This is a genomic window from Vibrio thalassae, assembly GCF_900089835.1.
GTDB classification, from domain to species: Bacteria; Pseudomonadota; Gammaproteobacteria; order Enterobacterales; family Vibrionaceae; genus Vibrio; species Vibrio thalassae.
The window spans coordinates 1-49,442 of sequence record NZ_OANU01000015.1 but is presented as its reverse complement, the minus strand read 5'-3'; the positions used below and the strand labels follow the sequence as shown (position 1 = coordinate 49,442).

Genomic DNA, 49,442 nt, shown 5'->3' with positions numbered 1-49,442 from the left:
GGTAAGGTCGCTTATATCAAAGGTTACTACAAGGATTTTCAAGCAAATACCATTCGAACACGCCGGGTACTTTCCTACTTTTTTCTCGGTAAAGAGTTGATAGGAAGAGAAGCTTACTCATTTAGCGTGAAGGATCTGGCCTTAGCCGTAGGAGGCCTCAAAGCGATAAGTGCGGCAGAGTTCCGGTGAAAGATGTGGGGATCCCTCAGCGTTTAAGCAGAGCTTTGAAATGCTTGCAAAGTCGAACGTGCAAGTCAGAAATGTCCAAATGTGGGAGTCGGATGGAATCTTGCAAGACGATGGAACATTGCTATATCAGATCCCAATTCTGCCCCCAAAAACTAACGGCTAACATTGGAATGCAGTCAAGGGTAGGACTATGAGCGTAAAACAGAGCGTAAAACAAAGGGCAGAAACATGGTTGAAGCAATCACAGAAAGAGCAGAAACAAAAAGAGAGCGAGGCCACCAACATGGCGTTTCAGTGTTCTCAGATAAGAGTGCCAGCCAGCCCCAAAACCGCGCTATCCTTGACTGCAACAAAAATGCGTTGGCTCAAGCAGCTATAGACAGAGCTTCAAGCCATTTCGAAACGCAGTTAGTCAGTATCGAGGATTTCGACAAAAACCACTTGATTGAGTTAATAGAACTGGCAAGTGAGCTAGGCCATGACAATGCGGTTGATGCTCTCTTTGCTAACACTCTGCCATTGCAATCCTTTCTGACTTGTTTGCTAAAGAGCATCCAGTCGTCCGTTATGAAAGAGTTAGAGACAGCAACTGGCGAAATGAAAGAGTCGCTATTTAGCACACTCCATGACAACGGTTTTAACGTAGAGCGCACAGCGTTTGAGTCGATGGTTAAAGCTATGCAGAACGCCTGTTTGGGAGGGCTGAGTGTAGGAATACGCAATCATCATTGCTACGACTTTGATAATGCGGAGAAGATTTACCTTGAACTCACTACTGAGGTCACTGAACTGACAGTCATCAACTCGCTTAATGGTGAATTGGCAAAATCCCTACTTGGTGTCGTAATACGTAACAGTGACGATGCGCTGCTCAGAGCCAGTCCAGAGGCCATTATTGATGCTGTTTATGATTTTAATCATATTCAAGAATACGCTGGAACGATGTTAGATACGGGGACACCAGAAGATGTGTGGGACGAACTCGTTGAGAATGAATACCTTTCCGACTTTGGCTACTGTGAAGCGACAGATATGTCAGAAATCAAAGAAGACGTGATCGACCAAATCACTGTAATGCAGAGTCTATTGTGTTACGGCAAGAAAAAGAGTATTGACCATCCGTTAGTACAATGGCTACAAGAGCAGTTCACAAAATTGGATTGGCAAGCGATGGATATGGATTCTCACAGCTACCCAATGCATTTTTTGACGGACTCCGAGGAAGTCGCTTCACAGCTTAATCAACAATATCAAGAGATAGCGGAATATGCGGATAGTCGCATGATCTTGACTCCCGCGAAAGCGATAGAAACGTTGGTCACGATAGCTAAAAACCGACTCGCCATTCAAATGTATGAAGCGCTAACGTGGCTTGGTAGAGAAGATACACTTCGAGAGAGCTACGCAAGCACTCACGGCCTAAAGAAATCAAGTGTTGTTGTCTTGACTTGATTATTCAGAAATGACCATAGACTAGAGCTATCAATCGTTAAAGAGGCCATTATCCATGTTCAATTTTGAACCCGTAGAGAATGTTGCAAATAATATTACTTACAGAAAGGAAGCGTTTGTATTAGAGCACTTCGGCAAAGAGTCGTTTCTGACCGCTTATGATGTCAACGATGACAATACTATCGCTAACGCAAGAGTGATAAGTCGAGCTGAGTTTATTGAGTCTCTTTGCAGCAACAGTGTAAACGAAATTATCGATCCACGTATTCTTGTAAACAGCGCAATGCTCAAGGTATGGACGTACACACCAAGACCGAATCAGCCGTTATTTTTTAATTATGCAAAGCGAAAGTTCGCCAGTCCTATCAAGTGGTGTACGTTCGTTTTTAAGTATCAGAAAGGGTCGCTTTCAGTTGGGGTCATTCGCGCAGCCAAAACGCGCCCAACACTTGAAACAAAAGTCTATTATGCGCCCTTACCAAACATCTATTCGAGTGGCAACATTTGCCTTGGCTCATGTACGCTGCCGACCAACGGCTCCATCGATGAAATATCAGAGGCATACCTCAACTCGACAAAAACCCACTTTAATTACAAGAACCTTTTTCGAGATCCCACATTGGGCTGCTATTCCAATTACTACGCATGGCTTGAACGTAAAAGAACTGAACCTATAAAAGTCAGTGAACTCAGCGTCATGGGGACGCTTGGCACTTTCATCCAACGATAAGGATAAAACCATGTATAGAATCCCATTGGAGAAGTTGGGCAGAGAGTTAAAAGTTGCACTCGTAGGAGTTGGCGGTAGTGGCAGCGCAATGGCCCTAGAGCTTATGCAGTTAGATCGCACATTGAGAGCATTGGATAGCCAAACAGGGTTTGAAGTCCATGTGTATGACTCAGGTGTAGTGACGCAAGCCAATGTAGCGAGACAAGCGTTTTTTGACATTCAAATTGGGGTTAACAAGGCAGAAGCAATGGTTTGGCAAGCGAACAATCTTCACGGAAAAGAATGGGTAGCGCACCCCTACAACGCTTGTCTAAGTGAATTGCATGAACTGAAACCCGACATTATTATCACCGCGCTTGATAGACCATCGACTCGCTTTGAAATCAGCAAGATGAAGCCGAGCAAACATACCTTGTGGGCTGACATGGGGAATAACGCCACAGCCGGACAGGTGGTATTAGGCGAGCTTGGTAATGCGACTTATCTCCCCAACGTCTGTGCGCTTTACGACTACAGCCAACTGACCGATGACGATGCAGAGAAAAAGAGTTGCAGCGCCGAAGAAAGTATCAACCGTCAAGAACTTGGTACAAATCAATTTGCAGCAAGAATTTGCGCTCAAATACTGTGGCGGTTACTCCGTCATGGTGAAATCGAAGTACACGGTGCGTACTTCGATACAGAAACGTTGACTGTCGATCCAATTCGAGTCTGTGAAGAAACGTGGGCAATGTTTGGATACACGCCCTCGATCAATAACCCTCGCAAATCACTTACAGAACGTTGAGTTTAAATCGTCTAGGACACCTATAGTAATGGCCTATTTTAACAACCTCACTGAAAAAAAGCAGACAGAAATACTTACTCTGCTCAATTCGAAAATCCGTCAGGAATCGGAAACAATGTATCAGACGGCACTACCGAGAGCGAAAACCGATGATCAGGCGTGTGCTGGAAGATGGTATGAACTGCGAGAACAATGGCAAAATGGCGAAGTTAATAACCTCCATGTCTACGCTTGCTTGCAGATGGACTTTGTTCCTTAGCTCTCGTTCATATCACTGATAAAAATCTCATATATCATAATGTTAGTAGTGAAATCCACAGAGAAGTACACAGATTTTGTGGATACATATCCCACTGTGAGCATATTTATCATGAAAGCACCTCAAATGCCGATATAAGGACCGAACAAATTAGAAAAATTGCAATACACTAATGTCGGCATAGACAAAAAATATAGCCCACTTGCATTTGAAGAATCGAAGGTAAAGTAGGCTGTAAATAAAACAGAAGTAGGAAACTCAGAATGAAACGTATATGTATGTTGGCTATAGCATCACTTTCGTGTACAAATGCCCTCGCGGTCAAATATGGCAGTGAAGTAGCAGCGAGCGAGTACAAAGATTACATCGTTCGATTCGAACTAGAGAACCACTCGAAATCAATGGACTGCGGAGGATTGTTGATTGCGGGTGATTACATCGTGACTGCGGCACACTGTGTCGCGGATCTTGGCGCAGATGACAGCGGAAAGGTTACGATTGACTATTTCATCGACAATGGGGCGTCGAATAAAATTCGCGTCTATCAGAACGTTGAGACCTACAGTACAACCGGAACTGGTACGACTTATCAAGTCATACCGTTATTCGATACGGTAGCCAAGGAAAACATTGCAAAGGCGGCAGCGGATACGGAACTGGCTTACGTTAAGGCGCAATATCCTGCTGCGGATTGGTCACTCAACGATTTGCTTGTTGATCATGACTATTACGACTCTGTCTGGGCGAAAGATATAGCTCTGTTGAAATTGGCAACACCGCTTTCTCAAGTCAGTCATGCTACGTTAGAGCCAACGTTTAACCCAAGATCAAACACGTTTCCTATCACCAACGGACAAGACGTAACGTTCCGAGGTTGGGGAGTGGATGAAAATGGCACTCGACCGAGGGTAATGAACAAGACGACGGTCTCATTTGTTTTAGCTGATTATGACTATTTGCCGAATAATCCCAATGGTGACGGTGGTAAAGGCGCTTGCGCGAATGATGGCAACCAATGTGACTATATTATGCGCGACCGTCTAAACGGGTATGCTACAACCATTGGTAGCACGCCCTATACTGGCGATTCAGGCACTCCTCTTGTCATAGATGGTACGGATAACGTCGTGGCATTTGCCAAATCGACGAATGGCACAGTGAGTACACAATTCACCCACCTAGGCTTTTACTTCGACATTATACGAGAGGCCATCAACCAAGTGGCAGCACCAAAGAGTATCGAGATGGAAGTCGAAAGTGGCTACGCTGCAAGTGAAACCAAAACGTTCATGGTGCAAAACTTAACTGCATCGAGCGAAACGCTGTCGCCTTACGTGATAGACTCGACAGGTATGTTTGATATTTCGGGTTGTGCGGTGACGCTGCAATCGGGTGAAAGCTGCGAAGTCACTATGGTGCTGAATAAAGATAAGCAAGCAATCACGGAGAAAAAGAACGCAACCATCTATCTGGGCGACTCGCTAGATACGCAATTCCCAATCAGCTATACGATAGCCTCGAATAACATCGAAGTGCCTGAATCGGGTAACAAAGAAAGCGGTGGCTCTGAAAGCGGTGGTTCTTTCGGTCTGTTCTCATTATTTGCGTTGGTAGGGCTGACGCTAAGAATAAGAAAGCGAAAAACGTGATAACGACAAGATAATCAGCTTCTTGAAAGCGTCCTAGCTCTTGCTTGGGCGCTTTTTTCGTTTTGTGAACGGTCAGCAGAATCAATGCCACACCTCACTCTATCGTTGACAACACTGACAAAATTTTGACTTATTATTGACCAATTAATAATATACGCCAATATTTGTAGTGTAATTGTAAATGCGATGTCACGATAAAGTATATCGAGTGATTGGCAAGTAATGGCTTCTATCTATTTAAAACAAAAACTCATAGAGCATATCGAAGATCTTACGTTGAGTAATCAGCATATCTACGATTCATTAACAGCACTAAATCCAGTGTTTAAATCAATTCAATCGGTGCCACAGTTTGCGAGAGGAGAGGCATTGCCGAGCAGAATCTATCCTGAAAACATTGATATGACTTACCAAGAAGCTTTATCAATGTCTATTTTTCCGCAACCGGTCTATAGAGAAGTGTTAAATCTGCCGAAGCGCTACACAGGTTTGATACAATTTTTTGGGAATGAGAGCCAGTGTTACGATATTCATCAAGCAGTGCTGGAGAACAGCAAAAAACGTAAAACGCTGTTTAAGTTACTTAAGCAGGCTGCACCTGCGAGCCGTAAGCGTGCTGAATTGTCAAAATCATTGATGCCGGACATCTTAATTCAAACACTTCACCGTAAAATTCCTCTGGTCACACCAGAAACGTATCGAGTACGTAGCTCTTGGTGTGAATCTCAAAGCGGTTTAAAACGAATGAAGGAAGAGGAAGCTTTAGCGTTCGTACATCAATATGCGGCAAAAGGCTTAGATGACTGGCAGCTCCGTTCGCAAGAGTTAAAAATTAAAACGGCCACGAACATCTATAAGAAATCTACTATACGTTTACATCCGCAGTATGTCGTGGCGAGTATTGTAGATGGCAAATCGAAACATGCACCCAAGAAGGCACACTCTCCGTTGATACTAGTCAGTAATAATTCTAAGCCAATCGACTTCACTTCGTTGGAAATATACTCGAAGTCAGAAGAAGAAAAAAAAGAACACATTGTTCTGGAAGGTTACGAACCGTTAATAGAAGGGACGTGTTTAGTGCACCGCAAAATCAGATGAATCGTCTTTGTCGCGATGGATAAAGAAGTGTTGTAACGCTCTTCGAGCTACGCCAGCTCGCCTGAGAACGGGCGTGTTGGCCATGTCGAGACCGTCCCACATCGCCAATGCGTGCGCACCCAAGTCGAAATCGATATGCATAGCCAACGCTTTGATCTTAGCTAACTTTGCTTTAGGTAGCTTGGATAAGTCGAGGTTTGGGATCTTATTTTGCCGAACCACATTATAAAAATGATATTCAAGGTCGACAGCATCAAAGTCCCCATTTTGAAAAGCATCAATCCACGCGTGGTCGTGCAACTTTACAACCGCCTCGATCATAAGTGAGGTTGAAAGTTTCATTTTGGCAAGATCTACCGATAGCATCGATATCAACCATCCTTGTGTTAAGTCTACATAATTTTTAAACAATGAGTCTTTATACGGGATAAAAACAAATTCAAATATATCATTGAAAGTTTATAGAAAACTTCGACCATTGTCAGTCTCATGTTTGATAATTTTACAATTAGTTGACGCGTCGGGTGATGTGAGTAGCAAATGTCATCAGTCTGTAAGGCGATTCGGATACATAGCGCCAATCAATACCATTATCACAGTGGGTAGAAATGCGAGCAACTCGCCATTGAACTGGAGAGCTGGGACGTGCGTAAATGCGATGAAAGCGATCACAATGCTGCCGATAACTGGCAACCAAACGGCAACAGTGAGCACCATCATGAGCAATGCGAATAATACTCCCGTTAACGCCAGTTGGGATAAACCCCACTGCCAAAGAATAACAGTAAATGCGATTGCAAAAGCGTTGTGCACAACGAAGACAACAACTTTTGGTATGTTCCAGGTTCGCCTAGTATCCATTTTTAATTTCCTCTTCTTCAGCAAGATGTTATCAAGTGACTTGCCGATATTCTCTGCTCATCGGAGGCAAAGAGCACAATAGGTCTTCGCCATAGTTTTTGGTTTGTATGCGTTTATCCAAAATCGTACATTTGCCGCTATCGTTTTCACTTCTAATCAGTCGCCCCACGCTTTGTATGAGTGCAATGCTTGCCTTCGGTAACGTGACGGTATAGAACGCATTGTTTCCGAGATATTTTTCGTACTCCATGTGAGCGGCCGCAATAGGCGATTCCGGCATTTCGAAAGGCAACCGGACGATAATCAAGTTGGTGAGTAAATCGCCTCTTAGATCCAGCCCTTCGGCCATGGAGTTGACACCAAACAGAACCGACCGCAAGCCTTGTTCAATGGCCTTAGCGTGGTTTTCCAATATGGCCTGACGACTAGCATCACCTTGGCATTGCAGCAATATTTTGCTGGTGGTGCATGAATGCTCGACAGCGGTTCTTACCGCCTGCATTTGCGCATGGCTTGTAAAAATTACCAGTGAACTCGGCTCGCCTTTGATAAGATTAAACATAATGTGTTTTAACCATGTAACGTACTCAGCGTCATTGGGTTCAAACGGTAAATTAATAGGCATGATCAGCTTCGCTTGTGATTGATAGTCGAACGGTGACTCATACACTCTGCAAAAAACGGCAGCGTGGTTGGCAAGGTTAAGGCCGGTACTCGACAAATAGGTATCGAATACTGATAGAGATCTTAGCGTTGCAGAGGTCAGTATCACACCACTGTTTTTTTTCCAAAGCCATGAAAGAAGCGAGTTCCCAACGGATACCTCGCTGGCTGCTAAGTACAGTTTCCCATCGCGCCGCTCGAGCCACTTCGCAGGCTGTATACCGGCAGTATGGTGGGTCATCAGCAAATTGGTTGTTGTCCAAACCAAATCAATCCGGCCGATAAAGAAACTGAGGTCAGACAGTCCTTTTTCAGCAACCAGATTACTTCCCTCATCTATTATTTCAGCTTTCAGATGATTGCCAGTTTTGCCCAGTGTTCGTCTTACTGCTTTTGTCGAAGTTTGAACATCAAGCAAGAGGCTTTCAAATACGTTAGGGATAGTTCCCAATTCGAATCGATGAAACTGTGAACCATGGAAAAGCACCTCTTCATTCGTCGCAACGAAATCCTGCAAAGCCCTCAATGACTTTATCAAATCGTTGGCGTTCACTTTTATCTCATCGCTAATACGCTGTGAGAGACTTGGTGAGAGCGCAGCAGTAAGTTTTCTTTTATCTGCGAGTTTGTTCAGTGACTCCAGCACCGAGAGTGTGCTAGACAAAGACATTGTGGACGCAGTTGCATCACGAACAATATCAGGCATTCTATGTGCCTCGTCGAAAACATAGACAGCTTCATCAACACTGGGCAGTAAAACCCCGCCGCCCAACTGCAGATCCATTGCCACCAACGAGTGATTGGCTACGATGATATCGGCGCCACTTAGTTCAGAGCGAGCAATATGAAACGGACAAAATTTGTGAGCTGAAAAGCTTACCTTGCAGCCATTTGCGTCACTTGCGACTGCTGACCAAATAGGCTCTGGTAACAGTTCGCCGTTCCAAGAATCGATATCGCCGTTCCAATCGTTAGTCTCCAATTTGGAAGCCATTCGCCGCAAGGTAGCCATATCCTGTTCGGTTGGTGGCAAGTGAAAGAGCGCCTCTTCAAAATCAAGTTCAGGCTGTTGAGTGCCTAATGCTTTATTAAGCTTATCGGCACAGACGTAGCGCTGACGACCTTTTGCCAGCGCTACGCTCAACGGTTTATGGTATGCAGCTTGAAAAAGAGGCAAATCCTTGTTGATGATTTGCTCTTGCAGTGTCACTGTCGCAGTCGAGATGACCACTGATTTGTTATTCAGCTTTGCATGAGGTATGACGCCTAACAGGTAAGCCATAGTTTTGCCCACGCCCGTTCCTGCCTCACAAACAATCACATTGCTGGATTGATCTCGACAAAGAATATTGCGGATGTCATTGACCATTGTTAACTGAGAGGTACGCCTCGTGTAGTGGGGCACCAAGTGAGATAACTCGTCAATGGTTGATTTAATTTCTGCGACAACCGATTCTGCAATATTCATTTGAAGACCTCACCTATTAATTAAATCGTGTTTCACCAATTGAACGACAGTCGATTTCTTCCACAACCGTTTCATGATGACATTGTTCCCACCAGTTGATTTCATTGAGATGTGAACGTTTAGCATCGGTACCCAAACTGTTTCTCAACGTATAGCCCATGCGAGGGTTATCGAGTTTAGTGATCACCTGATAGCACTTTTTAGGCTCTAACGTGACGTTAATAGCTGAGGTCTGCTCTGAGCGAATGTCTCCGACAAGTCGTGACTTCGTTTGAGTACAAACCGCATGAACCAAGGTAGAGCCAGCGTCGACCAAGATTCGGTCTTGATTACCATACTTGCTAATTCGTTGATACTCAGGAATCCAGTCAGTCGCTGGAACACTGTACAAGCTGAAAGTGTTACCATAATCAGATGTCGTGTTAGTGATGACACCTTTCACAACATTCTTCGCATACGGTGCTTTAGATAAGTCGTATTGAAATTTTGCTTCTTGCTCAGGTGTTACGTACTTGAAAATCAGGTCACTCTCTCGAACAATAATGGCACCTGGAGTGGTTTTGTCCTTGCGCACATCCCAAGTCTCATAAGTTAGTTTACGCTGCTCCAGTTGTTCTAGCGATGTGGTCAAGCATCCAGTCAAAGTAAAAGCCGCGGCGATAACGACAGGTAAGTTTTTAAACATTAAGTAATTCCCTTTGTTTGTTGGTTTGTCTATACATTAACAAGGTTTTTCCTAATGCAACTCCGTTTTATCGAAAAAAATAGAGAAGATTGAGAACTGGAAATAAGACCGTAGATTTGGAGAGTTGAATTGCCATGTTCTGGGGTAATATTGCTCAATATACATTTACTCGATGCGCCACGAGTCTAGTGAGGGTGAGGCGCATCATTAAGCCAACTGAACTTAGAACCGAAATAACAATAAAAAAGGAAACGTCTAGTGGACCTGTTTTTCAATACTGCGTTTGACCTCTATCAGCTTATCACTCATAACTCGTTTGCTAGAGTAGTCTTTGCTTTGCTGACAGGCGCGATGATCGGAAGCTTCATTAACGTAGTGGTATACCGTTTGCCTCAAATGCTCAAGAACTACGCAGTCATCGACATGCACCTGATGCACCCAACGGAATTAACAGAGAGTCGAGCGAGAGCATTACTAGCCGATGTTGGATTAGGTGGGCGCTCTATCACGCCTTGCTGTGATAATAGAATTAAAGCCAGACACAACATACCTATTATTTCCTACCTTTTTTTGAGAGGCCGCTGCGCGTACTGTTCAACACTGATTTCTTCGCGTTATCTGATCAACGAACTCGTAATGGCGTTGTTGTGCGTTCTGTTAGTGATGCTAGGACTGAATAACTTAGCTCTATTTTTTATGACCAGCATCACCGCGTTACTCCTTATCGTGGCCAACATTGATATTCGATATCGTCTCTTGCCGCCACAACTGACAATGCCTATAGGTTTCACCGCTATTCTGATGGTGCACTACGATTTGGTGTTAATAACAATGTCACAGGGGATTATATCGGCCATTGCCTTATATATTTTCCTAACCGTTGCCAACGATTTTGTTGCCAAAACAAAAGGCCAGATATTGCTCGGTCAGGGAGATGTTGAACTCATTGTCGCCGTGACCATAGCGATTGGCGCTCAAATGTCCCTAACGGTACTAGCGTTAGCGACACTTTCAAGTTGGTTGGTTGCAAAAATACGTCGTGTTGAAGGGAAGAAAGAACGAGCGTTTGGCCAGTATATATCAGTGTTTACATTTGGAGCGTTGCTGATATTAGTACAAACTTAATAGTTCTAACTGATTAACTTGACATAATGCGCCTTTGAATAGCATACTAAATTTGTAGCAACACTCTCATCACGTAAGCGTTAGCCTTACACATTTACCGAATCTCATATTAAGTCGTCATAGATACAATCTATCTATGACGATTTTGTACGCTTGTACGAAATTCACTCACCCCTGCAATCGCAGAGTGACCTGCAATCGTGTAGGAATTGGGGATATTTACACACCTTGAAAAAGGAAATCTAGGAGACAACTATGACAGCACCTGATTTAACGGGAGAACTCTTTGACCAAATCGAGTCTTTACCAATAAATGGTGAAGAACAAGAGGTCGTGGAGCGATTCTACATTGAAGGAATAGCATTATTTTGTGACACCGAAAGGTAAAATTTAGGAGAAAAATGGTTATGAAAAAAACAGTATCAACACTAGTAGCGTTGGTAGCATTTGGCGCTACCGCTTCTGAGATCGCTGCATCAAGCTGTTCACAGGTTCATGTTAATTTGGTGGATTGCACTGCACAAACAAGTGCGCTCGATGCGTCAAAAGACTATCTAGCCGATTCAGTACAAAAACTGCCAACAAATGTTGTACTAGTGCTTAGAGATCATCATGAACTTCTCTTCTCTGACTACATGACTTGTATGGAGAGACGCCTTTTCAGTCTCAACCAGCAAATCATTACGCTGACACAGTGTGGAGGTAAAGATGTACGTTAAGACTTGTATGGCTTGCCAGAAAGTGTTTAACACTGAATGCGATGGCGAAGAGGAGCCCATTGGCCTTTGTGAAAAATGTGTTGGGTGGCAATCACGCCATTCACAAGACATAAACAATCACAGAGAAAAAATGGTTAAGGCGTTTTCACCAGCGGTGACAGCGGAGTTCAATAAAATGAGCCCTAACGAACAGGCGTTTGTAGTATTTCGTTCTATGGATCTACATGCTAAAGCCAGTTCATTAGCAAGGTAAGGAGTTAACATGCCTTGTCCAAATTGCCAGGATGGTATCTGCAGCAATAGATGCGTGCCACCCCAAAAACGTTAACTAGTAAGATAGACTCCAAAGGCATTTAGCCTTTGGAGTTCTATTTATTTTGCTTCTAAAGCAAAAATGTCACGGCCTTAAGTGACGCCGCATTTGGCGGTTTTGGCACGAACCAACATTTAGCTCGAAAGGGCATTATTGGAGAAAAAGATGAAATTGAACGTGAACACTATCGTGCGATTGCCTTTGCATGACAGCGGCTACACACATTGCATTGCTAGATTAAGCAATGCATATGTCGGCCGAAGCCCACAAAAGTATCGTCGACGTAAAGTTTTGTACATCAAAAATATTGAGAACGGTCGGTGGATATTGCGTTACGTAATGGGGGCTGGTGGTTTACCGGGTCTGACAAAAGACGCGGTAGCACTTGATTATGATGGTATCGAAGCTCTGGGCGCTAATAGAAAAGAATGTTCGCTTGAAATCAAGCCAGCAACTTTTTTCCAGCGACAGATCTGGCTGTGTAATCATCCTGATCTCGTAGTTAGTACCAGTTTCCGGCTTTGCTGGATTGGATTACTACTCACAGTGGAAGCGATCTTTGATAGAGTATTAGCACTCTTATGATCGCAATAAAAAACCTTGCTTGATTTTAGATCAAGTAAGGTTTTTTATATAGTTATTTCTACATAACATCTATGTACTCCTGCGCTAGCTAAGTCGTGTGAACTGGCGATGTGATATTGCGGTTCGCTAGTCTTCAACTTGCCACAGCTAGATCGGGTAAACGAATTTTTTCCCCTCATTCCATTAGCTCGACCATTGCTTGCGTAATGGTAATTTTGTGTTTCTTTGCATAGGCTTCGATTTCAGCCATTTTTGCACCATTCTTACGGTCTTGGTTTGCCGCCTTTGAGCTACCCCATCCACCTAAAGGTTTTGTTTTTTTGCGTGTCACGCCGCGTTTGGAATACTCGCTCCCTGAAATTAATGGTTTTGGCGTTGATTTGTTTTTTGCCATGAATTTCCCCTTGAGTTAGTAATTTGTCGCCAAATTATCAGGCGCGTTCACTTTCTAGGTGATTTGTTCCAGAAAAATTTAAGTGGTTGTAGACTACTTTTAGCTTTCGTTCATCAAAGCAATCTGTTGTTCGCTTGCCTAGTTCACGATACAAAAAACGAGATTGTTCACTTCGCTCTAATTCGCTGTAGTAAAACCCAAATACCTTAAATTTGTCGGATGTGTAGTCGAGTAATGCCTCAACTCTTTGCTGACCATCAATTAGGCAATCTGAGTATTCAGCCAAAGTGTTGTCATCCAGATCAAGATAACCATTCACGACAATCGAACCTATGTCATAGCCCAGATAACAAGACTCAATGAAAGACACTTTTTGTTTAAGCGTCCAAACTGAATCCCTTTGCCAAGTTGGAATAGGAAACTTACCAAGCATTTTACGCGCCCACGGGTAATCCTCTGCTGTATAGCCGTGGCGTTTGTCAACTAAGTCAGAGATCATGACTCCCGACTCACTAAATTTGATGATTGGTTGTGGTATGCGAGTGCTCATAAAGCTCTTTTCCCTTACTGCTTTAATTTTTGACTTTTTAGCCTAGCAACGATGCGCTTAGAGACGATGCGACCAATTAACACCACCGTTACGAGAGTCGCTACGCCTATGAGTACACCGTAGTTCTTAAATAGCACTGCTATTCCATACCACAGCAGCAGTAAAATTCCGATCAATGCAACCAATCTGATAATTGGCATAATTTCCCTCTACTATTGTGATGATTCAAACTTAGCCATTCCGATCCCTTTTTCCTAAATTTTCTCTACGTTATAGCCCATTACTTTTGCTTGAGTTTGAAGGTGTGCAATGTATCGATCCATATTGATTCCATCACCATATGTAGGCGCTTCACTACCAGCAAAGAAGCCGCAAGCGGCTTCATACACTAGCTCCCTAACTTCACTGTCACTACACCCTTTGTATACTGCCAACTTTATTCTTGCAGACGGAAATAAGTTTAGGATGCGGATTACCTGTTCAACACTCAGTACAACACCAGTCGTCTCTTTGATGTGACACGCTGCTTCTTGGTAGTTTTCGGTAGTAGGCTTTGCATCTTGGTTGTCTAGCTCAAACATTGCTGCATTTCGGTGTAATTGAAATGAGAAATCAACCTGATCGGTATCGACAATTCCTTTTTCTTTATTATTCAGAATATTATCTAAATTTTTTGCTTTGTTTATAAACATCAATTTCCCCTACAGTTTAATTTTTTTAACTTCTTTGATGAAAGAGAGGCATAACGGGCAAGTAATACCACCTCGTTTCACCGTTTTGTATTCCGCTTTAATCAGATTGGCAGAATCAATAGCATCACCACAAAGCGTTCTCTCTGTATCAATAGAGCCAGTAGCGCACCAGTGCAGAGATTCACTATCCCTCATTCCTTGAGAATGACTTTCAATGATCTTGATAAGGTGATTCGCCATATTTCCCCTCTGACTAGAAAAAGATACCTTCGCAGGGCTGCGCCCAACACGGTTGTTTATAATTGTCTGGACTCGCTTTCGCGCCACATCGAGTGCATGTAACCTGACTTTGACCATCAAGCATATGCTCCAAACCCGACTTCAAAATAAACTCTTCCTTGCTAACAGATTTACCTTTAATAAAGTAGAGAGAACTGTTTTCTTTAGAGTTCAGACTTAGAACACAGGTTTTATTCTCTTCCTTGGCTTCTTTGACAGCTTGCTTGAGTTTATCTGCATCACGCATTTCAAATAGATTCGCCATACTTTTCCCTACTTTTTGAAGTTTCCATTCTCACGTTGAGAAATGGTTGCCACAGTAACACCTTCGCTTTTTGCGGCTTCACGAAGTGTTAGACCTTTTGCAACTCTATCAGCTCTAAGCTGTTTACCGCGTTCTATATCATCAATGATTTCTTGAGACACGTATCCCGCACCCAAACAGCGGCCACACTTCTGTATTTCTGTGTAATGGCCTGAACTATCAAGACCTGTATTCACAAACACTACTGATTCTTTCTTACCACCACACGTAGGGCATTGATTCATATTCTTTACCTCTTTTGTTCGCTGTCTTTATTTGGTAAGCCATTCACAGCGTCTAAATCACGCTGTTCACCCGCCTTTGCTATACGTGATATCTGGCGTTCGGACTTACCCCAGCGTTTAGCTATATCTTCAAATTTCCAACCTTTTGCATTAGCAATGCGTTGAAACTCTGTAATAGTTTTACCTGTCATATATGTCTATTGTAACCTTTGAAATACACCTGTCAAATATGTCTAGTAGCATATTTAAATCACTTCTCGTCTGGATTTAATAGCGACTCAAAACGCTCAAGACTTTTAATATCGCATTCTTGTAAGAACCGCTCTTCAAACCCTAACACAGCAATCAGCTCTCGCTTTGATGTTGATAGTAAGCCAATAGCTTCCATGTGTTCGTTAAACATTTTAAGTAGGTATTGAACTGCATCAGATCTATTTTTAGTGTGTCGGCCTTTCCATGCAGGTTCATGGTGAAATAGTCTGTTTCTAAATTTGTTAAGAGAACCCATTCTCTGGAATAGGGTATTGAGTTTTACATTCTGCGCTTTTGCGTTAGGGAAGCACTTATCTAGTTGAGTCTGCCAAAGGTTATGTTCTTTATCGCGTGGATTGTTGTAGTCTCTATGAAGCATGTGCACCCAAAAACCGAAAGGTAGGCGAGAAACTAAGTCGTTGCTAGTGTATCGAGCACCAACATCATCCAAACATTGCTGCTCTGCAAAATCGACCTGTTTTTTTGACTCGTGGCTTATCGGGATACGCTTATACCATTCATCATCTTCAAAGCATTCTGTAGCTGATTTATGGATTGAATTTCTCAACGTCACTTCAAGTAGCTGAACCACTGAGAAAAACTGAGACATTATACTTTGCATTGCCATATAGACGGCGATTAACTCACTGTCAGATTTACAGTCGAGCACCTGACGATAGGTTTCTAGTTTTTCTGTAGAAAGTCCTTGCTTGATCTCTTCCAAATCCAAAACATTTGCCCTCAATGAAATTATTATGTATATTTACTGCAACTGAGGCATAGCCTTTTGTTGTGATAGCCCTGTCCTCTTCCGCTGGAAACAGTATTGACAACAGGTAGCGAGTTTAAGAGCCACCCTTTCGAGGGTGGCTCACTTGTTTGTAGCTCACAAAAATACCCTACACCCACCCGTCATATATGTCTATCATATTTTAAAATGCCATATCAGCAATTGCTAGCATACTCACAGTGTCCGTTTCGATTAGTCTTAAGGTTGTTTCAAGAGTTACCGAGCATCAAATGGATAGTAGGGACATCTACACCATGACGTTTAAGCCTTACAGCAAACGTTCGCCTACCGCTAAGAATACTAGGCTGCTCGATACCAGCATCAGCTAAAAGTCGTTTTATATGCTCATTTAGAGCGTTGCAGTGATAGGTTGTGTTGCCTTTTTCGGTAGTTCTACGCTTGATTTTAAAGTGCTCGCCATTGCTTCGTTTGAAGAACGGCTCATCTTCATCAAAACCGTTGTATAGGTCGGGATGATCACCATCTTTTTTACGCTTCTCGATATAGCTCTTGATTAGGTTTTGCAGCTTAATGTTGGACAGGTAAAAGTCTCGGCTCACTTCGCCTTTGACAGTAAAGCACTTTGCCAGTTGTCCGTTCTTCTTAACAATATCTCGAACCTGTACGCGACAAATTTCTAGCGTACTCATACCACTACCGAGAAAGAACCCCATTAAACAAGCGTTAAGCTCTGGCTCTGGTGTCTGTGTAATAACTTTAAAGATCCAAGTTTTGTCTTTGTCCTCGATGAGCGTTGGTAGTGCCATGTGTGTAGTTTCCTGTTTTACATGAAGAAACACAGACGCTAACAGTGGGTGGTATAGAAATCAGTGATCTAGGTACTGGTATTATTAGGTTTAGGGGAAACCGAGGTTTTAAACTTTGTTGTCACACTTTGTTGTTGGCTATGTAGATAGAACCTAAGTTACAAATTATTGTTACAATTAGCTTGTGGTCGCCACGACAAAAACTTGCTTCGGAAGTAGTTAAGTTTCAATCTTTGTCTTTCGCATATAAACAGTGTTGTAGTCCTCGTACACGCTTACCCTTTGTGCATCATCGTGTTGTAAAGAGCTCGGTTATCTACGCTCATAATGCTCCTGCAAAGACAGCTCTTGATTGGTTACGTTCGGATTATCTTTGTAGCTCAACTCTCGGATGTAATGCAGCACCATCTTCGGATCTTGCCAATCTCCAAGTCGCATCATTTCCGCAATTTCCATCTTCCTAACGTAAGCATCCTGTACCCCTCCGCAGCGACCACTATGCCCAGTCCAACGTCGAGGGTTAGGACTCATAAATTCGATACTGTGCTGACAGGCCACATCATAGAGTGCACCTAAACAACGGTCGACGGTCTCACCCGACATCGCTACCGTTGGCCGCAAAAACTTACCGCCACCACTCATTTCTGAAAAAATAAAATGCTCAGGTTTGAGCTGCTTCCTCGCATGATGCAGATACACTCGCATCACGCCAGCAAACAAGCCGATCATCATCTTCGCTTCAACACTGGAGCTGGTTTTGGATTGAGTACGATGAATAATCAGTGTGTTATCTTCCAATATTTCAATATCTTGCAAGCGGATCCGTCCTAGTTCACCTTCACGCAGCATGGTGGAGTAAGCGGTACAACCGAGAGCGAGATTTCGCAGATTCTTCAATGGCCTGACGTCAAGAACATCCACAATTGACAGCAGATCTGCGCTTCGCATACCAAACGCCTGAGCCTGTCGAAAAGCTTTCTGTGACACTTCAACTTGATCTTTAACCAAGCCCCGCATGAAACCAATCACGACCTGGGAGGCGAAAGGATTGTCAAGGTTGAGCCAATTCAGTAGGTAACTCAGTTGGGCTCGGTACTGCCGAATGGTCGGTACCGCTTTATTGCCGACATAGCGCTCATACTTGAGCCAGCCTAACGCAAATGTCTCGGAGATAGGGAAAGCATACGCTCCTTTATTTTCACAATACTGTTTCCAACGTCTGAGTACGGAAGCCAACATCGACAAACTGGTGTGCGCAAGACCGCCTCGGTCGAGATTGAAGGCCATCAACCCTTCAACGATGCGCCGAGCGAACGGGGAGGTCGGGTCAATATGTCGCGTTAAGTCGGGCAGAGTAATCGAGTGACGTTTGAGTGGCTGCTTGTGGCCAAGCATCGCGTCGTCATTCGCAATGTCATCCTGACTTTTGTAGATGGTAGGAAGTTGACGGTCGTTGTTGTTCTCCACGAAACTTCTCCATAATAAAAATGTTACCGTGTCACGTAATGTTGAATGCATAGATAATGTCAGGTGCGCGCTATAACTGAAATTATAGCGTGTTTCTGACATAAAAGTGTAAGTGGCGGTTTTATTGCTGTCCAGAACTATCTCGCCGTCGGTATTGACGAAAATAACACCACGAAGAGGCAGTGGCTTTACTGCGATCTGGTGGAGATGGGCTATCTCCAGATATGACTACTCCAATGAGGCGCTTTGCTCTGCTTCCTCTGTACTACATAAGATCTATTATTAAGAAATGCTGCTGTCGGTGGACAAAGATTGAAACTTTTAGATTAATGTTCGTTACTTGTGTGGAGCTGTTTAGGGGCAAAAAATAAGCTAGCCGATGTAACTAGCTCGTAGTTGGACATTTATTACTTAGAGCATTAACTTCAAAGTCAGACTGGTGCGGGAATAGATACAACCCTACTATGAATATTTATTCAAACAATGACAGCTTTCTCTTTGTTAAATCATTCAACAAAGAGAAAGGCGCTTGATTACTAGACAGGTTTTCTTAACAAGATTAAAGCTCTATTTTTATCTTTCTCTTTTGAGCAACATCAAGAGTTAATTGTCCATTGGTTTGAGGTGGTAACGAGTCCTTGCTCGCTATAATATCCATCTCAAATATACAGCTATCAAAACCTTGAGTTAGTTGAGCTTGAGTCTGACCAAATATTTCATTCAGGGTTTTATTATAAGAACCTGAATTAAGTAGATGCTCACCATTGTTAATATCTGGTGCGACGATTCTTACGTTGGTCTCTACACCATTTGAGCAACTTAGTTGTTCACCTGAGTATGAGTATGTGTAACCTGCCTCTGGCGAAAATGACACATCAACAACTTCATTTGTCAAACTCACGATAGGGTCAAAAGGGAGAGGAAGTTCATTGGCCGTTAACTGAGAAATTTCAACGCCACCCCGAACAAAGCTAACTTTATACTCAGTTGCTAAAGCGGAAGTCGTTGCAGCGTAATACTCACCGCCATAACTACCACTTCCCTCCACCACCTCATCTTTTGATAAGAGCAAAGGTTGAGGTACATTGTCGACCGTAACCACTAATTCATCGCCATCGGCTAAAGTCACATATAAATCATCGTTGCCAAGAACATACCCCGTGACCTCTGCCTCAGATGAACTCGTTGCTGATAAGTTGAAGAACGCTTGTAGATCAGAAACTGCGTAATCACTACTGTAACGAGTGACACTATCCTCTGAGTTTGCAGAAGAAGAGCTGCTACCGCTGCTTCCGCCACCGCAACCGACAAGTAACGTTAACATCAGTACACAGTATAATTCCTTAAAATGAACCATTTTTATTCTCCCTCAAGATAGGTCGCACTTTTCGTGTAGCAAACCAGTAAGCAAAGCAAGCTAAAGGGAAAGTAGCCAAGAAACGCCATAGATTATTTATATCAAATAACTGAAATGAATAAACAATCCCGAAAAGATAACCAAATGATACCGCAATATACGGTACCAATAATGGGTACTTTTCTCGAATTGGTTTTAGACCTGAAGCAAGTGTTATCAACGCTATATACACCCCACCAGATAGGGTCGCCAAGATATAATCTTCTTTTGCGATGAGAATTGCTACTCCACCCCAAAGTACGAAATATATCGCTGCGGTATCCCATTTTTCATTTTGTTCAGTCACACTTCACCACCGTATTACAACCTACAGACACTGCATCGTTCACCGTACCTACATTATCTACCGTCTGCTTAATAACAGGCGAGCCAAAGTATAAGGCATCGTCAATGATTCCTCCGACTTTACCCGCAGGTCCTATCATCACGCCAATGAAGTTACTCCAACTGGAGTCTAGGTACCACGCTCCAATACCCATAACCATTCCTGTGGCGGGATTTAAGGCACCGACACCAATAGCCATATTCGAAAGAACACCCGCACCGATTTGAGCGGTTTCTTCAGCTGTAGTTTCGAGATAATCAGACATTGGCTGTCCAGCTTCTTCCGCTAAATATGCATTTGCAGCATTTTTCTGAAATGTTTCTTTATCCACATACATACGCTGTCCTCGGTAATTTACCCAGCCCATTTCATTATAAAGATAAATAGTAATAACACTCACAGCAGAGCGCATCACCGCATCTCGGCTATTCGCTCCGCTTGCTGCGGCCGCAATGCCTGAAACTGCAACCATACCTGCCATCTTGCCTATTGAGTTGTCCATATTCTCATGAACCACTGAGCCTCCAAGCTTACCAATAACACCACTGATAAAGCCTTGCTTGAAGCTGCCACCTCGAAGCTCATGGAAGCCGCCTTGAGCCACACCATGAGCAAGAGGTAGCGCCCCTTTTAAACTTCCTGTATCGGCATTGAATACGCTCCCTTCACCATGGGCAATCCCATAGGTCACACCCGCAGATAGCCCTCCTAACACGCCAGCTTGCACCGCTTCACCAAAGTCACCTGTCATGATGTAACTTGTGGTAAATGAGGTACTCGCCCCTGAGGCCATCACTGCCCCTACCGTTTCGGTTCCAAAAATACCAGCCGCTCCAAATCCCATGAAAGCGGTACCCACAATAGCACCTATTTGCTGTATTGCCGGATCTGCAAACGTTTGTGAAGTGATCAGCATGGCTAGCCCGACGACAATCTGCCAAAAGTGGCCAGTCGGGTCGTTGTACTTCACTGGGTTATTCAATACATAAGAATAACGATTATAACTTTGACTTAAACTAGGGTCTGGGACAAATGTATCCGCACTCAAGAATCGACCAATGACTGGGTCGTAAAGTCGAGCGTTCATGTTGATGAGACCGCTGCTGTTACCGACGTTTTCATGCCCAGTGAAGCCGCGCATTTCTGCGTTGGTAAACATCGGTGTCGCTTGCAACTCAGCAGAGGCGAGTAGCTCACCAAATGGCGTATAACCACGCTCTATTTGCACCTTCCCATTCGGGTCGGTGATTAAATCTGCCGTCCCTAACGCATCTCGGTGGAAGTAAGCGGTTCGATCTATTTGCTTTTCACTGTCAATGAGCGTTTTCACATGCTCAGCGACGGCTTGATTGTCTGCCATAAATCGGTGGCGCATCGTTGTCACCGCCTTGCCATCCGCGTTAGTCGACACCTCAAGCTGGTACTCAGGGCTGATGTAGTAGGTAGTGACCCCATCAGACACCTGTTTCACACGCTCTCGCTCACTGCCATACGCATACTGAGTGATGACGCCATTGTCTTTAATACGCTTGGCTTTGTTAGACGAGTACCAATCGATGGTTCTTCCACGACCAGTAACCATATTGCCGTTAGCATCATACGTGTAATCGCCAACCAATTGCCCGTTACTCTTAACATTGAATTGGCCTTGTCCGGTTTTATACGTCAAGTTCCCATACACATCGTAACGGTAATCGCGCTTTACCTGAGCAACAGTGCGATTGTCGCTGTAGTACCATTGTGTTAAGCGGTCAAAATCATCGTACTGGTAATGCTCTTGTTGATTTCGAACGGCGCTGATTTTGCTTAGAACGTTACCACGCTCATCGTAAGTATAATGAATGTCTCGTAGGTAGTTGGCGCCCATTCCTGTCGTAATGCGTTGAACCGTTCCACGAGAGCGGTCAATATCACGCCTTGTCAGCAGCCCATTACCAAAGAGCTCACCACCAATTCGCCCAAAGTTATCACGGCTGGTCGCGACCCAGACAATTTCCGCGGTATCGTCGTTTAGACGCTGATCCAATATCTCTTGAAGCTCTGCCTCTGCAACCACCAAATCATCGAGTTCATCGGTTAAGTCAGACAGTAAGTCAGTTTCCTGCCTGGCTAACGCGGCATTGTGCTCTGCTTGAGCAATCAATTCCTTCGCGCGAAGCTCTGCATTATCAGAGGCAGCTTGATAGTGCTTAGCCTGACTCTGCTTTTGGTTTGCTTGAGCACGCTGATGATTCGCAATCGCTTGATAGTGGTTGGCCCATTGATTATACACTTGCGTTAAGTTGATACTGGCCTGTGCGCCATTATAACAGTATGAACCCCATTTCGATGCTGTACAACGACGCGTCTGAACCATCCACAGTGGTACTTTAGCCGTAAAATACTCTTTCCTTTTGCAGTTCCCTTTCCAATCTTTTTTAGTGCATTGGTCATATTTGTAATACGCGTAGCCATTTTGTGTCTTGTAGTTACTGAAAACTTGATTACCAAAAGCTCGCCAGTAATATTGTGCACTATTGCGATAACTCACGGCGCGGTTAGCGTTAATATTGGCACTTCGAAATATCGAGTTCGCGCTGGCACGGAGTTCGTCGGCGGTACGTTGGTAATCATCACTTTTAGCAAACAACTGCTCTGCCGCTTGACGTAAACGCTCAGACTCTTCGATATAAAATTGCGCACTTTTCTCCAGTTCATAAGCCTGCATCTCGAGTTCAACAATGCGCTCTGAGGTGGCTTTTAACGCTTCCTCAATTTGCATGTATTGGCTATCCCAAATATCAGAATAAGGAATACTCATTCGCTTAAGCAGGCCATTCACATCGTAATCTTTATCTAAGTTCATCCCCGACGGGAAAGTCACCCGACTGAGACGGCCTGCTTCATTGTACTCGTAGTAGGTCGTGTACTCTGAGCCATCAATGGATAAGGTCATCGATTGAGTGCGTCCCAATTCATCGTAGGTATAACGACGTTGGCTATGGTGACTGCTGGAGGCATCCAGAGCGCCTTTTAACGATTGGTCATACTGCCATTCATTGGGTTGATATCGTCCACGCGAGTGAGTATCTGAGAGATATTCTTTGATTTTACGACCGAGTGCATCATAACTGAAACTGGTGACCATCCCTCTCGCATCCTCTTGCCGAGCCAGCTCTCCCCACGCATTGTAGTAATACGTCCAAGTGCCCATTGCGGGGTCAATCATCTTGGTTTTATTACCGAACTGGTCATAACTCATTTCCGTTACCAGTCCATTGGCATCCGTTTGGGTGAGATTACCGACTGCATCATAGGTATAACGGAGGGTTGATTGACCATTTTCTACGATTTGGACCGTTTGCCCCAAACCATTAGTTTGCTCAACCTTCTCAAAGGTACCGGGACCGGTTGTTGTTGCGGTTAAGCCTTGATAGCGAGTGGTCGCAACCAGGTCACCAACATCTTCTGTTGGTTGAGTTTGAGTTGTAGGTCGACCTAGCGCGTCATAAGTGGTTTGTAACCAGAACGTCGCATCCCCTGCAAAAGCCCCCTCAAAATAAGGCACGGTTTCCCCAACAAGCTGGCCTTTTTCATCGTATGCCTTATCAACCATCACGGTTTTGCCATCACCGTTCAATTGCTTGGTGCGTACTTCACGTCCCAACTTATCGAAATATGTGGTTGATAAACCGCCCTGGGAGGTTTGCGTGGTCACCATGAAGACACTGCGGTCACCCAGCGTCAATCCGTGTTGGTCTAGGCCGGCATCGGCACCATCGCTCCATTCATAAACTTGCTCAACCCAGTTACCATCGGGCAGGGTTTTCTTAATTTCTCGACAATAATCGTCATACGCAAACCGGGTCGTCAACCCATTAGCGTCGGTGACGGTGTCAGGCAATCCACACAAATTGTTATAAGTGGTTGTGACAAAGTGACCAAGGGCGTTGGTATGCTTCGTCACTCGACCTAAAGCATCGTACTGGGTCGTGGATTGACGCGTTTCACCACTGCCGGTCGTACGCTCTAAGGTGCGAAAACCACTGGCATTGTAGTCAAATTGCGTCGTTAACGAGAGTGCATGCCCAGGCTCGATGGTTTGCTTAATCAAAGCCCCGGTATTTGCATCATAAGAAAAGGCTGTGTTTCTTGTTTGAGAGTCATGACCATTGGATTTGGTCACAGAGACATCAAGAGGTTTGCCGATTAACCAGCGTTGCGTATCATGTTGATAACGCGTGGTCGTTTTTTCAACAAATCGTTCACCATTACCATCGTCGACCGTTTGAGTGATGGTATCGGGGAAATTAAGCGCATCGTAACCTTGATATTGCGTAACCGCGTGGGTCAAAAGGTTTCCTGATGTATCCCAAGCAGATTGACGGCTTTCAATCATTTGTGGCCAAGACTGTCCGGCGATAGGAGACGCCACCTCTCTATAATCAAACTCGCTTTGTGAAATCTTTTGGTTATTGATTCGCGTTTGCGTGCGCTCAACATAAGGTGTCCAATCACTACGGTACCCGGTCACGGTCGATATAAGAGTATGACTCGCTAAATCTTGGGTTTGTATTTCCCCAAACCCGAGCAGGCCCTTATCAGGATGAGCGTGATACCCTCTATAGAAGTATTCAGTGCGGTTCATACCTCCTATGCCATTACTGTGCTCAAGTGCCTTGACCACTTTAAAATTTGGTTCAAGCGCAATAAGCCCGGTAGGCGCTTGCGCCCCTTGGAACACAGAGGCATTTCCTGTTAATCCGTACTCAAACTCACTTTTCACACCTAACCCTGACGTCACCGATTTAAGCAAAGCCAGCGGTTCAAACTCATAAGAGAGGCATGTCAACCCATCGATAGAGCGATAACAATCACCGAGTAATCCATCACCATTGGCGTCGACGCCTTTTTTGAACGGCCCGTAAACGTTATTCACAGCCATAGAGTAAATCGTAGTTTTAATACCAAAGAATTTTTTGATGAAGTTCCCTGATAACGACATCTTATCTTTTAGTAAATCCAGGTCGGCGTTTAACGTGGCTAACACAGTCGGCGAATTAAAATGCTTTCCATCGCCATAAGCACAATACACGCGCTCTCCAGCGATGTAACACAAGTCAGACAAGCCATCGCTGTTTCTGTCAGACAGCATGATGGACGCTTCCACCTGCGACACGTTATTCTCATTGCCAGTGTCGATTTTAAAATGGTCCTGGCCAAGCGTTAACCATGTTTTCGCAGCCTCAAAGCCTTGCCCGGTATTTTGATGGCAAACAAAGTCGTTTCCTTGTCGGTAACATAGCTCTGCTAACCCGTCACCAGTCACATCGACAAGGTTCATGGTGCGCTGCAATTGCTCAACCACCTTGACGTCTTGCTCGTGGGTATTATGATTCGGTGATTGTGAGACGGTGTTTGTTAACCCAACGGGCAATTGACTTGCCCAGCGTTGAGCTGCTTGAAAAGAGAGTGTACTGCTGCCGGATTTTTGACCCAAAGCGCAATAGAAATGGCCATCAAGTTTCACGCCACATAAATCAGCAAAACCATCTTGGTTAATATCAATGAATTGGCTTTGTGGCAGATTCACGGGGTCGAAGTCAAGAATTCCAAAACCAGAGGAAGTTGACTGATACGTTTTCTCTAACGGGTAACCTTGGTCCATTAAGACATAATCGGCGCTCAGTCCTTGCCCTGTATTGTTGGCGCAAACCACTTTATCGGATTCCACTCGGCACACATCCGCCAAACCATCGCTATTCGCATCCAGCAATCTTACGGCATCATTAATGGTGTAGTTTTGGCTCCAGTAACGTCCTGAATCAAACGTTCGCCCTTGGTTGTTTAATGCGCAGAAAAACCCGGTTTCATTGAAAGCACACAAATCTTGAAAACTGTCTTCATTAATATCAAGTAAACTCAACGATGCGTGGTTTTGAGCCTCTTCCCAAGCACTGCCTTGAAAGTCGTTACTCCACTTAGTCGCTGAGGCGTAATTCCCTTGCCCTTGGTTAATTCCACAATAAAGCCCATCTTCAAGGTAACACATATCACTGCGACCATCTCGGTTGATATCACCCGCAACAAACCCTTTAAATTCATCGAGAGGGTACAGTGTTTTTTGCTCAGGCTCTCCCTCTTTGTAGGGGTTACTTTCCCATTCAAAAGTGTGCGCAGGCATGCAAGCGCCACCAGAGCCACACACTTGCAGACTCTCCATTCGACTGAATTTAATGCCTTGAGAATTGACTTCACCGTATGAGAATTCAATACGACGAAGCCGCTGACTGCCGCGATTAATTTGAATATTGTCGAGCTTTTGTCCCAGTGTCTGTTTGTGACCAAAACGATAGGCAGTCAGCACGTCAGGGCGGCTGGTATAGTTAAAAGCTAGGTGCACGTCGGCATATTGAATATTATCGAGGTAGCGCTGACCTTGGTGAGTGCGATAGCGAAAGTCGATACCATTTTCAAATCGGTCGGTTTGTCTCGAGATGAACCATTCGAGGCCATGGCCATCCACGGTCAATTGAGCATCCTCTCTTGAACCATAACGCGTCACGTAACCATCAGATGAATAAATCGTCCAGCTTTCGGGCCCAGAAGATAATTGACCGTTTGCGACAATCTTGGTCTGCCATCCCCCTTTGGTCCGATATTCGCTCCCCCCTTGGCCTTCACGACCAGACACTAAAAAGAGACGTTGACCGTCTAAACAATACACATCGGTATCATCAAATCGTATCCCACTGTTAATGCCATCGTCTTGTTCGTTACGACTACAACGCGTTATACTCGATAACCCATTCAAGCTCATTCCAAGCCCTAACGGACCATTGGCGGTGCCTTGCTGATATTGCACCGACAGCGCGGGCACTAAGTCGTTGACGCCACTAGGCAATTGCAAATCGACTTGATACCCCGATTTCCCTTGAGACACCATCGCGCGACCACTGAGTTCACCAACCGAAGCGGCAACCGTCGGCAACGAAACACCAACCAACATAAGTATAGAAGCGCCTGCTTTGATAATATTCATCATAACGATTCCTTATTGTTGCCAAGGTTGTTGAATCTTTTTTCGACATCAATCAGGTCCGTTTCTACTTTGACCACTTGCTCTTCAATGACTTGTATATCGGGTGAAACGGCGTCTGGCGCTAAAAGCATCGGGTTATAATTCAAGACGATACCTTCACTTTCTAGCTCAGCCAAAATGGCATTGGCCCTTGCTATCACCAACTCCGGAGACTCTTCTGTTGACAGCGCTTCCGCGGTCTCTCTATCCAATCTCACTTTTTCATTCGCAATGTCTTGATTGAGCGTCTCTAGCTCTGACAACATCTGAGCTTCAATGCGTTCACTTTGAGTTTCAAATGTCTGCTGTGACACTACGTGTTGATATTCAGTCTCGCTAGCCGAGTGAGGCTCAGAGCGCTGTGCTGAATCTACCGGGGGCGCCGCATAACCGATGCGTTGAGGTTGAGTTGCGTTATCGTAATTCAGAGCAATGAAGCCTACTCCGAGCGAAAGGGTGATAAGCCCTCCAATCGTTAACCAACGGTATAACATAACGTATCCTTGTATTGTTCGTGTTATTGCGCTCTAAATAGGCGCTTCTGAGTAAAAGAGTTTGGTTTAATGGGATGCCTTCGATTAGCAAGGTGAGTGAGCAGAAGTGCGCCACCCGAAAGCCACAATAACCACAAATGTCCGTGCTGCGTGTAAAGCGTTTGGTGCTCATTCAAAGGCACCGATACATCCATAACCTGCGTAGCTTGGCTTTCCACATGACGAAGAACGGCACCATCAGGACCAACTAAGCTGGTGTGTCCTTGATTAGTGGCATAGATGACCGACTTGCCAACTTCGGCTGCCCTGACCTGACTCAGTTTCAATAAGAATTGTTTCACCCAAGGGGTATGAGTCCATTCAACATCACTTAATAAAAATGCAACGTTACCAGCGTGCAATTTGGAAGCAAAAACATCGGAGTAGAGTGCTTCATAACACACCGCCAACACCGCTCGAAGTGAGCCAAACTCATGCTCTTGGATCGAGTTTGGGAGCACCTGAATATCTCCGCCTCGAGAAAGCGTCACTCGCTCAATCCAGTCGATGAACCAAGCAGGTCGATATTCGCCAAAAGGCACTAATCGTTGTTTAAAATAAATGGGTGAAGAACGGTCACTTCGGTATATCACATTCTGTAAATGTTGACCGTTTCTCGCTTGCCCGCCCCAGACCACCACAACGCCCTTCTGTTTCAGCTTGTCTAAACTGTTCTTCACGAATGGCTGTATCTCTTCATAAGGTAAGGACATAGAGGATTCAGGCCACACAACGATATCAGCCTTCGGGGCTTGTAGAGATAGGGAGACATAACGCTGAACACGCTCAATGACATCGTTCTTAGAGAGTTTATGTGGACCCGCGAAGTTGCCATGTAGAAGGCGAACTGACGCATTCGATTCATTTTGTTCAGAAGGTTGGGGCAAAAAGAGCAGTTGATTTATCAACAAGAAACTCATTAATATCACTGCGACTAGCGTAAGAGCTTTGTGGCGGCCTGATTGATTGACTATCAGCCAAGCAATGGAACTGCTCAGAAGGTACACCATTAAGCCCCCACCAAATGCACCAACGGCACTTAACCAACCAGAAAAGCCCACATCGAGTAACAACAGTCCAGGATGTAGCCAAGCAAAAGAAAAGTCGGTATGTTCTCTCAAAATATCTAGAGACACCAAAATAAAGGGAAGTGCAATGAGCGTGCGAGAGGGCGTCAGGGTGGCTACAAGCCAAGGAATAATAAGAAAACTGGATGATAAAATAACGACTAATAAAGGCCAAAGCCCCCATCTAACCCAACTTGCATCCCCATACTCCTGAGCCAAATAGCCATTCACCCACCACAAACTGGTCGTGTAATAAGCTATGCCGTATAGGAACCAAAGTGCGCTTTTAGAACGAAAGGTTTTTAAGTTTACATGAACGACAAAGACTAAAGTGAACGCCACTATCGAGAGACCGACTCCGAAGGAATCGACCCGATAAGATACGGCACTCACAACACCGGCAATTATCCCTAGCCACCACACAAATAGATCCAATCAATGTAATTTGAAAAATTATTAGTAAAAAGTGGTAGTACATTCATTGTAAATTGTGTAGGAGCAAATTTAGGCAAAAAATGTAATTGGCATAAGTGTCACACTAATATTTTTTAATGATCATCTAGCCAATAAGGTCGATGTATATATCATGAAGTCAATAGGTTCAAGGGTTATAGAGATTACAGGGCGAAGCTTTTAACAGAATGACCAAATAAAGCTATTGAGCAAAAAATCAATAGCCTTGGGCGCATCTAAACACATGAAACCTAACTTCGGAAAGTGAAAATTCACCCACTCGATAAGTGAATAAATATGCAATGAATATCATTGTTGGAGGTAGGTTTTCTATCGACTTATTCATCAACGAAAATGATAATGGGGCAGAAATGAGTTTGGCAACATCACCTCTGTTTTGTCGCCTCTGTTAGATTCCAATCAGCACAGAACCTGGTAATCAGTCATGCGTAACAGAAAAGTTTTAATCTTTGTTCACCCACAGCTACGTCACAGCAACCTCCACACAAAGAGATTGTTCAACTAATACCAGTGCAATGAGCTCTTGAAGTAAAACTTATATTTGCCGGGAAGATTCATTTATTTGAGGTATAACTGAGAAATCGAACTAACATTCTGATTTGAACACTGCTATTATTACCACATCTGATAGTGCAATTTCCTCGCGCACATACCATCTACTCGCTTACTTTTCTTAAGCTTATTCTCCAAATCAACAGTCTTTAAAGCAAAGCCATGTTTTGCTTTGAGGATTTTTTGCTCGTTTGTAGCAAGAAAGTCACAGCCTTTGGTGACACCGCAATGGTGCGGATTTGGCAATACTAACCAGGCCTGAAAGGGCTAACTAGGAGACAAAATGAGAAACATACTTCTGGACTATTACAGTAGTCGATTTATGACCTATTTGATGATCACTATCTGGTGTTCGGCACAACGCCTGTATATGCACTTATTGAACTTCAATATCGGATTACTGTTTGTTCAAGGATTGCTCGTTTTATCTGTTGCGAATGAACTGATGAACGGTCAAGGCTGGAACCACTGGTCATTACTGCTGTTAACAGCGAGCAAGCTAGTCTATGTCTTCATGGATAGAGTCGAGTCAGAAGCTAAACGCATAGCTAAACATGATTTGACGGTTTTGTTCAATTGATTAGGGTGGGAAGATGAAGATGGATTCATTAGAAACACAACTTCGACTGCTTTTAGTCGAGTGGAAAGATGAAGAGAAACGCCTAGCTCAAAAGGCCAAAAATAAACCCGATACGGGTATGCATTTGGATGGTCAATCAACAGGCATTATGCGTTGTCGAGTTGAGCTAGAAGTCATACTCCAGAAAATGAACAAGACCTTTCCAACTACATTGGATGGAGAAGTGTTGGATGGAGAAATTGTAACGCCTGAAAGGGCTCTAATAGGAGAAAACTAAAATGGACGTAAACAAGCTTAAAGCCACGATTGATTGGTTGTATGAAAATTCGAATTACGGTGACTGTAGTTACCGAGAGTACGATTTTTCAAGAGATCTAAAGATAGCGGAGAAATACGCTGAGAAAACCAGTGAGTTTATCTTTATCTCGCGACCGTCAGGAACCATGCTGTTTCCTGTTGCTGTGGGTATCAACCCAATACATGCTACTTATCATAGTACGCATGAAGACTGTGAATGCTACCTCATAGATAGCCAGCTGAAAGTGAAAGACATCTCAGCCGAAAAAGTCGCGGAGCTTGCGAACCGGCAACCAACATTGCCTAGTGACCGAGAAGGTATCATCAATACAGTTAAAGCCATTCTCTCAGATAGCAATGTCAAAATGAGCGGCTTAATTTCATGTTCCATTGAATCGACTGATGTGGTCGTGTGGAGCCGATACATACAATGGTTCAAAACATGCGATCACCCGGTGATGGAAGCATTTTTGAATAATGCGTTGGCTCGCTTATCAAAAGCGGCTTAGTCCAGCTAGCACAAGTACCTTTCTTCTTTGAAGGGTACTTTCTTATTCGTTCATACCGAGAGCTAATAAGAAAGTTAGTCATTTGTGCCATAGGCATAAACTCACTCATCCGAAGCCACCTGCTGAGTGAGCTGCAATTGTGCAGTATCGGAAACAATCACATCACGCTCGAAAGGGCTATTTAGGAGAAAACTTATGAACAAGCTAGTAAAGAGCTTTATTACCAAACCGCAGTCAGCACTTGAGTTGTTTAAGTATTTTGCAGACTTGAACAAAACCCAAGCTGAAACAATTGTTGGAGAGATCTTCGGCCATTTGTTTTGGGTTGAAGCTGGCGCAAAATGGGTCGAGCCACACCAAAATGAGGCTTACGTAAAGCGAGGCCGAAAGGTTGAAGCTTTATTGGAGTCTCTTATCAAAAGAGGCTTCTTCCCATTTGAACGTTCGGTACTTGGTAACAAGTTAGAACGCTCATCCGCTTTAGATTTCGAATCTTTTTGGATGCGCTGCATTGGTAAAGAAGATCACTCATGGATACACGGTTGCGATATCAACTGCAGTATCGCGTTACCCAATAAGCGAATGGTCGTGAGCTATTGCGAAGGCGACGTAACAGAAATCTCGTGTGAGACTCTGGAGCGTTACAACGCAGAAGTGAAACGAGCCAGCGATTGGGCTAAAGAAAACTCGGTTTGGTAAGGAGGATGACGATGAAATTTATAGCATCATTTAGCTCCAATCCGTTTTACGGAGAACTGATACCGATCCCGACTAACCGCAAACTGCATCGCTTGGTCTACGACCGAGTGTATTTGCTTGATTGCTTCGTTGATGAAACGGGAAAAACCTTGTTTGGTCCTGACGCATTAGAATCAGAGCTGTTCGAGATTTATCAATCAGTAAGCGTGCATAAACACGTCCATCTGGTAAGCAGCATCGATGAACTAAAACAGCTGTGCGTACACCCTCGATATCAATATATGTGTCAGCAGCTAGTCGGCCAAGCCTACTGCAGCGAATGTGACAATCTATTGATGAAGGTAGAGCAAGAGAGTGGTGCTTTAGAGCATCGCTGTCCTGTGTGTAATTCGCACCAACCGCTTGAAAGAGCAAACTAGGAGAAAATTATGTATCAAGCCTATTTTGTTGAGATTGATACTCTCGGGGTTGAGTGTCCTCTGACTAAGCAGGTATTGGAAGAGAAACTCTGCTCGCGTGTTGAGTGCAGTTTTCCACTACCGAATGCTTGGAATGAGCACAATGCGCGTCATGACGATGATGGCACGTTGCTCGGATTTAGCTATGACTATCAGGAGTTTGAGCAACGCTATCAAGCTTTTCTGATTGAGCTAATAGGGGAGACAGTCTTAGATTACTCGGGTTGGTCAATCGGTATCCACGACCAAATAGAAACTGCTGTGTGTCTAGAATGGACAACAACGGCAGGATCAATTTTCATTATTTTGGAACTGGAAACGTCAACCTAACAAAACGTCGATAGCTCAAAGCTATCGACCGTTTTTTCCAGTTTATTGAGATGTGCAACCAATGCAGACCTCAATGAATTTTTACTCTCTGAGTAGAACGCCACTACCGATGAAGTGGCACCCGCAATCGTGCGGTTCGGAACACCCAACTAATGCTCGAAAGAGCCAATTTAGGAGATAAACACCCATGTTTAATCAATTAGACTTACTTGAATACCACTTCTCGCCAGCGGTGGTAACAAGAGACTCGCTAAAAAACAGTGGCGCATTTTTACGCCATCAGCCTTCTGGTTCGCTCGCAGGCAATGTTCTTCGAAGCCTCGCTTTGGAGAAGCATGTGTTTGGGGCTGATTGGGACTCAATGCCTGTGCAAGTAGGTAATCAGACTTTTCATTGCGTACTCGAAAGTGATCGTTATTTTCGCTTAGAGAAGCTTAATTTAGCCATTGAAAAGGTTGAAGACCGGGTGGTTCTGGTCGCTGTTAATTTGCCAAAAGGCATAAAGATGATTGTTGATGAGTTGAATCCAGTCTCCATTGAGCGCGCTTGCTGCGATGCAATGGAAAAGGGTTACATCGAGTCACACAGTACCTATCGAAGTTCGCTGCTCGATCCGTTTGTTGCGGTCGATTTTTGGGATGTTTTTGAGAAATCAGAAACACCAAAAGTCTATGGTGCCAAATTCAAACGATTGCCAATTAAGCTTTCGAAAAAAGTGCAAGAGAAGGTCGATAAGCATGTCGTGAATCATGACTACCGTATCGAACTGGCGCGACAAGGTGATACCTGGCGCGTAACTCTGCGCTACGAGTTTATCATTGGTGGTTTCACTGTAGGGATTATTAGCGGCACTAGTATTCCAGCAATGATTGAAATCGCCATTGATGATTCGGGCCAAGGTAAACCTTCTGCCGTTGAGAATACATCGTCGAACAACGTGGTTGAGCTTGATTCCTATGAGGCTGAACTTAAGTTGCTTACTGCGGTGGATTCAAAGCGAATTGAGCTACCGACGCGACAACTTAAGCACTACACAAGCATTCGCTCTAAAGTGAAAGCAGCTGGCGGTGTATATCGTCGCAATGGTTTTGACTTTTCAGATCGCTGTGCGAAAGAAGTGCTGTCAACATTGCAAAATGGTGAAGTTGTAAAAGCAAAGTTTAAGGAAATGGCATTTTTTGCTACGCCCTCGAACTGGAGCAAGTTTGTGGTTGATGTCACTCGTTCTAAATCTGATCCCAATGCGCGCATTTTTGAGCCACACGCTGGCCACGGTGCGATTGCAGATGAGATCAAAGCGTTGGGTATTGAACCTATCGTGAATGAGCTGTGGTCAGAAAATCTCAAGGTATTGCAAGATAAGGGCTACGACTGCCACAACAAAGACTTTCTCACGATGACTGCTGATGATATCGGTGGCCAAGTGGACTGTATTTGCGGCAACCCTCCGTGGGGCAACCGAGTAGACCTTAAACACTTTTTGCACTGTTTGACGATGCTAAGATCTGGTGGCGAAATTTCCATGATCGTATCTGAGTCAATCGTTGATAACGAAAAAGTGAAAGCAATCAGAGAGTTTAAGCAATTGCTTGACCGACAGGGCGCTGTGTTAACAAGAGTACCACCTGGTACATTTGAAAACACAGCTGTTGGTGGCATCCACATCTACATTGAAAACTACATGCCTGAAAAGGAGTAATTTAGGAGACAAGCTGCAAGGGGAGTGAGATTTCTCACTTGCCCCTGGCGGCTAACTTGTTAATCAAAGGGTTATCTTTGGATTGCTTTTTGATTAGCTGCGTTAAGCTTAGTAAGAAAATAGTAAAAAAGGACTAGGTACGATTATGCGCGATTTACGAATACGGTTACTGATAATCAGCACTGTGGCTATTTGGGGCTGTGATACTGAGCAAGTGGGAACCTCAACGCTTTGCACAACGGTTGAAAACTCTCGTATCCAACAGGGTGAGACTGGATTTCGTAGCGTCAATAGAACCACTACTGATGGTAAAAATGTCATTATCGGTTACACCGAGAATAACACTGTAGTACCGCACAGCGAATGTACTGCTGCCAAAGTGGAATACCCAAGCAATGGCATTACATTCTCATGGTTTCTATTTGGTCAAATGATCGAGAATGACGAAGTACACTCGATCCGCTACTACACGAATGTTAATCAGCTTATTAGCTCTCAAACAACTAGATTGCCGAGAGAAGGACGATGGCAGAATCAGTGGGTTGAAGACGCTAAAGTAACGAAACAAGAATGGTTAAATGAACCTTTCATTACGTCCGTAGTCGCTCAGAACAACTTCGAGGGCGATGGAGTAAAGCAAACTGTCATTACGATAGGAAAGATAAGTAAAACCAAGCGTTTTAACAGCAACACCTCAAAATTTGATTGCATTTGGAATGACGATGGAGTGTTGACGGTAGATACAGATTGTACAAATGAAGCCATGCATGATTTAACAATCGTTGGGACCGCCTTGGACAGCGATGGTTTTCTCAACACACTAGAGACAACGCCCATTACGTATGAGCTTGACAGAGACGAGCTTTGGAAAGACATCAATCGCTATTGGTAAATCAATTATATGAGAAAAAATAAACGACAGCGTTACGTTTCATCGTCGGAAATCGGTTCCGTTACGTTCTGTCCGACAGCGTTTTATCACCAAGTCAACGGCACATCTAGCTCACGACTGAATCGTTCACAGCGAGAACGAGGTCAAATAGCTCATAAAGAGGTGTCTGCCCAAGCCTATATTGATGATCGTCAACCGTCACTATTGTATAGGCTGTGGCGATGGTTCATTGGTATATTGGGAGTGAATTGATGATACTGGAGACTTTGCAGACTCAATTGCAGCAATATTGGCTTGAAATCCTATGGCTAGTGGCAGCGTGTTATCTCGCCATTCAAGCGCTTATGTTAGCACTAGATAAGCTTTATCTCATCGTGCGGCCATTACCTGAAACCCAATTTGGATTCAAAGGTCACCTAGTTTATTGCGATGACAAGCCGAACTCTAAGTGTTTCGTCAATCATCGTTATCAACTCAGTGCTAAACCTGATTTTATCTATCGCACAGGACGTCGAAGCTATACAGTTGTTGAGTACAAGTCGAGGAACGCGCCCGTAAAAGAGTCAGATATTAATCAGCTCATTGCGGCTGTAGTGGCGGCTCGTCCAACGTACCCTATTACTAATGCATTCGTAGTAACAAAAAAACAATCTAAGCAGATACCAATTTACAACTCTACACACGCAAACTATAAGCGGATTGCACATCTACATAAAATTGCTCGGCGCATTAAACATTCAAACTACTACCCAAAACCAAAAAAAGCGAAACAGTGTTTTCAATGCGGTTACTATGACGCTCAAAATGAGCAGTGCAAGAAGGCTTAAAATAATGGATATCAATTGGTCTACAGCGATCGTTTCCAATAAGAACATTGTGGTTGTGGAGCCCCACAATGCCAATCTATCGACACACATTCCAGAATTGGTTTCGTTAATCAAAACCAAGATTGGAGACGTGCATTTCATTGCGTTCCGACACAGCAATGGCACATGGAAAGCCATCGAAATGACTCGAGGCACGATCCGCAAGATCCACACTATTCGCGGCCAGAATCGATATGCAACAACAATGGAGATCCCGTATCTAGTTGCCAACCAATTTACTCTGGGGGCCGCATGATTATTAACATTGTTAGATACAACTCTGGTGGCGCAGAAATAGGCATTCAATCGATACCCAATTCTCAGCTGGAGAAAGAACGCGATAAGGTTATTCGAGAAGGTGGTACGTTATTAGTCGATGCGACTCATTTTGCTCTTATTGCTACAGAAGATGGAGAACGCGTGCTGGTTTGTAAAGATTAGAGACGACTCGGACTGGTATCGGAGGCCAGATCCCCTATAATTCAAAACGTGGAAGACATCCACAGCCGAACTCAGCGACAACTACTATTTTCCGTGTCCGTGTCCGTGTCCGTGTGGTTTATCATCGTCGTTCCTCTTTTTTAATACACTTTTTGCGACCCTAAGTTAGCAAATTAAAAAGTGAGTTGCATCTGATACATTCCTTAGCTAGTATCATAATTACACAAGCAAAAATCATTTGCTTCCACTTCTTTTTCAGCTTCCTACTTTCAAGTCATTTGAACGTCTACCTTGTGCAAACTAAATATCGATAAGTCTGTTCGATTATTAAGCAGTGTCCGATCTGATTTATCTATGTTTAGCTGTAAAAGGCTGACTGTCACTGCCACGTTATGTGACTCTGCAATTGTGCAGATGTGGCTCATTTACTTAGCTCGAAAGAGCACTAGTTGGAGAAAATTATGAACAATACCCAAGATCGAAACACGCTGGCTAAAATCGTGTGTAGCACTAACAACATTCACGTTATCTATCATGGTAACTGCATGGATGGTACAGCGAGCGCCTGGGCTGCGCGGTACTGGCTAAGTAAAGCCGACAAGAATCTCAGCTTTGAGAAAGGCTTTTATGGCAAGGCTGTTGACGATTACGAGATACCTGATGACACAGAGTTAGTGCTTATGGTCGACTTCTCAATGAAGTCAGCAGAACTGGATCAGATGGCAGCCAAGTTTAAGGTGGCCATCATTGATCATCACGATAGCGCGCAACGAGAGCTAAATAATGTCGCTCATCCTAATATCTTTAAGGTATTTGATATGACGGAATCGGGTGCGACGCTGACATGGCGAGTGTTTTCAGAATATGAGAATCTTAATCCTGCATGGCGAACAGACGATGGATGTCGAATCCCCACACTGTTAAAACATGTTCGAGATCGCGACTTGTGGCAATGGAAGCTAAAAGATACCAAAGCGGTTGCTTTAGCTTTAAATCATTATGGCTTAGGCATCGATGATTTTGACCACGCTTACAATCAAGAACTTGACGAACTTGTGGCTTTTGGAACACCGATGGTGCTTTACCATCAGTCAATCGTCGAAAACATTGCTTGCTCAGCAAAAGAGTTCGAAATGCTCGTAGACTCAGGTTCGGTTGTCGTACCGATAGTCACCTGCAGTCCTATGTTTATTAGCGATGTGGCTCAGGAGATCTACAACAAAATGGATGTTCCGTTTGTTCTGTTGGTAAACAGCGATCTGAAAGGTGGTTTTAAATGCAGTTTGAGATCGAAGCAGGGAACAGGCCATGTCGTGAACGGCATAGCAGAGAGCTTTGGTGGCGGTGGCCACCAGTATGCAGCCGGTTTTTATGTGACAGAAACTCAGTTTTATGAAATGGGTAGATTAGTAAAGAATGCCTGAAAAGGCTATTTTTGGAGATAAGTTAGAGAGAGGCATTGCCTCTCTCTAACCTAAAGTCCAGAGACGTAAACACACTTGTTTACGTGTCTTGATTTCTTGCTCTACGAGCAGAAACGTCACAGCCTTTAGTGACAGCGCAACGGTGCGCCTTGGTAACAATAACGAATGCTTGAAAGGGCTACTTTAGGAGAAAGATATGTTTAGCTTCAAAAACAAACCAACCAGAAACCGTCGTGACTTTGAAAAACTTTATTACTCTGTCAAAGGAATAATTAAAAATACTCATTCACGAAAAAAACAGGCGAGTAAACGTTATATGTGTTTCCGAGATAAGGAAGCCTTAGCCGATTTACAACTAGCCAAAAAATGCTTCGGCATAGGATTGGCGTATGGAAAGCAAATTTTCCAACCAAATGCGCTTAGAACTTAGGAGATAAGATAGAGAGAGGTGAGCCTCTCTCTAACCTAAAGTCCAGAGACGTAAGCACACTTGTTTACGTGTCTTGATTTTTGCTCTAAGAGCAAAAAAGTCACAGCCTTTAGTGACAGCGCAATAGTGCGCCTTGGCATTACCCACCAACCGCTCGAAAGGGCAAAATAGGAGAAAACCATGACAACAGCAACAGCGTCTGCACCAGCGAAGCAAACCAAAGGTCCAAAGCGTCACATCGAGGACTTTGAGGGCCTAAAGTTGGAATACATTCTGAAATCGGTTTCGATTGCTACACTCTTCGGGCTTGAAGATATGGCAAAAGACATCCCGTATCTGAATACAAAAATTCCGCAAAGGGTATATTTGCTACCTGGCACTGAGGAAGTATTCAAACATCCGTTAGTACCGAATGTGCAAGAGCATAAGTTCGAGCTTTCGGACATGATCCACGTCCTCATGTACGTGCTCAAAAAGTGCGGTAAAGTGCCGTATCTCTTTGGTTTGCATGGCACTGGTAAGTCAAGCACGTATGAGCAAATCCATGCACGTCTTGGAATCCCTTTAGTGAGAATTATTCTAGGGGAAGATTCTGAGGTCATCGATCTTGGGGGGCAAATGCTTCCTAACGAACAAGGCGGTATGACCATGCACTACGGCCTGCTCGTTACGTCAATGCGTAATGGGTGGTCTCTTCAAATTGATGAATGGGATTTGCTTCCAATTCGTCAACAGAAGATGCTGAACGAGGTGATCGAAAATGCTCGCTTTACGGTGGAAATCACCGGTGAACAGGTCACTGCTCATCCTAAATGGCGAGTGATGGTTACTGCCAACACTAATAATACCGGTACTGGCAATAACAACTTCATTCAAAGCGGAGGTGACTCATCTGTTAACGACCGATTTAACCACATAGAGAAATTCTATCTTACCAAAGATGATGAGAGAGAAATTCTGAAGCGATACGTTAAAAAAGTCGTTAATAAGCATCCGAAAATTGCGGACTCTATGACGCCTGCAATGATCGAGACTGCTTACGATAGTGTCATTGAACTGATGTTGACGGTAGCAGAGAGGGTTCGTAACGCACACGAAGAGTCAAAGAAGTCGCAGACTTCTCTTATGACTTTAGAGTGTACATTGAGCACTCGCTCTCTAAAAGGGTGGATAGATAACGTTGTTGCTTTAAACGAGTTCTACTTAGGCGCAACAGGTATCGATCACTCAACAATGCTACGCGATGCATTTAAAATCGCATTCGTGAATGGCGTAAGTCATGATGAACAAGAGGACGTACTTCAGATTTTGTCTGATAGCAGTTCGTTGTAATACACGTCGGCACTCATTCGGTGCCGACATTTAATCGCTCGAAAGGGCAAAATAGGAGAAATAATATGTCAGATTCAAATCAAAACTTGGAGTTAGCAAGTGTATCGGATGCCCTTAAAAGTAAAGGGTTAGCGCTTATCCAAATAAAGATAACGGGGTCAGATTTTAAAAAAGCCCTCAATTATCAAGACATTGGATTAAAGAAAGATGTCGAAGCAGAGCTCGCTTCTCTTGGTCGTAAATCGGTCTTTGAGAAGAAGTACCCAAACCTCCTGAGAAACAATAAGGAGCAGATCTACACCTACCTCGACAAAATGGGTGTGCGATTTGGTAGCTTTGGTACGTGGGCTGTACCTGTTGAACTCTATAAAGAAGTGCACCAGTTTCTTATTGATAAGCAAAATGAGCGAGAAGAAATCAAGAGCCAGCTTATTAGGAACTACGACACTTTATTAATGGAGTTTGCAGAACAGGCCGAAGAAATTCGACCTGGCTTCAAGCAGATCGTACTCGCTAATGCTTATGATAAAGCGTACATCGAGGTTCAGATTGGCATGGCCATAATGGTTCAAGATGACGTGATTGGAGGGATCGGGCTGAGCGCAGTCGATGGTATGGTCAAGCTCGCTAAGGGCTACGAGCATGAGATGATGAAAGCTGCGAAAGCAGCCAATTCACGGCCAAAAATCACGCGCTTTACCCGCTCGAAGCTAGAAGAAATGAGAGATTACTGTATCAGATTTACGTTTTTAACGAACGTACTTCAAGATGCAGCAACCCTCATAGAGCAAACGATCAGTATCTTGCCGCAATCGGTAGCAAAAAATGAAAATTATGACAAGGCAACATCTATCGTCATGACAACATTGAAGCTACTGGCAACCCCCGATGAACTGATGGGTATTGTCGTTGGTGACGCTGCAGGAAAAGGCACTTCAGAGTACATTGATGAAGCGGATGTCGTCGATATGGACGCATCTGAATTTATCAATGAGACAAGCGATGCGACCGATGAGGTAACTTCGGAGTTTATCAGTGATACAGATGATGTCACCGATTTAGTAGCATCTGAGTTCATTGGAATTGAAGATGTGGAAAAGGAGACGTCTCAGTTTCTTGACTTTGACGAGTCGTTTTTCGACCAAGAGCTGGAATATGATTCAGGAACAATCGATCTAAACAGCGATGAGTTTTATGAAGACGACATAGTTCAATAACATAACTAGCCCCCTTTCGGGGGCTCGTTATTCAACGAGTACACATACTCATACGTTCTCGTATCGGTATGTCTACTCCGGTAGATTAGCAACATGGTGAAAGTTGTGGGCATTGGCCTTATCCATCAAAAACGAAAGCTCGAAAGAGCAAACAAGGAGACAACATGAAAATTGAAGTAACAGCAGCAATGCTAATGAATGCCATTGGTTTTGTGGCAATCAATGAACGCGCAGTCGATGACGTCACAGGCTTTATCGATCAGGTGTTTATTAAAGTTTCGAACAACAAGATGCAACTGACTCGATATGGTTTGAGTATCCAAAAACACTCAAATCTCATCGAGTGCGAGTCTTCGGAAGACGAACTACTCTTTCAAGTGCAGTACGATACGCTTAGAGATGTGATTACGAATATCTCAAAGCGCTTTGAAAATTGTTCACTAACTTTGAAGTCGAAAACTGCACTGGTCATTCAAGCAGGTCGGGTAAAGACAGAGCTTAAGGTTACCAACCTTAATCCTCCTGAAGACGATCCTGAGACTTTAGATAGAAATCTGGTCCTCGATGCTGAGGAGCTACAACGCATCATCAAGGTGGCAAAAATCGCCGCTGCAAGGCAAGACGTACGCTATTACCTCAATGGTATTTGCTTATGTTCTGATGAGCAGGGGACGCTACGTGCGATTGGCACCGATGGCCATAGACTATCTATAGCCAAAACCTCGTATGTGAGTACCACTTTGCAGGAGAACAGCATCATTCTGAGTAACGATGCTATCACCTACATTGAAGATATTCTGAAGTTGGCTAATAGTGGTGACATTGGTATCGAGTTCAATAGCGCGAGTTTAGCGATTCAGCTTCCGAACGGTGCGAGTCTCACGACAAAAATCATTGATGGCAAGTATCCAGACTGGCGACGTGTTGTTCCCATGAAAACGGAGAACAACATTATGCTCAGGCGAGAAGAACTTCTTGAGTCTTTGCGTTCTGCGCTACCGATGACACCGGCCAAGTTTCATATTGGCAAATTGTCACTGAAGGATAACTTTTGTGGCATCAAAGCTAAGAACGACATTGGTGAGTACGAAGATGAAGTCGAGGCGGCTGGCGAAGACATTACAACGATCGATATAGGCTTTAACTTTGATTATGTGATTGCTGCGCTTCAAGTCATTAAATCGGAGAACGTTATCTTTGGCTTCAATGATGGTAAAACGGCTACAACTATGTTGGATGCTGAAAATCAACAAGGAGTACAGGTGTTAATGCCTGTTCGAATCTAGTTAATCGCTCGAAAGGGCAATATTAGGAGATAAACATGACGATAGAAATTATCAGACTGACTCGTTATGAGCTGATCTCTGAAATAGCCGAGAAACTACATAACGCGAGTAAAGAGGACCTGTTGCGAATTTCGGAACACCTCTTTGGAATTAAACTCAACCCATGTGGTGCAGCTAATGGGACTGTGTTCATTACCAATTTGGATATGGTAAAGCACACTCCTTTAGTCAAGTACGGTCAATCACAAGATCAACAAGTTAACGAGGTGATCAGAAAGGTTATGGCGTTGCCTAATCTATCGATTCACCAAAAGCGCGTTAGAGCAAGGCTCAAAATGGCAGAAATAGGTATTTATCTGCCTCAAGCGCAGTTTGAGCAAGAATTTCTCAAAGCCTCGGAGGTGCGAAATGTTTAATCATGCGCCCTTCTTAGTAAAGACGAAAACGGTGCAAGCGATACAACGTCGCGCTCGCCAACGACTGTTGAGAAAGAAGAAAAATAACTCATAACCTAAAACCACAATAACGATTTTGTTATTGTGGTTTTTTTTTACCGCTTTTAGGGCAGCGGAGAAAGGTAGACTATTTTGACATGAGCTTTATAGAGAGTAGTGAACTGGCATCTCGATAAGGCTAACTAATGCAAGTAGTGTCCAAGCTGTGTCTATTGTTTGTTGTAGCGTCAGCTACTAACGTTTCTGCATCGACTGTAGCGGAAGCGAATAAGACCGATATGAAGCTGTTTTTCTCTGCTTCTACACCGACCGATTACAATGTTACTCCGCCACCTATACCGGACTTGACGCTCCTTTCCGGCAAAGTGAGTCTTCCCACCTCGTGTAAAGGCAATCTTGGCCTCTCTATCTCGAATGCCTTCACCGATGGCACACTAAAAAAAATCTACGAGAACTTCGACAATATAATACGCCAGCTAGCCTCCACCGACGGGGCTATTTTCATGGCCACGCTCTACATTTCCAAATCTAATCCGAACCTTTATCAGTTGATACAAGAAGGGTTAGATTTAACCATGACTGACTTCCTTTCGGCCATGGGAAGCTGCACGACAATGGCTAACTCGTTAGTGGAGTTCGTGGGTGAGCCACTGATTGAAATGCAGAGCAAAACTAAGCTAAATAAAATCATCGAAGCCAACGCCGCCACCGCGTTAGACCAAGATTGGAATCACATGAGGGTAGAAGATGTGGTCAAGGGTGGACTCGATGCAGCTGCGGATGCTGGATTCGATATTTTTGGAGTCTTACAAGGAGGCAAGAATCAACCTGCAATTGATCTGATGCAAAACGTGGTGACTTACGGTTACTGTATTTATCGAGGTTTGACACAATCTGAATGTCGGCAATACTACGACCAAAACAATGGCTCGCAACCAGCACCTAACGCGTCGGAGGCATATAAGTCCGTCATTGGTAACGTAAACAATAACAAGCAGATCGCTGAAATCATTTTAGGTAATAGTCACATATCCGTCTGCAACGGATGTGAAAGTATCGAAGTCCAGCCGTATGGCGTTCAATCTTACATTAGCCAAGTACAACAGATGATTGCCACAAAGATTCGCGTACTAGCCAACAGAGACATCAATACGCTAAGCAGTGAAGACTATCAATCTGTGGGTCACGAGCCAGTGATTCGTGTCGATGCCAACTATTTTAGAAACCTAACAACGTTAGATGGCGATAGAGAAATTTACGAAATGTATGTGATGGGTTGGGCTTATGATATCGCTTATCAACGTGCATGGTATGCAATGGATGCTATAGAAAATAGTGTAAAAGCGCTATTGACGGAAACTGATATTGAAAAAGCAGGCTTAATTCGTCAGTACGAGTTTAAGTTAGAGACGCTTGATAAAGAGCGTAAGAGACTAGAGAAGCACTCTGAAAATAACAACTATGTACCGAAGATGTACGTTAAACGCTTATTGTCAGCTCAGAAGCAACGCTCATCTCATGCAACGTTGAGTTATTAACAATGGTTGCTGTACAAGAGTCATACGCTCAAGCCATTTTACCCTACGCGATCAACCTTTCAGAACGGGTCTTTGATATCTTCAATGGGCTCGGTCTGGTGTTTGTTCCGTTTGTTGTTATGTTTGTCATTACATTTATGGAAACGCGAGCACAAGGATTGGATGAGGGCTCTCCTGGCATCAATGCGATAAAAACCGCAGAAAAGAACTTTTGGCCAATGCTGATCTTGCTTATTTTATTCGTCATCCCGATGGGAGAGGTGGGTAGCAAAGCAAAATTCACAAAATTCCAGTGTAGTGGTTCAGAGCAAGGTTCTACACGTAATGCTTTGTACCGTATTGGACCAGAGCTAGGCGAACTAGGTCAAGAGCTTGCCGGTGAAAACGCCCGACTGCCTCTTGCAATTGGCCTTTCCAACAACGTATCGGTAGGTATTTCAGAAGCGTTATCCAGTCAGATCGCCTGCAACAAAACGAAAGATACGATGGAGGCTGAGTTAGACAAAGCGCTGATAGAAGTCAAGGATCAAAACTTGGTCAGCAATCTGAGACTCATGGCGAGCTCATGCTACGGACCAGCACAAGGTAGGATTGCAACAGGGATATCAAACCATACAACGAAATTAGCTAATCCATACAGTAAAGAAAAAAACTACTTTTTCGGTGATAATTTGAGGTTAAGCTATCGGGGGCTTGTCAATTCGACCCCTCAGCAGCGCTTGACGTTAAGAGTATCCAAGTCTGAATACGTGGGTAACATTAAGTCGGAATATTATCCGGACAATTTTGAACCGAACTCGAATAACTCGACGCATTACTACCAATTAGTCAACAATGGTTATCAAACCCAGAATAGTTATCAAACCCAGAATACAACAAGTGAATTACTGATTGGATGTGACGATGTGGCCAAAGACATGAAGATGGCCTTAGAAGCTTACATTCAAAATGACAGCAATCATCTGCAAGCGATAGATCGAATCGCTCAATCCTATTCAATTTTTCCGCAAGCAATGGCGGATGGTACGCTAAAAAATCTGACTAAAGATGATGTTTTCAACTCTTACCTGCACCAAGCCTTCCTCGACGCAGTGACCGGAAAAAGAAGCGTTATCGTGCCAGGGACGCCGCACGAGACAACCATCCTCTCTCAAGCTTGGGAATTGGTACGAGATGGGGTGAGAAATACGGCAGTTGGTTCAGATTTGGATACCAAATCGTTTGTGAAAGAGCGCTTAGTGAATATAGGCATGGGAATGTCAATGTTTGAAAAAGCCGCAGAACGCACCAATCTTTACCTTATTTTACCTCTTTTCATCACAATAATAACAGCGGTGGTCTATGTGGCGTCTCCGTTTCTATTTGTTATTAGTGGTTACAGTTGGTCACTCGCCATGAACATTCTCTTTGTTCATTTCTATTTGGCGATGTCGCATTACATGCTTAATCTCGCGTTATTTGTATCGGATTTGCTCTGGCTATTGGCAGATAGCGCCTACGGCTACGTGACACTAAAAAACGCTGGCTTAGCACTGCACTATATGGCTCTGAGTGCTCCTGTTGTGGTGTTGCTCTGTTGGACTATGGTCTGTGTGGCTGCAGGACTTAACCTCGGTCCATTCCTTGTTGGATTGTTCACTGTGAATGCGGCTGCGGCTGCAAAAGCGGGAACGGCCCTCACGAAACAAGCGCTGACTCGCGGAGCAAGTGGCACTATGGACACAAATAAAAGGCAAATTGGCTAATGAACTTAACGACAAACGATCCAAGCGGTCTTTTTCTACTGCCGCTTAGCAGTATGGCTTCTCAAAGCGTGTGGGACATCTTCAATGGCCTTGGCATTGTTTTTTTGCCATTTATTGTGATGTTCGTGGTGTCCTTTTTGGAAGCTCGAGCACAAGGACTCGATGAGGGTTCTCCTGCGGTCTTGGCGATAAAGAATGTTGAAAAAGGGTTTTGGCCGATGCTCTTAGCGATCATGATGGTGGTAATGCCGACAGGAACGGTTTTGAACATGAAATACGCACAATATTCGTGCATGGATAACCCATCGTTGACATCAAGTGATCTGTTGCAGACGAATAGCATTGATACGCAAACGCTGCAAGCGTTGGGTATTGCCAGTACGTCACCGTCGATGGTGGCAGGTATAGTTCACACACTTTCGACAGGTATAAATAGCGCGTTAACGTCAGGTTTAGCGTGTACCAAGGGAGCATCAAAAAAAGAAGTTTCTACGTTTGTTAGAGATCAAATACCAAGTTCAGAAGCCGTGTATCGCTCTGTGTTAACGTTTAATAACCAATGTTTCGCACTGGCATCAGCAGAAGCTCAAGAAGCGATGGCGCAAGGCAAAAATTTTAGAAGTAACACAAATAATCTCAATGGCTGGAGTTTCAGAAAGCCCGATTTTGATCCTCAAGCGACGTTAATGCACAGCGTCTATAACGGAACACACATTGTCGGAGAGAGTCGGGGTAAGTTGACGATGGAGATCCCAAATACGTGGTTTACTCCATCGTTAGCAGGTCAGACAAAGAGTTGTGCCACTATGAGCGAGGCTCTTTATAATAAGCTTAAAAGTGACGTTCTGGCCCAAGCCAATTATCAAGAAAAATCAGCGAATATGTTGGCATACGTGAAGATGTTCAATAGTTCAGCAACACAATCACAAGTTCTTCACGATCTCACGCTAGCGGTCTATAACAACGCACTGACCACCCCAGAGGGCTCTAAGCGTTGGTTTGGAGAAGCAACTGAAGGCAGCACATCGTGGTTTGGTTACTCGATCCCCTCGCTTATGGGCGGCTCAATTGGAATTGCCGCTAATTACTTAAACGATGGTGTCGATTGGGTGAAAAGCTTATTTATGGATGAAGAAAGTACTGAGTCGACGACAACGATGACGCAGGCACTGACGAACGCAATGGTCACGGTTGGCGCATTGTGGAACAATTTAATCGAATCAGGAAAAGCACACGCGGTAACACTAATAGGGCCGATATTAGTAGTGCTGTCGCAAACCATTCTAATGATTGCATTGCCGATATTAATGATTTTATCGGGCTATTCTGGAAAGTTTTTATTCAACTGGGTACTACTGTATTTCTCTGTTTCTGTTGTACCATTTTGGCTTAATTTATCGACGCATTTGGAAACCATCCTGTTGTCACTTTCGGATTACTCTGAATCATTGATCACTCACGCAGACAATATATCGAATAGAACTGACATGCAGATGTACCTCATCTCTGCAACTAGCGCGACGTTCGTTTACCTTATCCCTGTTGTGTGGGTGATGCTGGTGCAAATGGTTGGCAACATTGCGGCCTCATCATTTATGACTATGATTGCTGGCGCGGCGGTGGTTGGTCAACAAGGCGGTGAAATTGCAGGAAATATGGGTTCGAAAATCGCAGATGAAACCTCCCGTACGTTCCGTGGAAAATCAAATGACGGCGCGGGAGAATCGTGGGATATGCCGCCGACAAATTATGCACCCGGAATCGGACACGATAAATAATGGAGACATTATAAAATAAATGTCAAAGTCTATAAGACGTTATGGCTATACGGTACATTGAACTAGACCAATAGGAACGCAGATGAATAAGAAAATTACAGGACGTTTATTGTTATTGTGTGTGGCTATTTTCACAACGGCCATAGCTTTGTTTGTCAGTCAGTATGTGGCACCTGAATATAAGTTAGTTATAACGCTGGGCGTCACTCCATTATTATACGCAGCGTTCATTTTCGCGCTGCGGCAGGCAAAGGTCATTCGAATTATTGGAGTTGACGATAGATAAAAATTGACTGTTAAATTAAACGGAGTAATGCCAAGTATGGAAGATAAAGAAATTAGATTCACAGAAACATATAGCATCAGCAAAGCTGGAGACTCTGAAGAACTATGCCAGATAACATTTGATGTTCGAAACTTTTATTCAACTAAGGATAACCTTTTCGTCAGTGAGGTGAGAGTAGAGCACAGCGGTCACAACCCACTTATCGAGCACTTCAAATTTCAAGTTTTCAACGGCCAAGTTAACACCTTTCATATTGAAGACTTCATACTGCCAGAACGCCTGAGAGGATTCCGAATCGGCATGTTCGTCTTGAATAAGGTATACGGATTACTAAGCGATGAAGTGAAACGTGCTGCGCCACGCGTTGGAGGAACACTGGTTGCGCAAGACAACAAGCCGAATCGAGATCGCATGTATCAGAGGCTAATTGGCGATGACATTCAACATCCACTTGCTCGATTTGATGTTGATAAAAACGGTGAAGGTTACTTTTCGGGTGTCTTTTTAGACGTCGGTGAATCATGGAAGCAATCCATTACTGCAAAAGAAATCTAGTCTAATACCCCACCACAGTATCTCTTCTAGCCCAATTTAGCTTCCATGGAAAGTAGGTCAAGGGGATGGGATAAATAAAAGCCTTGAGCGAAGTTAACTCCAGCTTTGATTAGGGCTTTCAGCTCGTCAACGGTTTCTACACCCTCAGCAATTAACTGACAATTGAAATACGGCACGAACTCTACAATGTGTTGCATCAAAAGACGTTTTCTAGGATCGCAATCTATTGCGTGAATGAACTGTCGGTCTATTTTTACTTGTTGCAGTGGTAAGGTAAACAATCTGTCATACGAGGCCGCTTGAGCTCCGAAATCATCCAACGAAGTTTTGATGCCTATGGCGTTGAGCTGTGCCAATACAGAACTCAGTGCGCAAAGATCACTGTTAGAAAAACTTTCGGTCACTTCCAATGTTAGCATATCGTTCGGATAAGCCGTTTCACGAATGATTTCATTCAGCTTTGAAATAGAGTCTGTTAGCAGTATTTGAGCGCAGGAGAAGTTGAAATTTAATGGGATTGGCTTTTTAGCAAAGAACTGCAATGCTTGTTGAATAACAGAAAGTGTGATGTTACGGCCGAGTTCATGGTCAGCAGTAGCAAACAAGGTTGACGCTGTTCCATTTAGTTGCTTATGTGGCCAACGTGTTAACAGCTCAAAGCCTGAGGGATCCCCACATCTTTCACCGGAACTCTGCCGCACTTATCGCTTTGAGGCCTCCTACGGCTAAGGCCAGATCCTTCACGCTAAATGAGTAAGCTTCTCTTCCTATCAACTCTTTACCGAGAAAAAAGTAGGAAAGTACCCGGCGTGTTCGAATGGTATTTGCTTGAAAATCCTTGTAGTAACCTTTGATATAAGCGACCTTACCT

Annotated in this window: 54 protein-coding genes and 2 pseudogenes; 35 read left to right on the top strand and 21 right to left on the bottom strand. The window is 43.9% G+C overall.

What is annotated here, in order from left to right:
• The 7 genes and pseudogenes from VTH8203_RS24855 to VTH8203_RS07665 all read left to right on the top strand — a co-directional run.
• Nucleotides 1-189 (top strand): annotated as a pseudogene (locus tag VTH8203_RS24855) (IS4 family transposase); the annotation flags it as partial.
• Between the two features lie 228 nt (nucleotides 190-417).
• Nucleotides 418-1,641, top strand: coding sequence for a hypothetical protein (locus VTH8203_RS07690; RefSeq protein WP_096993146.1), 1,224 nt, complete (start codon nucleotides 418-420; stop codon nucleotides 1,639-1,641).
• Nucleotides 1,642-1,696: 55 nt separating this feature from the next.
• Nucleotides 1,697-2,371 carry a hypothetical protein gene (locus VTH8203_RS07685; protein ID WP_096993145.1) on the top strand — a complete coding sequence of 225 codons (675 nt, stop codon included), beginning with the start codon at nucleotides 1,697-1,699 and terminating at the stop codon, nucleotides 2,369-2,371.
• Between the two features lie 10 nt (nucleotides 2,372-2,381).
• Entirely contained in the window at nucleotides 2,382-3,158 is a 777-nt protein-coding gene (locus tag VTH8203_RS07680) for a PRTRC system ThiF family protein (RefSeq protein ID WP_096993144.1), read from the top strand.
• A 28-nt stretch (nucleotides 3,159-3,186) separates the two neighbouring features.
• Nucleotides 3,187-3,417 carry a hypothetical protein gene (locus tag VTH8203_RS07675; RefSeq protein ID WP_096993143.1) on the top strand — a complete coding sequence of 77 codons (231 nt, stop codon included), beginning with the start codon at nucleotides 3,187-3,189 and terminating at the stop codon, nucleotides 3,415-3,417.
• A 263-nt stretch (nucleotides 3,418-3,680) separates the two neighbouring features.
• Complete coding sequence (locus VTH8203_RS07670) at nucleotides 3,681-5,066, top strand: trypsin-like serine protease (RefSeq protein ID WP_096993142.1); 1,386 nt, start codon at nucleotides 3,681-3,683, stop codon at nucleotides 5,064-5,066.
• Between the two features lie 222 nt (nucleotides 5,067-5,288).
• Nucleotides 5,289-6,167, top strand: coding sequence for a DNA replication terminus site-binding protein (locus VTH8203_RS07665; protein WP_096993141.1), 879 nt, complete (start codon nucleotides 5,289-5,291; stop codon nucleotides 6,165-6,167).
• Here VTH8203_RS07665 and VTH8203_RS07660 read toward each other — a convergent pair.
• From VTH8203_RS07660 to VTH8203_RS07645, 4 genes are all read right to left on the bottom strand, one after another.
• Entirely contained in the window at nucleotides 6,144-6,533 is a 390-nt protein-coding gene (locus VTH8203_RS07660; RefSeq protein ID WP_096993140.1) for a hypothetical protein, read from the bottom strand. The two genes, VTH8203_RS07665 and VTH8203_RS07660, sit on opposite strands and share 24 nt — an antisense overlap.
• A gap of 180 nt (nucleotides 6,534-6,713) precedes the next feature.
• Entirely contained in the window at nucleotides 6,714-7,028 is a 315-nt protein-coding gene (locus VTH8203_RS07655; RefSeq protein WP_096993139.1) for a hypothetical protein, read from the bottom strand.
• Nucleotides 7,029-7,059: 31 nt separating this feature from the next.
• Nucleotides 7,060-9,159 carry an ATP-dependent DNA helicase DinG gene (dinG, locus tag VTH8203_RS07650; RefSeq protein WP_096993138.1) on the bottom strand — a complete coding sequence of 700 codons (2,100 nt, stop codon included), beginning with the start codon at nucleotides 9,157-9,159 and terminating at the stop codon, nucleotides 7,060-7,062.
• Between the two features lie 16 nt (nucleotides 9,160-9,175).
• Nucleotides 9,176-9,844: a hypothetical protein gene (locus VTH8203_RS07645; protein WP_096993137.1), complete on the bottom strand. Its 669-nt coding sequence runs from the start codon at nucleotides 9,842-9,844 to the stop codon at nucleotides 9,176-9,178.
• 258 nt (nucleotides 9,845-10,102) lie between these two features.
• Between VTH8203_RS07645 and VTH8203_RS07640 the strand changes: the two genes are divergently transcribed.
• The 5 genes from VTH8203_RS07640 to VTH8203_RS07625 all read left to right on the top strand — a co-directional run bounded on the left by VTH8203_RS07640 (nucleotide 10,103) and on the right by VTH8203_RS07625 (nucleotide 12,586).
• Complete coding sequence (locus VTH8203_RS07640; RefSeq protein WP_096993136.1) at nucleotides 10,103-10,969, top strand: prepilin peptidase; 867 nt, start codon at nucleotides 10,103-10,105, stop codon at nucleotides 10,967-10,969.
• A 255-nt stretch (nucleotides 10,970-11,224) separates the two neighbouring features.
• On the top strand, nucleotides 11,225-11,356 hold the full coding sequence (locus VTH8203_RS25350) for a hypothetical protein (protein WP_279627166.1): 132 nt from the start codon (nucleotides 11,225-11,227) through the stop codon (nucleotides 11,354-11,356).
• Between the two features lie 20 nt (nucleotides 11,357-11,376).
• Nucleotides 11,377-11,688, top strand: coding sequence for a hypothetical protein (locus tag VTH8203_RS07635; RefSeq protein WP_158296082.1), 312 nt, complete (start codon nucleotides 11,377-11,379; stop codon nucleotides 11,686-11,688).
• Nucleotides 11,678-11,941: a hypothetical protein gene (locus tag VTH8203_RS07630; protein ID WP_096993134.1), complete on the top strand. Its 264-nt coding sequence runs from the start codon at nucleotides 11,678-11,680 to the stop codon at nucleotides 11,939-11,941. The genes VTH8203_RS07635 and VTH8203_RS07630 overlap by 11 nt, the downstream gene beginning before the upstream one ends.
• A 225-nt stretch (nucleotides 11,942-12,166) precedes the next feature.
• Entirely contained in the window at nucleotides 12,167-12,586 is a 420-nt protein-coding gene (locus VTH8203_RS07625) for a hypothetical protein (protein ID WP_096993133.1), read from the top strand.
• Between the two features lie 175 nt (nucleotides 12,587-12,761).
• Here the strand turns inward: VTH8203_RS07625 and VTH8203_RS07620 are convergent, their stop codons facing one another.
• The 14 genes from VTH8203_RS07620 to VTH8203_RS07555 form a co-directional block, all read right to left on the bottom strand.
• Nucleotides 12,762-12,980, bottom strand: coding sequence for a hypothetical protein (locus tag VTH8203_RS07620; RefSeq protein ID WP_096993132.1), 219 nt, complete (start codon nucleotides 12,978-12,980; stop codon nucleotides 12,762-12,764).
• A gap of 37 nt (nucleotides 12,981-13,017) precedes the next feature.
• Entirely contained in the window at nucleotides 13,018-13,530 is a 513-nt protein-coding gene (locus VTH8203_RS07615; RefSeq protein ID WP_096993131.1) for a DUF262 domain-containing protein, read from the bottom strand.
• 14 nt (nucleotides 13,531-13,544) lie between these two features.
• Nucleotides 13,545-13,730 carry a hypothetical protein gene (locus tag VTH8203_RS07610; protein WP_096993130.1) on the bottom strand — a complete coding sequence of 62 codons (186 nt, stop codon included), beginning with the start codon at nucleotides 13,728-13,730 and terminating at the stop codon, nucleotides 13,545-13,547.
• 54 nt (nucleotides 13,731-13,784) lie between these two features.
• Nucleotides 13,785-14,222, bottom strand: coding sequence for a hypothetical protein (locus VTH8203_RS07605; protein WP_096993129.1), 438 nt, complete (start codon nucleotides 14,220-14,222; stop codon nucleotides 13,785-13,787).
• 9 nt (nucleotides 14,223-14,231) lie between these two features.
• Nucleotides 14,232-14,462, bottom strand: coding sequence for a hypothetical protein (locus tag VTH8203_RS07600; protein ID WP_096993128.1), 231 nt, complete (start codon nucleotides 14,460-14,462; stop codon nucleotides 14,232-14,234).
• Nucleotides 14,463-14,475: 13 nt separating this feature from the next.
• The gene (locus VTH8203_RS07595) at nucleotides 14,476-14,766 is read right to left on the bottom strand and encodes a hypothetical protein (RefSeq protein WP_096993127.1); all 291 of its coding nucleotides are present in this window, start codon (nucleotides 14,764-14,766) and stop codon (nucleotides 14,476-14,478) included.
• Between the two features lie 8 nt (nucleotides 14,767-14,774).
• On the bottom strand, nucleotides 14,775-15,050 hold the full coding sequence (locus VTH8203_RS07590; RefSeq protein ID WP_096993126.1) for a helix-turn-helix domain-containing protein: 276 nt from the start codon (nucleotides 15,048-15,050) through the stop codon (nucleotides 14,775-14,777).
• Nucleotides 15,051-15,055: 5 nt separating this feature from the next.
• Nucleotides 15,056-15,241, bottom strand: a complete 186-nt coding sequence (locus tag VTH8203_RS07585) for a hypothetical protein (protein WP_096993125.1) — start codon at nucleotides 15,239-15,241, stop codon at nucleotides 15,056-15,058.
• A 59-nt stretch (nucleotides 15,242-15,300) separates the two neighbouring features.
• Nucleotides 15,301-16,032 (bottom strand): hypothetical protein, encoded by a 732-nt coding sequence (locus tag VTH8203_RS07580; RefSeq protein ID WP_096993124.1) that lies wholly within the window; start codon nucleotides 16,030-16,032, stop codon nucleotides 15,301-15,303.
• A gap of 269 nt (nucleotides 16,033-16,301) precedes the next feature.
• Complete coding sequence (locus tag VTH8203_RS07575) at nucleotides 16,302-16,859, bottom strand: tyrosine-type recombinase/integrase (protein ID WP_244181164.1); 558 nt, start codon at nucleotides 16,857-16,859, stop codon at nucleotides 16,302-16,304.
• A 312-nt stretch (nucleotides 16,860-17,171) separates the two neighbouring features.
• On the bottom strand, nucleotides 17,172-18,326 hold the full coding sequence (locus tag VTH8203_RS07570; RefSeq protein WP_158296081.1) for a tyrosine-type recombinase/integrase: 1,155 nt from the start codon (nucleotides 18,324-18,326) through the stop codon (nucleotides 17,172-17,174).
• A 559-nt stretch (nucleotides 18,327-18,885) separates the two neighbouring features.
• Nucleotides 18,886-19,683 (bottom strand): hypothetical protein, encoded by a 798-nt coding sequence (locus tag VTH8203_RS07565; protein ID WP_096993122.1) that lies wholly within the window; start codon nucleotides 19,681-19,683, stop codon nucleotides 18,886-18,888.
• The gene (locus tag VTH8203_RS07560) at nucleotides 19,670-20,029 is read right to left on the bottom strand and encodes a hypothetical protein (RefSeq protein ID WP_096993121.1); all 360 of its coding nucleotides are present in this window, start codon (nucleotides 20,027-20,029) and stop codon (nucleotides 19,670-19,672) included. The genes VTH8203_RS07565 and VTH8203_RS07560 overlap by 14 nt, the downstream gene beginning before the upstream one ends.
• Entirely contained in the window at nucleotides 20,022-27,092 is a 7,071-nt protein-coding gene (locus VTH8203_RS07555; protein WP_244181163.1) for an RHS repeat-associated core domain-containing protein, read from the bottom strand. Before VTH8203_RS07555 ends, VTH8203_RS07560 begins: the two co-directional genes overlap by 8 nt.
• Between VTH8203_RS07555 and VTH8203_RS25470 the strand changes: the two genes are divergently transcribed.
• Nucleotides 26,982-27,230 (top strand): RRXRR domain-containing protein, encoded by a 249-nt coding sequence (locus tag VTH8203_RS25470; RefSeq protein WP_370739210.1) that lies wholly within the window; start codon nucleotides 26,982-26,984, stop codon nucleotides 27,228-27,230. The two genes, VTH8203_RS07555 and VTH8203_RS25470, sit on opposite strands and share 111 nt — an antisense overlap.
• Nucleotides 27,231-27,645: 415 nt before the next feature.
• On the opposite strand, the gene lnt is transcribed toward VTH8203_RS25470, so the two are convergent.
• On the bottom strand, nucleotides 27,646-29,151 hold the full coding sequence (lnt, locus tag VTH8203_RS07545) for an apolipoprotein N-acyltransferase (protein ID WP_158296080.1): 1,506 nt from the start codon (nucleotides 29,149-29,151) through the stop codon (nucleotides 27,646-27,648).
• A gap of 886 nt (nucleotides 29,152-30,037) precedes the next feature.
• Between lnt and VTH8203_RS07540 the strand changes: the two genes are divergently transcribed.
• The 22 genes from VTH8203_RS07540 (at nucleotide 30,038) to VTH8203_RS07435 (ending at nucleotide 48,571) form a co-directional block, all read left to right on the top strand.
• Nucleotides 30,038-30,334: a hypothetical protein gene (locus VTH8203_RS07540; RefSeq protein ID WP_096993118.1), complete on the top strand. Its 297-nt coding sequence runs from the start codon at nucleotides 30,038-30,040 to the stop codon at nucleotides 30,332-30,334.
• Nucleotides 30,335-30,353: 19 nt separating this feature from the next.
• The gene (locus VTH8203_RS07535; protein ID WP_158296079.1) at nucleotides 30,354-30,611 is read left to right on the top strand and encodes a hypothetical protein; all 258 of its coding nucleotides are present in this window, start codon (nucleotides 30,354-30,356) and stop codon (nucleotides 30,609-30,611) included.
• A 1-nt stretch (nucleotide 30,612) separates the two neighbouring features.
• On the top strand, nucleotides 30,613-31,140 hold the full coding sequence (locus VTH8203_RS07530; protein WP_096993116.1) for a hypothetical protein: 528 nt from the start codon (nucleotides 30,613-30,615) through the stop codon (nucleotides 31,138-31,140).
• Between the two features lie 195 nt (nucleotides 31,141-31,335).
• Complete coding sequence (locus tag VTH8203_RS07525; RefSeq protein WP_096993115.1) at nucleotides 31,336-31,839, top strand: hypothetical protein; 504 nt, start codon at nucleotides 31,336-31,338, stop codon at nucleotides 31,837-31,839.
• A gap of 11 nt (nucleotides 31,840-31,850) precedes the next feature.
• The gene (locus tag VTH8203_RS07520; RefSeq protein ID WP_096993114.1) at nucleotides 31,851-32,258 is read left to right on the top strand and encodes a hypothetical protein; all 408 of its coding nucleotides are present in this window, start codon (nucleotides 31,851-31,853) and stop codon (nucleotides 32,256-32,258) included.
• Between the two features lie 9 nt (nucleotides 32,259-32,267).
• Complete coding sequence (locus tag VTH8203_RS07515; RefSeq protein ID WP_096993113.1) at nucleotides 32,268-32,627, top strand: hypothetical protein; 360 nt, start codon at nucleotides 32,268-32,270, stop codon at nucleotides 32,625-32,627.
• Nucleotides 32,628-32,814: 187 nt separating this feature from the next.
• The gene (locus tag VTH8203_RS07510; protein ID WP_096993112.1) at nucleotides 32,815-34,326 is read left to right on the top strand and encodes a DNA methyltransferase family protein; all 1,512 of its coding nucleotides are present in this window, start codon (nucleotides 32,815-32,817) and stop codon (nucleotides 34,324-34,326) included.
• A 145-nt stretch (nucleotides 34,327-34,471) separates the two neighbouring features.
• Nucleotides 34,472-35,218 carry a hypothetical protein gene (locus VTH8203_RS07505; RefSeq protein ID WP_096993111.1) on the top strand — a complete coding sequence of 249 codons (747 nt, stop codon included), beginning with the start codon at nucleotides 34,472-34,474 and terminating at the stop codon, nucleotides 35,216-35,218.
• Nucleotides 35,219-35,469: 251 nt separating this feature from the next.
• Nucleotides 35,470-36,045, top strand: coding sequence for a Dna2/Cas4 domain-containing protein (locus VTH8203_RS07500; protein ID WP_158296078.1), 576 nt, complete (start codon nucleotides 35,470-35,472; stop codon nucleotides 36,043-36,045).
• A 4-nt stretch (nucleotides 36,046-36,049) separates the two neighbouring features.
• Nucleotides 36,050-36,340 carry a hypothetical protein gene (locus VTH8203_RS07495; RefSeq protein WP_096993109.1) on the top strand — a complete coding sequence of 97 codons (291 nt, stop codon included), beginning with the start codon at nucleotides 36,050-36,052 and terminating at the stop codon, nucleotides 36,338-36,340.
• Nucleotides 36,337-36,525, top strand: coding sequence for a hypothetical protein (locus VTH8203_RS07490; RefSeq protein ID WP_096993108.1), 189 nt, complete (start codon nucleotides 36,337-36,339; stop codon nucleotides 36,523-36,525). The genes VTH8203_RS07495 and VTH8203_RS07490 overlap by 4 nt, the downstream gene beginning before the upstream one ends.
• Before the next feature lie 461 nt (nucleotides 36,526-36,986).
• On the top strand, nucleotides 36,987-37,949 hold the full coding sequence (locus VTH8203_RS07485) for a DHH family phosphoesterase (RefSeq protein WP_096993107.1): 963 nt from the start codon (nucleotides 36,987-36,989) through the stop codon (nucleotides 37,947-37,949).
• 196 nt (nucleotides 37,950-38,145) lie between these two features.
• Nucleotides 38,146-38,379 (top strand): hypothetical protein, encoded by a 234-nt coding sequence (locus VTH8203_RS07480; protein WP_096993106.1) that lies wholly within the window; start codon nucleotides 38,146-38,148, stop codon nucleotides 38,377-38,379.
• Between the two features lie 180 nt (nucleotides 38,380-38,559).
• Nucleotides 38,560-39,711: an AAA family ATPase gene (locus tag VTH8203_RS07475; protein ID WP_096993105.1), complete on the top strand. Its 1,152-nt coding sequence runs from the start codon at nucleotides 38,560-38,562 to the stop codon at nucleotides 39,709-39,711.
• 65 nt (nucleotides 39,712-39,776) lie between these two features.
• Nucleotides 39,777-40,928, top strand: a complete 1,152-nt coding sequence (locus VTH8203_RS07470; protein WP_096993104.1) for a DUF3150 domain-containing protein — start codon at nucleotides 39,777-39,779, stop codon at nucleotides 40,926-40,928.
• 164 nt (nucleotides 40,929-41,092) lie between these two features.
• Nucleotides 41,093-42,214, top strand: a complete 1,122-nt coding sequence (gene dnaN / locus VTH8203_RS07465) for a DNA polymerase III subunit beta (protein ID WP_096993103.1) — start codon at nucleotides 41,093-41,095, stop codon at nucleotides 42,212-42,214.
• Between the two features lie 35 nt (nucleotides 42,215-42,249).
• On the top strand, nucleotides 42,250-42,630 hold the full coding sequence (locus tag VTH8203_RS07460) for a hypothetical protein (RefSeq protein WP_096993102.1): 381 nt from the start codon (nucleotides 42,250-42,252) through the stop codon (nucleotides 42,628-42,630).
• 224 nt (nucleotides 42,631-42,854) lie between these two features.
• Nucleotides 42,855-44,207 (top strand): hypothetical protein, encoded by a 1,353-nt coding sequence (locus VTH8203_RS07455; protein WP_096993101.1) that lies wholly within the window; start codon nucleotides 42,855-42,857, stop codon nucleotides 44,205-44,207.
• A 2-nt stretch (nucleotides 44,208-44,209) separates the two neighbouring features.
• Nucleotides 44,210-45,952 (top strand): conjugal transfer protein TraG N-terminal domain-containing protein, encoded by a 1,743-nt coding sequence (locus VTH8203_RS07450; RefSeq protein ID WP_096993100.1) that lies wholly within the window; start codon nucleotides 44,210-44,212, stop codon nucleotides 45,950-45,952.
• A complete protein-coding gene (locus VTH8203_RS07445) occupies nucleotides 45,952-47,730 on the top strand; it encodes a hypothetical protein (RefSeq protein ID WP_096993099.1) in 1,779 nt (592 codons plus the stop codon). Before VTH8203_RS07450 ends, VTH8203_RS07445 begins: the two co-directional genes overlap by 1 nt.
• 82 nt (nucleotides 47,731-47,812) lie before the next feature.
• The gene (locus VTH8203_RS07440) at nucleotides 47,813-48,016 is read left to right on the top strand and encodes a hypothetical protein (protein WP_096993098.1); all 204 of its coding nucleotides are present in this window, start codon (nucleotides 47,813-47,815) and stop codon (nucleotides 48,014-48,016) included.
• Nucleotides 48,017-48,052: 36 nt separating this feature from the next.
• A complete protein-coding gene (locus tag VTH8203_RS07435) occupies nucleotides 48,053-48,571 on the top strand; it encodes a hypothetical protein (RefSeq protein WP_096993097.1) in 519 nt (172 codons plus the stop codon).
• Between the two features lie 26 nt (nucleotides 48,572-48,597).
• On the opposite strand, the gene VTH8203_RS07430 is transcribed toward VTH8203_RS07435, so the two are convergent.
• On the bottom strand, nucleotides 48,598-49,272 hold the full coding sequence (locus VTH8203_RS07430; RefSeq protein WP_096993096.1) for an EAL domain-containing protein: 675 nt from the start codon (nucleotides 49,270-49,272) through the stop codon (nucleotides 48,598-48,600).
• Nucleotides 49,253-49,442, bottom strand: a pseudogene (locus tag VTH8203_RS24850) (IS4 family transposase); the annotation flags it as partial. The gene VTH8203_RS07430 and the pseudogene VTH8203_RS24850, both read right to left, overlap by 20 nt.

Bases quoted from the DNA above. Each gene is read 5' to 3' on its own strand.
- VTH8203_RS07635 (WP_158296082.1), top strand. From the start codon at position 11,377: ATGAAAAAAACAGTATCAACACTAGTAGCGTTGGTAGCATTTGGCGCT.
- VTH8203_RS07625 (WP_096993133.1), top strand. From the start codon at position 12,167: ATGAAATTGAACGTGAACACTATCGTGCGATTGCCTTTGCATGACAGC.
- VTH8203_RS07615 (WP_096993131.1), bottom strand. From the start codon at position 13,530: ATGAGCACTCGCATACCACAACCAATCATCAAATTTAGTGAGTCGGGA.
- dnaN (WP_096993103.1), top strand. From the start codon at position 41,093: ATGAAAATTGAAGTAACAGCAGCAATGCTAATGAATGCCATTGGTTTT.
- VTH8203_RS07585 (WP_096993125.1), bottom strand. From the start codon at position 15,241: ATGACAGGTAAAACTATTACAGAGTTTCAACGCATTGCTAATGCAAAA.
- VTH8203_RS07630 (WP_096993134.1), top strand. From the start codon at position 11,678: ATGTACGTTAAGACTTGTATGGCTTGCCAGAAAGTGTTTAACACTGAA.
- VTH8203_RS07455 (WP_096993101.1), top strand. From the start codon at position 42,855: ATGCAAGTAGTGTCCAAGCTGTGTCTATTGTTTGTTGTAGCGTCAGCT.
- VTH8203_RS07475 (WP_096993105.1), top strand. From the start codon at position 38,560: ATGACAACAGCAACAGCGTCTGCACCAGCGAAGCAAACCAAAGGTCCA.
- VTH8203_RS07590 (WP_096993126.1), bottom strand. From the start codon at position 15,050: ATGAATCAATGCCCTACGTGTGGTGGTAAGAAAGAATCAGTAGTGTTT.
- VTH8203_RS07480 (WP_096993106.1), top strand. From the start codon at position 38,146: ATGTTTAGCTTCAAAAACAAACCAACCAGAAACCGTCGTGACTTTGAA.
- VTH8203_RS07645 (WP_096993137.1), bottom strand. From the start codon at position 9,844: ATGTTTAAAAACTTACCTGTCGTTATCGCCGCGGCTTTTACTTTGACT.
- VTH8203_RS07495 (WP_096993109.1), top strand. From the start codon at position 36,050: ATGGATATCAATTGGTCTACAGCGATCGTTTCCAATAAGAACATTGTG.
- VTH8203_RS07540 (WP_096993118.1), top strand. From the start codon at position 30,038: ATGAGAAACATACTTCTGGACTATTACAGTAGTCGATTTATGACCTAT.
- VTH8203_RS07670 (WP_096993142.1), top strand. From the start codon at position 3,681: ATGAAACGTATATGTATGTTGGCTATAGCATCACTTTCGTGTACAAAT.
- VTH8203_RS07595 (WP_096993127.1), bottom strand. From the start codon at position 14,766: ATGGCGAATCTATTTGAAATGCGTGATGCAGATAAACTCAAGCAAGCT.
- VTH8203_RS07470 (WP_096993104.1), top strand. From the start codon at position 39,777: ATGTCAGATTCAAATCAAAACTTGGAGTTAGCAAGTGTATCGGATGCC.
- VTH8203_RS07435 (WP_096993097.1), top strand. From the start codon at position 48,053: ATGGAAGATAAAGAAATTAGATTCACAGAAACATATAGCATCAGCAAA.
- VTH8203_RS07515 (WP_096993113.1), top strand. From the start codon at position 32,268: ATGTATCAAGCCTATTTTGTTGAGATTGATACTCTCGGGGTTGAGTGT.
- VTH8203_RS07485 (WP_096993107.1), top strand. From the start codon at position 36,987: ATGAACAATACCCAAGATCGAAACACGCTGGCTAAAATCGTGTGTAGC.
- VTH8203_RS07565 (WP_096993122.1), bottom strand. From the start codon at position 19,683: ATGGTTCATTTTAAGGAATTATACTGTGTACTGATGTTAACGTTACTT.
- VTH8203_RS07500 (WP_158296078.1), top strand. From the start codon at position 35,470: ATGATACTGGAGACTTTGCAGACTCAATTGCAGCAATATTGGCTTGAA.
- VTH8203_RS07660 (WP_096993140.1), bottom strand. From the start codon at position 6,533: ATGCTATCGGTAGATCTTGCCAAAATGAAACTTTCAACCTCACTTATG.
- VTH8203_RS07525 (WP_096993115.1), top strand. From the start codon at position 31,336: ATGAACAAGCTAGTAAAGAGCTTTATTACCAAACCGCAGTCAGCACTT.
- VTH8203_RS07620 (WP_096993132.1), bottom strand. From the start codon at position 12,980: ATGGCAAAAAACAAATCAACGCCAAAACCATTAATTTCAGGGAGCGAG.
- VTH8203_RS07690 (WP_096993146.1), top strand. From the start codon at position 418: ATGGTTGAAGCAATCACAGAAAGAGCAGAAACAAAAAGAGAGCGAGGC.
- VTH8203_RS07490 (WP_096993108.1), top strand. From the start codon at position 36,337: ATGATTATTAACATTGTTAGATACAACTCTGGTGGCGCAGAAATAGGC.
- VTH8203_RS07675 (WP_096993143.1), top strand. From the start codon at position 3,187: ATGGCCTATTTTAACAACCTCACTGAAAAAAAGCAGACAGAAATACTT.
- VTH8203_RS07440 (WP_096993098.1), top strand. From the start codon at position 47,813: ATGAATAAGAAAATTACAGGACGTTTATTGTTATTGTGTGTGGCTATT.
- VTH8203_RS07665 (WP_096993141.1), top strand. From the start codon at position 5,289: ATGGCTTCTATCTATTTAAAACAAAAACTCATAGAGCATATCGAAGAT.
- VTH8203_RS07555 (WP_244181163.1), bottom strand. From the start codon at position 27,092: ATGATGAATATTATCAAAGCAGGCGCTTCTATACTTATGTTGGTTGGT.
- VTH8203_RS07685 (WP_096993145.1), top strand. From the start codon at position 1,697: ATGTTCAATTTTGAACCCGTAGAGAATGTTGCAAATAATATTACTTAC.
- dinG (WP_096993138.1), bottom strand. From the start codon at position 9,159: ATGAATATTGCAGAATCGGTTGTCGCAGAAATTAAATCAACCATTGAC.
- VTH8203_RS25350 (WP_279627166.1), top strand. From the start codon at position 11,225: ATGACAGCACCTGATTTAACGGGAGAACTCTTTGACCAAATCGAGTCT.
- VTH8203_RS07510 (WP_096993112.1), top strand. From the start codon at position 32,815: ATGTTTAATCAATTAGACTTACTTGAATACCACTTCTCGCCAGCGGTG.
- VTH8203_RS07450 (WP_096993100.1), top strand. From the start codon at position 44,210: ATGGTTGCTGTACAAGAGTCATACGCTCAAGCCATTTTACCCTACGCG.
- VTH8203_RS07535 (WP_158296079.1), top strand. From the start codon at position 30,354: ATGGATTCATTAGAAACACAACTTCGACTGCTTTTAGTCGAGTGGAAA.
- VTH8203_RS07520 (WP_096993114.1), top strand. From the start codon at position 31,851: ATGAAATTTATAGCATCATTTAGCTCCAATCCGTTTTACGGAGAACTG.
- VTH8203_RS07655 (WP_096993139.1), bottom strand. From the start codon at position 7,028: ATGGATACTAGGCGAACCTGGAACATACCAAAAGTTGTTGTCTTCGTT.
- VTH8203_RS07610 (WP_096993130.1), bottom strand. From the start codon at position 13,730: ATGCCAATTATCAGATTGGTTGCATTGATCGGAATTTTACTGCTGCTG.
- VTH8203_RS07530 (WP_096993116.1), top strand. From the start codon at position 30,613: ATGGACGTAAACAAGCTTAAAGCCACGATTGATTGGTTGTATGAAAAT.
- VTH8203_RS07600 (WP_096993128.1), bottom strand. From the start codon at position 14,462: ATGGCGAATCACCTTATCAAGATCATTGAAAGTCATTCTCAAGGAATG.
- VTH8203_RS07505 (WP_096993111.1), top strand. From the start codon at position 34,472: ATGCGCGATTTACGAATACGGTTACTGATAATCAGCACTGTGGCTATT.
- VTH8203_RS07605 (WP_096993129.1), bottom strand. From the start codon at position 14,222: ATGTTTATAAACAAAGCAAAAAATTTAGATAATATTCTGAATAATAAA.
- VTH8203_RS07575 (WP_244181164.1), bottom strand. From the start codon at position 16,859: ATGGCACTACCAACGCTCATCGAGGACAAAGACAAAACTTGGATCTTT.
- VTH8203_RS07460 (WP_096993102.1), top strand. From the start codon at position 42,250: ATGACGATAGAAATTATCAGACTGACTCGTTATGAGCTGATCTCTGAA.
- VTH8203_RS07445 (WP_096993099.1), top strand. From the start codon at position 45,952: ATGAACTTAACGACAAACGATCCAAGCGGTCTTTTTCTACTGCCGCTT.
- VTH8203_RS07680 (WP_096993144.1), top strand. From the start codon at position 2,382: ATGTATAGAATCCCATTGGAGAAGTTGGGCAGAGAGTTAAAAGTTGCA.